Below are 57,671 nucleotides of genomic sequence, written 5' to 3' on the forward strand. Positions count from 1 at the left end.
GCCTATCAGCGATTCCAGCGCATTGACTAGTTGCGATACAGATAATTCGCCATCGCAGGCGGAAACAAATCCTGCCTGCGCAGTATCAAGCAATTCAGTTCGGCGCAGGCCAGCACCCTGGCGCAGCAAGATCACGCCCGGGTGCTCTGCTCCCGGACGCTGGTGGCGTTCCTCGGTGACGTCCTCAGGCACCAGCAGGTGCCAATCCTTGTATCCTTCGCCGGCCGCTGCCAGCTGGTCAGCCATCGCAATATCGCGTTGCAATGTCGGGGCCAGCGGCTGTTCCACCTGATGCGAGATCTGCTCGTAGCGTTGCAGGACTGGGCGGCTTGCAACCGGGCGGCGGAAGTACACCAAGCCGAAGCCTATGGCCCCCACGCCGCGGGACTCGAAGTCATCGAGGTACGCGTTGTAGGCGGAGACATACGAGCTACTGTCTTCGGTCTGCGAAGAGTCGCGCAACCAGGTTTCGGCGTAGCCGCTTGGGGTCGTCTGCTCGCGCTCAATCACCCACACGTCCAGCTTGTCGCCGAACCACTCGCGCACCCGGGCATCCCATGCTTGGTTCGATTCATCGTCTAGAAGAGGAATCTCCCAGTTTGAAAGCATTTGCATGGAACCACCCGGCTCCAAGAATTCGGGTGCTTGCTCGATCAGGGTGCTCACCAAGCTGTCGCCAGCCATTCCCCCATCACGGTAGGTGAAACGGTCCTTGGCCCGCTCTGTGCTACTTCGCGGGGTGATGACGAACGGCGGGTTGCTGGCGATCAAATTGAACGTGGATCCCGCCACCGGCTCGAACAGGCTTCCCTGGAGCAAGGTGACCCGGGAATCGAGGTTCTCTGGATCCAGCGCCAAGGCCTGGTGGTTGAGCATCAGGTTGAACCGGGTGAATCCTAGGGCTCGGGCCGACAGGTCCGTGGCGGTGACGTGTTCCGCATGCGAGAGCAGGTGGAAGAGCTGGATGCCGCAGCCGGTGCCCAAGTCCAGCGCGCGCTCGACCTTTGCGCGGATCGTGATCTGCGCCAGGGTCAGCGAAGCCTGGCCAATGCCGAGCACATGGTCAGTGCGCAGCACGCCGGGGCGCTGGTGTGCGCCCAAGTCGTGGGCCACCCACAATTCGCCATCGGCATCCGATGAATGCAGTGCCAAGGCGATCTTGGCACGGTAACCGCTGGCCCAGGACTCGACGAGCCCCAGCTTGAGCAGGCCGTCGGTCTTGAGCGTCGGGAAGGCGGCATTGATGGCAGCTTCTTCCTGGGTCTGGCCCAATTGGAAGAGGCGAACTACGCAAGCCAGAGGAACATCCTCCCCGCGCCGGTCCAGATTGCGCAATGCAGGGTGCAGCTGGTCGCGCGCAAATGCTGCGGCGGCTTCCTCGCCCAGCAGCCCCTCGACATTTTCATAGTTGTACCCGACAGCAGTCAGGTCTTTGGCCAGCGAGTCGATGAGCAGTTGATTATGGCTCTGCGGAGCGTCATCAATGGAAGAAAATTCAGCAGCATTCACAACGCCAAGTCTACCGAGTAACGCAACCGGCGGGAGCTAGGCTAGTCAACTTGGCCCGGCCTATGATGTGGGCATGACCCAAGTAACCGTGACCTATCTGCAACAGCTCAATCCTGCGGAGGTCATCCCTTCGTCCAAATCCCTGCCCGAGGACGCCCGGATTGAACTGGCCGACGAGATCACCCCGGAATTTTCGCGGTTCCTCTACCAGAGCGTCGGCAGCGAGCTGAACTGGGCTGATCGCCTGGATTCCACCCGCGAGCAGTGGGACGAAGTGCTCCGACGTCCCGGCTCTGAAACGTGGGTGCTCTACCAGCAGGGTGCTCCCAAGGGATATGTGGAGCTCGTCACGGAAGTCGTGGAAGCCGGCAGCGAAGTCGAGATCTTCTACTTCGGGCTCTTTCCTGAAGCTACCGGTCGCGGCCTCGGCGGAGTGCTGCTCAGCGAAGCACTGCGGCAGGCTTGGACCCTGGGCTCGCGCTGGACGCAGCTGCCTGCGGTCAGCCGGGTGTGGTTGCATACGTGCTCATTGGACGGGCCGGCGGCGCTGCCGAATTACCAAGCCCGCGGGCTGAAGATTTACCGGACCGAGGTGGAACAGACCGAGGTCAAGGACGCCTCGACCGGCTTGTGGCCGGCGACGGAAAGATAGGACTGCGGCCCGGACTTCGACACTCCGGGCCGCCGTTGGTCCATGCGGTGATCAGGCGTCCACGGTGCTGCACTCTGGGCAGCGTCGCAGCTCTTCATCCTTCGCGCAGTCCTCGCAGAACAGGCGCAGATTGCGGCAGGCGGGGTTCGAGCAGTTCTCGAACTTGTTCGTCGGGCCCTGGCAGCCAACGCATTCACCGATAGTCACCGCGTCTTCGGTGAATGCTGTGTGCATGCGCTTGTCGAAGACGTACAGCGAACCTTCCCAGAGTCCTGCATCGCCGTACTTCTCGCCATAGCGGACAATGCCGCCCTGCATCTGGTACACCTCTTGGAAGCCGCGCTTGACCATCAAAGCAGAGAGCACCTCGCAGCGGATGCCGCCGGTGCAGTAGGTGACGACCGGCTGGTCCTTCAGGTGGTCGTACTTGCCCGAATCCAGTTCTGCAACGAAATCACGGGTGGTCTCCACGTCAGGAACGATCGCGTCCTTGAACTTGCCGATCTGCGCTTCGAAGGCGTTGCGGCCATCGAAGAAGTGCACCTTCTCGCCGGCCTTCTTCCTGCTGTCAACCAGTTCGTGCAGTTCTTCGGGGCGCAGGTGGGTGCCGCCACCTACCACGCCGTTCTCGTCGACTTCGAGTTCCCCAGGGGCGCCGAAGGTGACGATCTCGTCGCGAACCTTGACGGAGATACGCGGGAAGTCCTCAGCCGAGCCTTCAGACCACTTGATATCCATCTTCTTGAATGCGGGAAGTTCCCGGGTGGCCTTGACGTAGGCCTTGACTGCGGAGATCTCGCCACCCACGGTGCCGTTGATGCCGTCTTTGGAGATGATGATGCGTCCGCGCAGGCCCCAGCGCTCCAGCAGAGAGCGCTGCCAAAGGCGGATTGCTTCCGGATCTGGGAGCGGAGTAAAAGCGTAATACAGAACTATGCGATGAATGGCCACCCTACAATGTTAGTAGCTTCGGGCCGCGAAACGCCGAGGAAAAGAGCAATGTCACATTGATCTTTCCCGGGAATATCGGCTCTCGGACAGTGCGATAGTTTCAAGTAGGCAACGATTAGTTCAATGTCAGCTAATTCCTAGGAAAGACAAGGTAGGGTCAAATTATGGCATCAAACGCAAGCGATGAACTGATTGGCACCTGGGTAGCAGGCTGGGCTGGGGCTCGTGGTTATGAAACTCGTAACGAAGGACGAGTCCACGCTGCGCTGCGCCACGACACCACTGAAGACTGGGAATACGTCATTTATGGCCCTTCCAAAGAGGAACTCGCCGCAGTCGCCGAGACCTTGGCGAAGCACCCAAATCGCCGCCTGACGGCATTCGACGACTCCGCCGAAAATCTGGTCGCCATGGCGACCGAGGTTGGGCTGCAGGTTACCGCCGACGACGAAGCGCTGATGGTCACAGAACTAGCCGTGCACGACGTCGAGGTCCCGCTGCCTGCAGACGGCTTCGTTTTCCAGATTGAACGCGATGGCACGCATGCCTATGTGTCGCTGCATCCTGAAGACAACCAGGAAGTAGTTGCCGCCTCCGGCCACGTCTCGGCAGTCGACGGATATGCGATCTTCGACCGCATCATCACCGGCGCCGATTTCCGCCGCAAGGGACTAGGCACATTGATCATGCGTGCGCTGGCTTCGCTGGCCCAGGAACACGACGTGGATGAAGGCCTGCTGATCGCTTCGGTCGATGGCCAGCAGCTTTATGCTTCACTTGGCTGGACTTCGCTGGGCAAGGTTGTCATGTTCAAGGCCTAGAGCCTCCACAATTGCTCTCATCGCCGTGCTTGACGTATCCGCGTCAAGCGCGGCGATAGTCTTTAACTCCAGCAGTTCCCGGTCCGGAAGGCGTCCTCGTGAAATCAGTGCGTTCTCTCTTAGATCCCTTCGACCGGACCAATGATCCTGACGGTGTGGTGCACCGCCGTACCAGGACTGCCAAGGACGAGATCACCAGCCCATGGCCCCAGTGGCTCAGCGCCGAGCTCATCGAGATCTTCCAGGGCCTGGGCATCCAGCAGCCATGGCTGCATCAAGCCCAGGCGGCTAATCTCATCCACGCCGGCCATCACACCATCGTTTCCACCGGTACCGCTTCGGGCAAGTCCATGGCCTACCTGATGCCGAGCTTGGAACAATTGCTTAGAGCCAAGGACAGCGGGTTCAACGATGCCGATGCCGGAGCATCGGTGCTCTATATCTGCCCCACCAAAGCGCTGGCGGCCGACCAGCTATCCGCGGTGGAATCCTTGAAGGTTCCCGGTGTCCGAGCCGCTCCCTACGATGGGGATACCGATCAGGCAACGCGTGCCTGGGTACGCCAGCATGCCAACTTCGTTTTCACCAATCCCGATATGCTTCATCGCGGCATCCTGCCCAACCATCCGGCTTGGTCCCGGTTCTTCAAGCGCCTTCGCTACATCATCATTGATGAGGCGCATTCCTACCGCGGAGTCTTCGGCGCGCACGTCGCCAACCTGATGCGCCGATTGCGACGCGTTTGCGCCCATTACGGCAATTACCCGGTGTTCATCGGTGCGTCCGCTACGAGCTCAGACCCGGAAGAATCCTTCGGGCGCCTCATCGGAGCACCAGCGCAAGCGGTAACCAATGATTTCTCTGCCAGCGGCGAACTGGTGATGGCTTTGTGGGAACCCCCGATGAGCGAGCACAGAGGTGAAAACGGTGCGCCAGTACGTCGCACCGCCGTTGCCGAAAGCGCCTCGATCCTCACCGACCTGATGGCCGACCATGTTCGAACCATTGTCTTCATCAAGTCTCGCCGGGGCGCTGAAACCATCGCAACGCTCACTCGCAAGCATCTGGAAAAATTTGCTCCAGAACTATCCGTCCGGCTTGCGGCCTACCGCTCGGGCTACCTGCCCAATGAGCGCCGAGCGGTGGAGAAGCAATTGCGCAGCGGCGAGCTGCTGGGCGTCACCTCGACCTCGGCACTGGAATTGGGCATCGACATTGCTGGTCTGGACGCCGTTGTGGTGGCTGGCTGGCCGGGTACCCGCGCGTCGTTCTTCCAGCAAATCGGCCGTGCCGGACGTTCCGGCCAGGATGCGCTCGCGATCTTTGTCGCGGCCGAAGATCCGTTGGACACCTACCTGGCGCATCACCCCGAAGCCATCTTCGATTTGGGAGTAGAAGCAACGGTCTTTGATCCGCAAAACAAGTATGTGCTCAGCGGCCACCTCTGCGCGGCCGCGCAAGAATCTCCCCTGCGCCCTGAAGAGCTCGAACTTTTCGGTCCGCAAACCGAGCAGCTTCTGGATTCGCTGGTGCAACGCGGATACTTGCGCCGACGCCCTGCCGGATGGTTTTGGACACATCCGCAGCATGCGGCGGCGATGTTCTCCATCCGCGCCGATGGCGGTGGACCAGTTGACATCATCGATGCGGAAACCGGCGCATTGCTCGGCACCATGGATTCCCTGCAAACGCATTATCAGGCGCATCCGGGAGCCATCTATGTCCACCAGGGTGCGAGCTACCATGTGGAAGAACTTGACGAGCAGAACCACGTTGTGATCGTGACCCGGGTCAATCCCGACTACTACACCACAGCTCGCGATCTCACCACGGTCGCCATCGATTCCGAGGAACGCGAGCGCAACCATCGGGACCTGACGATTCATTTCGGCGAAGTGACGGTGACCACCCAGGTCGTTTCCTTCCAGCGCAAGTCGGTGGTTTCCAACGAGGTGCTCTCAGAAGAGCCCCTGGAACTTGAAGCCAGGGATCTGAACACCAAGTCCGTTTGGTTCACGCTGACCGAGCAGCGGCTATTGCGAGCTGGCTTGGCGGTTGACCAATTCCCCGGAGCCTTGCATGCAGCCGAGCATGCCATGATCGGCTTGCTGCCCCTTGTTGCCACGAGCGACCGTTGGGATATTGGCGGAGTATCCACCGCACTGCATATGGATACCGGACATCCGACAATTTTCGTCTACGACGCCCAGCCCGGTGGTGCAGGGTTTGCCGAGCGCGGTTTCGAGCGCTTCACCGATTGGGTTAGGGCCACCCGAGATGCCATCCAGGCTTGCGAATGCCAGCACGGGTGCCCCAGCTGCGTGCAATCCCCCAAGTGCGGCAACCGCAATAATCCGTTGGACAAGGCTGGCGCCATCTTGCTGTTGTCCGCCGTGCTCGATGACGTGGAACCAGCCCACCACCGCTGAACCCATGTGCCTGCTCAGGGCATCGGAGCATCCAGCGGTGGCGCTCCGGCCCGCGCCCGGGCTTCGGCCTGATACAGTTCCACGCCCATGGCACGGAATCCGACAGGAACAAAGGTTGCTACACGCACCGACTCGCCACCGGGTTCCACCGTGCATGATGCCAACTGCGCACCGCTGGATTGCGCAAGCTGCGCAGCTACGGTGCAGGGTTCGCCAGGACGCAGCCCACGGGCCGTATCTGCGGCAGCCAGCGCCGACATGTCTGCAGCGCTGGCTGCCTGCATCGCAGCTCGTGTTGCTGCAACCCATGCCAAGACCGCACCAGCGATAAGCAGCGCAACAACGACAAGCGCCGTCGCCATGACAGTCCCGCTGCCCTGTTCGTTTCGGAGGCGTTGCAGCTTGCTCATTCGACTGCCACGCTGGCTTGTCCGTGAACCTGCAGGCTGCCGACAATTGGAAGCCGCACGGTTTTGCTAACGTGCACTTGCGAGTAGCCGTTGAATGTTGACAGCGAGAATCGGGCTTGGGTTCCTGCTAGCCGAACCCCGCTGGCGCGAGCGGTGGCATCATCCTCGCCGCGGGCCAATTCCCTGGCCATGGCCCCGGCTGCCTGCTGAACTTGAATCTGTTGGATCCCAACGACACCAAAGCACAGAGCCAAGGACAGCATGATCGCAACTGCTGGCAGCAGCACCGCAAATTCTGCGGTGCTGCTGCCAGATTCATCACTGAATCTCATGGCCTACAGCGACAGTGCTTTAGTGATCAGGCCCATCAGCATGCCGCGTACATCGCCGCTGGACAGGATGCTGATCAGCAGGCCGGCAAAAGCTACGGCAGCCAGGGTGACCATAGCGAATTCGGCTGTGGTGGATCCCTGCTCTTCCTGGAGCAGATCCCTGATTTCACGGAACCGTCGGTTCATTGTGTTTTCCTTTCTGGATACCTGTCCCCGGCGCCGATGCCGGGGACCTTGTGCTACTACCTTCGGCGAGCGCAGACGGCGCAGAGATCGGTTTCTTGCGAGCTGGGCATAACCTTGGACCGGGATTTACTGGAAGCTTGGGAACAGCGCGATGATCAGTGGAACGACGCCTAGGGCGATGAAGGCCGGCAATGCGCAGGCTCCCAGGGGAAGCACAAGACGGGTACCGAATTGCGCGCCGAGGCGTGCAACTTTCTGCGTATGCTCACGGCGTTGCAGAATCGCAGTATTGCGCAGCAGGTTGGCTGCCGGAGCGCCCGTCCTGTGCGCAAAGTGCAGGGCCTTCCTCAGCGGCGCGAGCCAGGCAGGCACGGCTTCCCACGCTTTGTCCCACTCCATGTTCATTTCCAGGCAGCGCGCGACGCTGCGTAGCACCGCGCACTGTTCAATGCTGTTTCCAAGCAGATCCAGGATCTCGGTGATGGGCATTCCCGAATCCAGCAGGCTGGCGCTGAGATCCAGGACCAGCTCGATTGGCTTGTCGTTGTCCTGCCGTCTGTTCCAAAGCCATTGGGCTGCCTTGCCTTCTCCGCTTGTTCGCGCAGTGGACGGCCCCAGTGCCAAAGCGATGGCAAGAGCGCTAAAGAGCAGAATCAAGAGAATCATGACATTGCCTGGCTAGAGGTTGCATGCATGAGCCGCTCGCACCAGATCCGATTGGCGATCCACAGCAATGCCCCGATGAACACGCTGAGTTGCGCCGCCCATGATCGCGCTATCGTGCCCAGCACGTCAATGCCCAGAAGCAGGCCAAATCCAAACCCCACCAGCGGCAGCCAGGTCAGCAATTTGGTCGTTGCTTTCGGTCCAGCCATGGCCGCGTCAAACGCCTGCTGGGCTACCAGTGCGCTTTCGAGGTCTTCGGCAAGCCGTTCCAAGACGTCGGCAAGACTGGCACCACTGCGTTCGGAGAGTTCCAGGCACCAGTGCAGCCGTTGCACCGCCGGTCCCTGTCCTTTTCCCTGTGCTGCATCCGGTCCGGGTGCGCTGTTGCCGAGCCGATGTGTCGCTTGGAGATCCTTGAGCGCACCGATAATGTCCCCGGTGTCGTCTTCGGCTTCGAGCAACACATCAACAGCTGGATGAAACCCCAGACCGCTTCGGAGCAGCGCCGATAATTCGCGGATGATCCGTGCGTCGGTGCTCAGCAGCTGCTCTCCTGCCGGGCGGCGTTCTCCCCCGCGGTTCCAGCGACTGAGTAATGAGCCCGGAGCCCTTTTGCTGGCCGGGTGCGCGGGAATCCAGAACCACAAGGCCAACGCGCCCAAGATGAGGATCAGCATGGTTCAATGCTCCTTGATGCTTTCGTTATCCAGCGCCGTGGCGACGCTGCGTGCGAGTGCATGGCCGAACCTGTCCGCCAAGAAGCGTCGACCGTATTCGGCAAACGGTTCGGCAGCCTCCAGATCGATCAGGTGCCTCATCTGCATCTGGCCGTCGCTACCGGTCTCCAAGCTGCTCAGTGCCACCGGTCCGCGCTGCCCATGGCTGCCCCTGTTCATGTGAATGACGAGATCCAATGCGCTGGAGGCCTGCAACGCGGTTGCCTGCACACTCCATCCGGCGAGCGCACCCAGCGCCGCCAGGCGTGCCGGAACCGATTGCGGGTTGTTGGCGTGCATGGTGCCAGCCGCTCCTTGATGCCCGGTGTTCATCGCTGCCAGGAAATCGCGTATCTCCGACCCGCGGCACTCGCCAACGACCAATCGGTCGGGGCGCATGCGCAGGGCCTGGACAACCAGATCCTTCAGTTCCACTTGGCCGGCGGATTCGACGTTGGCCGAACGGGTTTGCAAGGATACGACGTGCGGGTGCGGCACTTGCAGTTCCTGCGAGTCCTCGACGATGACCAATCGGTGCTGCGGGTTGGCCTCGGCCAGCATGGCTTGCAGCAGGGTTGTTTTTCCGCTGCCCGTACCGCCGGTAATCAGGAAGTTCATCTGGCGCTGGACAAGGGCTTGGAGCAGCGGCAGCCAGAACCCGTGGGATCCTTCCAGGACCATGCCCAGTTCAAGCTGGGCACTGCGCTTGACTCGTATCGAGATCAAAGGACCGGCCGTGGCAATCGGCGGCAGCACGGCGTGGACGCGGTAGTTCTTCAAGCTCATGTCCATGAATGGGCTCGCTGAATCCAGCCGTCGTCCAGCGAGGGTCGCCAGATGCACGGCCAGCGTCCGCACCTGCTCCGGAGAGGAAAACCGGAATTCAGTGGGTTCCAGTCCGGCCGGAGAATCAGTCCAGACCCTCCCCTGACCGTCCACCAGGACATCGGTGACTTCCGGCCGCTGGGCGAATGGCTCAAGGACAGACAGTCCTGCCACTTCGTGCTGCAGCGATTCCAATGACTGGGCGGCGCCCTGCGATCCGAGGGCCACGCCCGAGTCATGGACGGCTCCGGCCAAGGCAATCGCGTCCAGCTGCCCGCCGGTGAGCAGCGCGCGTTCACGCACTGATTCGAGAATCTTGGCATCCAGCACGGGTCCGACCGTTGCTGGGGTGGCGTTGTGGCTGTGCCGTCCCGGGCTCATGGGCGCTGCTCCTTCACCTGCGGTATCAGGCACAGGTTGGACAGGTGCTGGCGCAGTGCCCGGGATTTGAAAGTGTCGAAGAGCTGTCCGCGCTCCAGGGCCTTGCTGATCCGCGGAATGACAGGGAAGGCGCCAAGCATCTCCGGAAAACCTTGAGGGGTGCATCGCAGTTTCTGCTCCCCGCACAGCACCACTTCCCCTAAAGCTGGCACGGTCATGGAGCTGGCAGTGGCGATATTCCGGTCAATGAACTGGTTCATCGCCAACCGTTGCGGATGCGGTGCACGTCCGGCATCCACCACGACGAGATCGAATCCTTGCCGGGCCGCAGCCAGCAGCCGAATCACCAGCTGGTCTTCCAGCTCCTGCGTTCGGTTGGCTCGGGACCAGGTCAGGATGGTTGTATCGCGCAGTTTCGGCAAAGTTTCGGCCAGTTGATGGGCCGCCAGCGCGCCGCCGGATTGCTGCAATTCCTCCCAGCCGATTCCGGCGGGCGGCTGCGCGCACACCAGTGGCCATGCACCTTGTGAATGCGGATCCAAATCAATCATGGCGCTACGCAGGCCGCTGAGCGTTCCCGCGTGCGCCAGCAGCACGGCGAGGGTTGTCGTCCCCAACCCGCCGGCCGTGGAACTCAGCGCCAGCGTGTGCCCGTGTCCTGCCCGCATGGCCCAAAGGCCGAGGTATTCGCCGAGCCATTGGCTCGCCGATGGCAGAACAGCCACTCGTGCCTTGGGAATCCTGCTGGCCAGAGTCCAGATGAGGGACTCGCCATCTTCCATGCCGACCAGCACATCTACCGGCCGGCTCGTGTTTTCGGCCAGTGCTGCCATGTCGCTGCCCCACAGCACCGGTCCCGAGCCATCGCCGGGCAAAAGCTGCGGATCAGCGCATTGGTTGATTCGCACCGCCGCGCCGACCGCGATCACCGCGCATCGCTCAATAATCCGCGCGTCGTTGCTCACGATGGTGCAGACCGGCTCATCCTCCGCAGTGCGTTCACCAGCCGCCGGCGCGCCGGTTCTCTTCGGAGGCAGCTGTTCGAAATCCGATTCTGTCATCACAAATCGTTGCGCAACCTTCAGCGGCTGGGCCGATGGGGATTCTGATAGCCATTTCATGCATCGAGCGTGGCATCCATCCAATCATTTGCGTGCGGCCAGCCAACCGGCTGGGGATATCGTCCACTGGCACGGCACAATAGATCCATGAGTGTCATCGCCTTCCTTGCCGCCGACCCGGATGGCTATGCCCTCATCGACCTCCGCGACCAGCTCACTGGCAACTCGCTGCAGCCGGTCTCCTCTGTTTCCCGCGAAGAGCTGGCTGGATTCGTCGCTGAAACCGAGGCACGGCATTCGCCCCGCTGGGCCATGTTCCGCACCACCCCATGGATGCAGCCGCTCGCGGCAGCCGGGGTTTTTCTGGCCAAGGCCTACATTCTCTCCTTGGCGCAGCGCATCCTGCACCGTTCCCCGCTGAGCGCGAAGACGCTCGATGACTTCAACTTTGAACAGCCACCCCAGGGCAGGGAATGGGCCAACCAGGATGCGCTCTTCTCCGCACCTGTCACCGGCGAGTCGCTGGCCGAGCTGATCGCCATGTACCTTGCCCAACGCGACGCACTGCCGCAAGAACCCGATGCCCGCCGTCGGCTGGAATTATTGATCCATGCCGAATCGGTAGGCGCCGTGATTGCCTGCGAAATGGAAGAGGCCGGCTTGCCGTGGGATGAAGCCGGGCACCGCGCCCTGCTGCGCGAGCAATTGGGCGAACGCGTCTCCGACTACGGACGACCTCCCAAGCTGGCTGCCAAGGCCCAGCAGCTGGCTGAGGCGTTGGGCAGTCCCGGACTCAATCCCGATTCGCCGCAGGAACTGCTGCGCGCCCTGCACAAGGCCGGCTTCGCGGTGAGCTCGGTGCGGGCATGGGAACTTGAGCAGATCAAGCATCCGCTGATTACCGAGGTCCTCGAATACAAGAAGCTCTCCCGCCTTGCGAGTACCCACGGCGATGCCTGGCTGGATCAATGGGTGGAAAATGGCAGGTTCCATCCGCACTATGTGCTGGGAACCGTCATTTCAGGACGTTGGGCGGCCTCAGGTGGCGGTGCGCTCCAATTGCCGCATTCCATCCGGCAGGTCGTTCGCGCCCCAGCAGGTTCGACCTTTGTGGTGGCCGACGGCAGGCAGCTGGAACCGCGCATCCTGGCGGCCATTTCCCATGACCAGCAGCTGCAAAAGGCTGGCCAGCAAGACGATCTGTACCAGTGGCTGCTGGACGCCAAGCTTGTCGCTTCGCGCGATGAAGCCAAGCTGGGCATGCTCTCGGTCATCTATGGCGGAGGTGGCGGTGCTTCGGGCACCGTCGGCGCGGCGCTGACCCGCAGCTTTCCCACCGCCATGCGTTTTGTCGGACAGGCGGCACAGGCTGGCGAACAGGGTGGAGGTGTGCGCAGTTTCCTTGGCCGCGGCTGCCCTCCCGCAGATGAGCAGTGGCTGGCGGCGCAGCGGGCAACCAGCGATGAGGCATCGCAGCGGGCCGCTGACTCGGCGGCGCGGGCCCGTGGCCGGTTCACCAGGAATTTTGTCGTGCAGGCTACCGCGGCCGAGTGGGCCTTGGTGTGGATGGGCCACGCGCGCCACCTGATCCATCAGGCCGGGTGGAGCCGAAGTTGCCGCCAGGTGTTCTTCGTCCATGACGAAATTGTCTTCGAATGCCCCACCGAATTAGCCGGGCAGCTGCAGGAGCTAATCCGCCACGCCGCCATGCTCGCCGGACGCTCGCTGTTCGGCCAGGCCTCGCCGCGTTTCCCGGTCAGCGTAGCGATTTCAGGGAATTACGCGGACGCGAAATAGCCGGCCTCAGGCCATGCGCAGTTCGCGCCGATTATCCCACGGACGGGTCCACCCCAGCTCGTTGAACAGACGGTCCAGCACGATCGCGGTGAAGCCCCAGATGATCCGGTCTTCGAAATCGAAGGCCGGGGACTTGAATTTCCGCGTGCCGCGATGCACCACGCCGGTCAAGCGGTTCTTCGGATCCAGCAGGTGCGCCACCGGGGCGCGGAATACCCCAGCGCTTTCTTCCGGGTCCGCCGGATACACCTCGGATTCGGTATGCCACCACCCGAGCACCGGGGTGACCAGGAAGTTCGACACCGGCAGCTCGGTTTCCCCCAAGGTACCCAGCACTTCGATGCCGGCGGTATCCACGCCGGTTTCTTCCCATGCCTCGCGCAGAGCGGCGCTGGCAACGCTCGGATCCACCTGGTCGATGCCGCCGCCGGGGAAGGCGATCTGCCCGGCATGCTTGCGCAGGGTCGCTGCCCGCTCCACGAACAACAGGTCCAGGTCGTCCATCTGGGACTGCGGTTCCAGCACTGCCTCGCCGGCCGCGCCGAACAGGATCAGCACCGCGGCCCGGCGCGCGGCACCGAGCTCCATCTCGTTCATCACCCACTCGTTTGGCAGCCGCTGCGTTGCCCCGACCTGCGCCGTGTGGCGGGCGATGACTTGTTCCAATTCCAAGCGTGCGCTCATGCGTCCAATCCGTATCCTTCAGCCCTCAGCTCGCGGCGAGTTGCTCCGGCGATCATTTTCGCCAGCAGTTCTTCCCGTCCTGGTGCAAGCTCATACTTGAGCAACGCTTTGGCCTTGGCCGGTATTTCCTCGCCGATGCCGTACGACGGGCACAGCTTGGCGATAACGCACGCCCCGCAGGCGGGCTTGCGCGCATGGCAGACGCGCCGGCCATGGAAGACCACCCGGTGGCTGAGCATCGTCCAGTCGCGTTTCTCGAATAGTTCACCCACCGCGTGCTCGACCTTCACCGGGTCGGTTTCAGCGGTCCAGCCCAGGCGGTTGGCCAGCCGCCCGAAATGGGTGTCCACGGTAATTCCGGGGACGCCAAAGGCATTGCCCAACACGACGTTGGCGGTTTTGCGTCCCACTCCGGGAAGCTTCACCAGCTCGTCGAGCTTGGCTGGCACTTCGCCGTCGAAGCGTTCCACCAGCGCAGCGGATAGCCCGAGCAGCGAATCCGTCTTGGCGCGGAAGAAGCCGGTGGGGCGGATCAGCTGCTCAAGCTCGGCACGCTCGGCTTGGCTCATTGCGAGGGCGTCGGGGAAACGGGCAAAGAGCGCTGGAGTGATGGCATTGACCCGCACGTCGGTGGTCTGCGCCGACAGCACGGTGGCTACCAGCAGTTCGAAGGGAGTCTCGAAGTCCAGCTCGGGCACCGCGTAGGGGTAGGCCTGCGCCAGTTCCCGGTTGATCTTACGTGCCCGGCGCGTCAGCCCCAGCTCGGTTTCATTCTCACGTTTCTTCGCCACGCTTTAGATCGTGTCATGAGCTCGCTGGGTTTTCACCCCGGGACACTGCCCCGGCATGCTGTTCATCGCGTTCAATCCACCGCTTGGCGCACAAATTACCCGATTTCCGTTATCGCAGTGACGCAAAGCACACCTTCATCCTCCGAGGCTGTAACTTTGATCACAGAGAAACATTTGTGACTACGTGGAAGGACGCGAACACAGTGAGTGATTCGAAAACCCTGGACAACCTGTCGACCGAAACCCGCTCCTTTGCCCCAAGCAAGGACTTCAGCGATCAAGCCATCGCCACCCAGGCCCGCTACGGCGCAGCCAAGGAAGACCGCTTGGGCTACTGGGCAGACCAGGCCCGCCAGGTACTGGACTGGGACACCGATTTCACCGAAACCCTCGACTGGTCTGAAGCGCCGGTTGCCAAGTGGTTTGTCGGCGGCAAGCTCAACGCAGCCTATAACGCACTGGACCGCCATGTGGAGAACGGCCGGGGCGACCGCGTGGCCATCTACTTCGAAGGCGAGCCGGGCGATACCCGCAGCTACACGTACGCACAGCTGGCCGAGGAAGTGAAGAAGGCCGCCAACGCCTTCGAGTCCCTGGGCGTGGCCAAGGGCGACCGCGTCGCCGTCTACCTGCCGATGATCCCCGAAGCGGTGATCACCATGCTGGCCTGCGCCCGCATCGGCGCCATCCACTCGGTGGTCTTCGGCGGCTTCTCCGCCGACGCGCTGCGCAGCCGCATCGATGATGCCGACGCCAAGCTCGTGGTCACCGCCGATGGCACCTGGCGCCGCGGCAAGCCGAGCCCGCTGAAGCCTGCAGTGGATGCCGCCCTGGAAGCACCGGGGCACACCGTGGAAAACGTGCTGGTGGTCAAGCGCAACGGCGAACCTACCGAATTCGGCGCGCTGGACAAGTGGTGGGATGACGTGGTCGGCAACGCCGCCACTGAGCACACCGCGGTGCCCCACGACTCCGAGCACCCGCTGTTCGTGCTCTACACCTCCGGCACCACCGGCAAGCCCAAGGGCATCGTGCATACCACCGGCGGCTTCCTCACTCAGACCGCGGTCACCCACCGCGACACCTTCGATTTGCACCCGGAAACCGATGTCTTCTGGTGCACCGCAGACATCGGCTGGGTCACCGGCCACTCCTACGTCACCTACGCGCCGCTGGTCAACGGCGCCACCCAGGTGATCTACGAAGGCACCCCGGATACCCCGCACCAGGGCCGCTGGTGGGAAATCGTGGAGAAGTACGGCGTCACCATCCTGTACACCGCGCCGACCGCCATCCGCACCTTCATGAAGTGGGGCCGCGAGATCCCGGACGGCTACGACCTCTCCTCGCTGCGCGTGCTCGGTTCGGTGGGCGAACCGATCAACCCAGAAGCCTGGATGTGGTACCGCGATGTCATCGGCTCCAACAACGGCAAGAACGGCGAGAAGAAGGAGCACCCGGCTCCGATCGTGGACACCTGGTGGCAGACCGAAACCGGTGCGCACATGATCGCGCCGCTGCCGGGCGTCACCGCCACCAAACCGGGCTCGGCCCAGGTCGCTGTACCGGGCATCGCCATTGACGTGGTGGACGAAGCCGGCGAATCCGTGGCCGACGGCGAAGGCGGCTTCCTGGTCATCCGCGAACCATGGCCCGCCATGCTGCGCGGCATCTGGGGCGACACGGAACGCTACAAGGACACCTACTGGTCCCGCTTCGAGAACATGTACTTCGCCGGCGACGGCGCGAAGAAGGATGACGACGGCGACATCTGGCTGCTGGGCCGCGTGGACGATGTGATGAACGTGTCCGGCCACCGCCTGTCCACCACCGAGATCGAGTCTTCGCTGGTAGCCCACCCGTACGTGGCCGAAGCCGCGGTGGTCGGGGCGAAGGACGAGACCACCGGCGAGGCAGTCGTCGCGTTCGTGATCCTGCAGACCGAGCCTGCCGAGGGCGAGGATGTCGTGGCGACCCTGCGCAACCACGTGGGCAAGGACATCGGTCCGATCGCCAAGCCGAAGCACGTGCTGGTGGTGCCCGAGCTGCCCAAGACCCGCTCGGGCAAGATCATGCGCCGCCTACTCAAGGACGTGGCCGAAGGCCGCGAGGTCGGCGACGCCACCACGCTCTCGGATTCGACGGTCATGAGCCAGATCGCGCAGTCCATGGGCAAGTAGCCGCTGCACGCGCTGCCCCAAGAGCCGCCGTTCATCTGCACCGCTGGTGCGGAAGAACGGTGGCTTCTTGTATTACGGACCCGGCGCAACGACGCTGGATTATGCCTTCCGTGTAATAGATTTGGGTTCATGACTGAGAACGCATCGAACGCCATCTTGCTGCTCAACGGCCCCAATCTGAATCTGCTGGGCACCCGGGAACCGGAAATCTATGGCCACGACACGCTGGCCGATGTCGAGCAGCTGGCCAGCGACACCGCTGCCGCCTACGGCCTGGAAGTGCGCGCGGTGCAGTCCAACCACGAGGGCGTGCTCATCGACGCGATCCACGATGCCCGCACGACCGCGGTCGGCATCATCATGAACCCCGGTGCGTTCACCCATACCTCGGTAGCGCTGGCCGATGCGATCAGCGGCGTGCAGCTGCCGGCCATCGAGGTGCACATCTCCAATGTGCACAAGCGCGAGGCCTTCCGCCACCATTCCTATATCTCGCCGGTAGCCAGCTCGATCATCATCGGTGCGGGCGTGCATGGCTACAAGCTTGCGGTGCAGCAGCTCGCGCATTTGCTCGGCAAGTAGCCGCAGGCATCAGCCGGAAACGCAGTCGCCGGTCTTGATGCTGGTGCGCCGCTGGCTGCCGAGTTCCAAGGCTCGCTCGATCTCTTCGAGGCTCAGGGCGAAGCCCACCTCGTCATCGCTGCGGGATTTGGCGAAGATCAGACCCACCACGTCGCCGGATTCATCCAGCAGCGGTCCGCCGGAATTGCCCTGCGCCACTTCCGCACTGAGCTGGTAGACCGAAATCCGCGACGGGTCTTCGCCATAGATGTTGGCGATGGAGACGAAGGCGCGCGAGGCGATCAGCGCTCCGCGGATCTGCTGCGGTCCTCCCGACGGGTGGCCGACGAATGTTGCCGAGTCGCCACGCATCAGGTCATCGGTGGCCAGGTCGATGGGCTCAGCCTGCAGTCCCTCGACGTAAAGCAGCGCGATGTCCGCCTGGGGATCGAAATAGACAACCTTTCCGCGGTGAACTTCGTCACCGCCGACTTCCACGGTTGCCGCGCTCAATCCGGCCACCACGTGCGCATTCGTCATGACCAATTGGTGGTCGACAACGAAGCCCGAGCCGGTCAGGTTCACGCCGCACTGCACGGCGGTGCCGGAGATCTTGGCCGCCGATTGCGCGGCCGCCAGCTGCAGGTCATTGGCGGCCCATTCGGTGTCCACTGGCGCCTGTACCGGAGGCGCGAATGGCTCCAGGAACGCTGGCAGGGTTTCAGCGATCACCTTGGATCGTGCGGTGGATATGGCCGCATCGACAAACTCGGGTGTCAGGCCGCGAATCGAGTCGATCATCTTGGACTTGCTGATCTCCAGCGAAAGCCTCGGAATGCCCATGCTTGCTGTGGAAAAGGCCAAGCCACCGATGATTGTGGCGGTGATGAACACCGACAGCACGCCACCGGCAATGCGGTCTGCCGCACGCAGGAAATCGACATTCATCCAGTGCCGGATCCGGGTGGCAATCACCCGTCCCAGCGCTTGGCCGAGGATGATCAGCACCGCTGCGGTGGCGATCATCAGCCCGACACGCCACCAGGGGTTCGTGGCAAAAGTGGAGACCAACGGGATCGCGAAGAATGCGGCGACGCCACCGACGAGCAGGCCGAGCATGTCGCCAACTGTCAGGAGGAAGCCTCGGCGAACTCCAACGATGAAGAACATCAGCAACACACCGCAGATGACTACATCGAGCCAGCTGAAAATTCCCAGCACCCAGACCCCAGTTCATTCATTAAGTTCGTATAGACCCAAGGTACCCTTAGAAGCTGATGGATTTCTGCGAGCAGATTCGCGAGTTTTAGTCGAATGTGCGTGATTTTCAACATTTTCTTGGTTAAACCACGTGTGGAAACTGTCACATTGTTACCGAATACGGCACAATGAAGTAAGCGCCTACTACTGTTGACAGGAGATTTAATGGATATCGAGGTACTGCGTCGCGCGCCACTGTTTGCGTCGCTTGGTGACGAAGTTTTCACCGCGCTAACCGAAGAATTGACCGAGGTTGATCTGTCCCGCGGTGCATCGGTGTTCCGTGAAGGCGATCAGGGTGACCGTCTGTACTTCATCGTTTCTGGCAAGATCAAGCTCGGCCGCACCTCTTCGGATGGTCGCGAGAACCTGATTGCTGTTCTTGGCCCGGGCGAACTGTTTGGCGAAATGGCTTTGTTCGATCCACACCCACGCAACGCTACCGCCACCGCCGTGTCTGAAACCCGCCTGGCTGGCCTGAGCCACGAGAACATGCGCAAGGCTATCCTGAACTCCCCTGAGGTCTCGATCCAGCTGCTGCAGGCTCTGGCTGCACGTCTGCGTCGCACCAATGAGTCCCTGGCCGATCTGGTCTTCTCTGACGTTCCTGGCCGCGTTGCCAAGGCGCTGCTGGATCTGGCTGACCGCTTCGGCCGCCCGGCTACCGACGGCATCCTGGTTGCCCACGAACTGACTCAGGAAGAGCTGGCTCAGCTGGTTGGTGCTTCCCGCGAAACCGTGAACAAGGCCCTGGCCGAGTTCGTCCAGCGCGGCTGGCTGCGCCTGGAAGCACGCGCCGTCGTGATCCTGGACATCCAGCGCCTGCGCCAGCGTTCGCGCTAAAGTACGACAAAGCATTTCAGGCCGAAAATCCTCAAAGGATTTTCGGCCTGTTGTGTTTTAAGCAGTGTGCTCAGTGCCCGGCAGTGGTCTGCCACGGCCGGGAGGACTCGGCGCTGATGGATCCCAGGACTTCCAGGTAGTAGATTCCATCGCGCACCAGCAGATCCGGATGCTTGAGGTTCAGCGATCGCGCCCGCGAGAGGTAGGCGATCACTCCGTTGGCTTCCGCCATGGCCTCCAGGATCATTTCCACCGCCGGGTAGCTGATCTCCGAGAGCGTGAGGTTCACCGTGTTCGGTTGGCCAATGCTGTCCCCCAGCTCGCTGGTGCCGCGCTTTGCCAAGATGTCTCCGGCAGCAGACCAACGTCCCCATTTTCCTTTGCCACGCAGCAATGAGGCTTCCTGGCGGTTCGGCACGGTGGCGGTGAAGTACCAGGTGTCGAAGCGGCGCAGGGCAAAGTTCGGATTGAGCCAGTGCGATACAGGACGCAGAAGGTCGGTACGCAAACCGAGTCCGCGGCGGCGCAGGAATTCGTCAAAGGCAAGATCTTGTCCGGCGATGGCTTCGCGGGCGGTCATCCAGTCTTCGGCATCGGTCATTTCAACGACGGATTGCTCGTCGGTTCCGGCCAGCAGGATCCCGGTCTCTTCGAAGAGCTCGCGAATGGCGCAAACAAGATAGGCCTGAACCAGCTGCTGATCCAGCAAGTCCATGCGCTTGGACCATTGGGACAGGCTCGGGCCGAACCATTGGTAGGTGGCACGGTCGCTCGTCTCATGGCTGCCGCCCGGGAAGGCTACGTTGCCCAGAGGAGAGCCCCCGGGGCGATAAGTCAGGTAGGTTTCCACACCGTGGGAGGAATCCCTCACAAGGCACACAGAGGACGCTCGCCGCGGGGTGCGCGGGGTGCGCGAACCGAAAGAGAACCAGTTTTCGGCGGTGGCAATCTGATGCGGCGGCAGGTCGAAGAGCCGTCGAACCATGCCGCTGCGCGGTCCCGACGGGAAAGCCCGTCGGGACCGCGCAACGGGAAACTGGCCTGAATTACTCAAATTCGGCGATGACCTCAACCTCGACAGGTGCATCCAGCGGCAGTACGGCTACGCCGACGGCCGAACGTGCATGCAGGCCTGCATCGCCGAGAACTTCGCCGAAGAATTCGGAGGCTCCGTTGATGACTCCTGGCTGTCCGGTGAAGTCCGGTGCCGACGACACGAAACCGACAACCTTCACGATGCGCTTAATGCGATCTAGATCACCAATTTCCGCCTTGATGGCTGCCAGCGCGTTGAGCGCGGCGGTCTGTGCCTGGGCCTTTGCTTCCTCGGCTGAAACTTCGGCGCCAACCTTTCCAACCGCTGTGAGTTCACCCTTAATCAGCGGAAGCTGACCGGAGGTGTAAACGTAGTTGCCGGAAGTAACGGCAGGCAGGTACGCCGCAACCGGCTTTGCCACAGCTGGCAAGGCATGGCCAAGCTCGGCCAGGCGAGCCTCGACACGCGAGGAAGTAGCTTCTTGCATGGGATTTCTCCTTCAGTAAATGTTGATGCCCGTTAGGCTTTCGGACGCTTCATGTAGGCCACTGGAGATGAGCCATTGGGTCCAGGAACGACGGTTACCAGCTCCCAGCCGTCATCACCCCACTGGTCCAAAATCTGCTTCGTAGCGTGAATCAAAAGCGGCAAAGTGGCGTATTCCCATTTAGTCATACTCGATACGTTAGCGCGTCCTTGTAAACTAGTGGGTATGGCAGCCAAGAAGTCCCCCTTTTTTGATACAGCTACCACTCTGGGAAAAGTCGTTGCATTCTTCGGAATCAGCGCCCTGTGTGGTGTGCTCGCAGCAGGCATGCTCGTGCCCATTGCAGCTATCGCTAAAACCGGTTTGACCACTGGTAACAACATCGTCAGCGCCCTCCCGAGCTCATTCGAGAAGCTCCCTATCCCGGAGCCTTCCACGATCCTTGACGCGGACGGCAAGACGATTGCGACCTTCTACCAGCAAAATCGCCAGCCTGTGAAGCTAGATGACATCTCGCCGAACATGCGCAAGGCGATCATCTCGGTGGAAGACGAGCGCTTCTACGAGCACAAGGGCATCGACCCCAAGGGCATCGCCCGTGCAGTTGTCGGCAACCTCACCTCCTCGAGCCGCTCTGGCGCTTCCACCTTGACCCAGCAGTACGTCAACAACCTGCTGGTGAACAACCAGGTGCTCACTGGTGCGGAAGAATCCACCGTCTCCGGCCAGAAGGATTATGCAGACAAGATCCGCGAACTGAAGTATGCGGTGGCTATCGAAAAGGAAATGTCCAAGGACGAGATCCTGGAGGGCTACCTGAACCTGGTCCTCTTCTCGGGTCGCGAGTATGGCGTGCAGGCTGCCGCTCAGCGCTTCTATTCGGTCGACGCCAAGGACTTGAACTTGCAGCAGTCTGCCATGCTTGCCGGCATGGTCCAGCTGCCTAACGTCTACAACCCGATCAACAACCCTGAGCGTTCCATCGATCGCCGCAACAAGGTGCTGGGCAACATGTACCGCACCGGCGCGATCACCAAAAAGGAATACGACCAGGCAGTCAAGTCGGATCTTGAACTGGATCCGAGCATCTCGCCTTCCGGCTGCACCGCGGCCAAGGAAAATGCCTACTTCTGCGACTACGTCACCAACTTGATCCTTGCCGATGACACCTATGGCAAGACCAAGGAAGATCGCGAAAACCTGCTGTACCGCGGGGGCCTGACCGTCAAGACCACCCTGAACAGCAAGCTGAACAAGAAGGCTGCCAAGGACTCCGCGAAGGCCATTGATCCGAAGGCCAAGTCCAACACGGATGTCTACTCCTCCATCGTTTCGGTCGAGCCGGGCACCGGCAAGATCCTGACCATGGCGCAGAACACCACTTACGGTCCGGAAATTAAGAACTCGGGCGAGAACACCTACTACAATTTCGCTGTAGAGCGTTCGCTTGGCGGTGCCGGCGGCTTCCAGGGCGGCTCGACCATGAAGCCGTACACCACGCTGGGCTGGCTGTCCGAAGGCAACAACATGTACGACAAGATCAATGCCAAGAAGCAGGCCTTCATGCCCGGAACCAAGTGGCGTGCGTCATGCCTTCCCGGCGGCACGACATCTGTCAGTTCAAAGTGGGAACCAAGGAATGCATCGCCTGGCTTCTACCGCACGATGACCGTGGATACCGGCCTGTACTGGTCGATTAACTCCGCAACTGTCCAGGAGGCCTTCAAGACCGACCTGTGCACCATCGCCGACTACACCGAGAAATTGGGGGTGCTCGATCAAGGTGCCAAGGGCGGGCCAGCTCCAATCAGCCCGGCGAACCCTTCGTTCGTCATTGGCTCGGCAGAAATCACTCCGCTGTCCCAGGCCGCGGCCTTTGCGGCGTTCGCCAACAAGGGCGAATACTGCGAACCACGCGCCATCACCGGCGTAACCGATAAGGACGGCAACGAGTACAAGGTCAAGAAGGAATCCTGCTCCCAGCAGATCGACCCGACCTATATTGCCGATCTGAACGGCACCCTGCAGAAGATCGCCACCAAGCGCGTCTCCAAGGGCCGGGTAGCCGGCCCGATCGCTGGCAAGACCGGGACCAACAACTACGCCTCATCGACCTGGTTCGTCGGCTACACCACCGGCATTTCCACCGCGGCGTGGGTAGGCCGTCTGGATGGCAAGGCCGGTGAAGAGAAGAACCAGATGCACGGCGCGATGATCAACGACGAGAAGGCACCGTGGATGGTCGACTCCTCGACCTACGCCGCCCCGCTCTGGGTGGACTTCATGGAAGAGGCAGTGTACGAATACGACCGCGGCTCCTTCGGCTCGGCCCGCCGCCAGCCGCCTCCGCCAAAGCCGAAGGAAGAAGAGGAATCCAAGTCCAACTCGGATGAGAAGGACAACGACAAGGAAGAGTCGAATGACGATTCCAAGCCGAAGGAAGAATCCTCCTCGAAGCCTGACGCCCGCGACATTGGCCGGGGAAACGACAACGGCAATGGGAATGGCAACGGAAACGGCAATAAGTCCGATGACTAGCTCGTGAGCTGTGAAGGCCGCGTTCAACTTTGGTTGAACGCGGCCTTCCGGTTTAGATTGGCATAGGAGAACTTCAGCAGAAGTGGCCGCAGGGCTTGAAAGGACGATGGCACAGAAGTCATGGTTGAACAGAATAATTTCGTTTCGGCATTGCGCCACGCCAGTGGCACGGCGGCCCTCGCCGCCAGCGGCGCCCTGGCCATCGGCGGCGCACTAGTGGGCTACGGCATGCTGGAGGCCCAGAAGTTCGGGCTGCGCCATGAGACGCTCAAGGTCCTGCCGCGCGGATACGGCGACATCAAGGTCCTGCACCTGTCGGACATCCACATGGTTCCGGGGCAGGAAGCCAAAACCCGGTGGCTGCGCAGCCTGGCAGATCTGGAGCCCGACTTCGTCATCAACACCGGCGACAACCTCAGCCACCGCAAGGGCGTACCGGCCCTGATCAAGGCGCTGGAACCGCTGATGGCTTTCCCCGGCGCGTTCGTTCCCGGCTCGAACTGCTATTACGCTCCGAAGCTGAAGAACCCGTTCAAGTACTTGGCTCCCTCAACCGGAACCCCCAGTCCAGCCTCCCGCGACAAGCTACCGTTCGAAGAGATGCACCGTGCCTTCGGCAGCGCCGGCTGGATCAATATGTCCAACCGCGCGCATTCCACCGTGCTCAACGGCCTGCGCCTGGACCTTTCAGGTGTCGATGATCCGCACCTCGATCTCGACCACTTCGCGGGCTGGCCGCGCGGGTCCTCCTCCAGCAACCAGGCGCCCCACGTGCGGATCGCGCTCACCCACGCTCCCTACCAGCGGGTCCTGGACCAATTCACCGAGGCGCAGGCCGATGTCATTTTCGCCGGCCACACCCATGGCGGCCAGGTTTGCATCCCCGGGTACGGCGCATTGGTCTCCAACTGCGACCTGCCGACTTGGCGTGCCCGCGGCTTGACCGATTGGGACTACAACGGCAACACCGTTCCGTTGAACGTTTCCGCCGGCATCGGCACTTCGAGATTCGCTCCGATCCGCTTTGCCTGCCCGCCGGAGGCCGTGCTGGTCACCCTGGCGGCCCGCGGCTAAAGCAGGAAATTCTTCCAGATAATCCCCGGTCTAGCACCTTGCTGGTGCTCGGCCGGGGATTATTAGCATCCATTGTGAAGCACTTCTTTCCCAAAGTGGCGTATTGATTGAATTATCCCAACTACTGCCGGTAGTCTGTAGATCTGTCAAACTTCTGGATGAATGCGGGGTACCGTGGCTCAGGCTCAACCGAATGGATCCGATGATCCGGTCCCGCTCACTGCAACACTGAAGCGTCTCGCTCCCTTCGTCAAGCCGATTTTCCCTCGGCTCGTTTGCGGTTTCCTCTGCGCGCTCGGAGCAGGCATTGTCGCCCTGGCCATCCCACAGGTCCTCGCCTGGCTGGTGAACGTCGTGCTGCAGCGTGATGGAGCGGCCTCGGAAGTGTGGATTTCCGTCGGCATCATCGCCGCGCTGGGCTTCGTCGAAGCGCTGCTGATCTTCCTGCGCCGCCAATTCGTGCTGAATCCCGCAGCAGGCCTTGAAGCGCAGATGCGCATCCGCTTCTACAAGCACCTGCAACGCCTGCCTGTGGCGTTTCACGAACGCTGGGGCTCGGGACAGCTGCTCTCCCGGTCCATGTCGGACCTGTCCCTCTTGCGCCGCTGGCTCGCCTTCGGCGCGATGATGCTGGTAGTTGAAACCGTCACCGTCATCACCGGCCTGGTGCTGATGTTCACCCATTCGTGGATCCTGGGATTGCTCTACCTGCTGGGTTCCATCCCGATTGCCATCAAGGCCTACCGCTTCCGCAACGACTACCGGGCCGCCAGCCGGCGAAGCCAGGACCAAGCCGGCGATCTGGCCACCGCCGTGGAAGAATCCGTGCACGGCATCCGGGTCATCAAGGCCTTTGGCCGCGGGCCGCACGTCTACGAGGGCTTCAACGCCCAGGCCAAGTCCCTGCAGGAAACCGAAATCACCAAGGCCAAGACGCTGGCCAGCTTCCTGCTCACCGTCGTTGCCGTCCCCGAAACCATTCTGGGCATCGGCTTGGTCATCGGCCTTGCCCAGGTCGCCAACGGCACGTTGAGCGTCGGCTCGCTGGTGGCCTATTTCGCGATCGCCGCGGTCATCGCCGGCCCCGTCGAAGGCATGGGCATGCTGCTGGGCATGACGCTGAGCACCAAAACTGCCCTGGACCGGCATTTCGAAGTGATGGATTCAATCAACGACATCGCCTCCCCCGCACAGCCGCAGATCCCGGCAGAACGCGATGGCAGCGTGAAGCTGGAGCATGTGCGCTTCGCCTACCCTGATACCGCCGGCACCCGCCGGCCGATCCTGGCCGACATCAATCTGGAAATCCGCCCCGGGGAAACCATGGCGCTGGTGGGCATCACCGGTTCGGGCAAGTCCACCTTGCTGAACCTGGTGCCTCGCCTGCATGAAGCCACCGCTGGCAAGGTGCTGGTCCATGGCCAGGACGTCAAGGACTGGGACCTTGAGCAGCTGCGAGCGGAAATCGCCGTGGCTTTCGAGGACACCACCTTGTTTTCCACCAGCATTCGCGGCAATGTGCTGCTCGGCGCACCGGAACACCTCGATGAGCGGCAGCGCGAAGCGCTGCTTTCAGAAGCATTGGACGTCGCCCAGGCGCAGTTCGCCTATACCCTGCCCGACGGGGTGGACACCCTGATCGGCGAGGAGGGCCTTTCGCTCTCCGGCGGGCAACGCCAGCGCATCGCCCTGGCCCGTGCCATCGCGGCACGCCCGAGCGTCCTGGTTCTCGACGACCCGCTGTCGGCCCTGGATGTGCGCACCGAGGAACTGGTCACCGAGCGGCTGCGCGAAGTGCTGGCCGGGACCACCACGCTGATCGTGGCGCACCGGCCCTCAACCGTGATGCTCGCCGACCGGGTGGCATTGCTGCGTGACGGCCGCATCGATGCGGTGGGCAGCCACACCCATCTGCTGAGCACCAATGAGCATTACCGTTTCGTCATCGCCAGCCTGGACGACGAAGAGCAGCCAGCCACCTCGGAGGTTTCCCGATGAGCAAGCCCCTGGGCGTTGCCAATGAAGACGCCATCAAGCTCTCTGCGGCCGAACGCAAGGTCGTGCGCCAGCGCTCCTTCCGGCTGCTGGCCGCCCTGGCCATGCCGCAGAAGAAGCTTTTCATCCTCACCGTGGTTCTGGTGCTGGTATCCAATGCGGCGCGCGTGCTGCTTCCGGTGCTGATCGCCTTCTCCATCGACTGGACCTTGCCGCAGGTGCGCGAAGGCAACTGGGGCGCGTTGGGGCTGACCGGTGCAGGCTACATCCTCGGTGCGGTCCTCAGCGGCGTACTGCTCTCCTGGTACATCACCAGCGCGGCACGGATCTCCCAGGCGATGCTCTTGGATCTTCGCCAGCAGGTCTTCCGCCATACCCAGCGCTTGAGCCTCGAATTCCACGAGAACTACACTTCCGGGCGGATCATTTCCCGGCAGACCTCTGATCTGGAAACACTGCGCGAACTGCTGGACCAGGGCGTTTCGGAACTGGCCTCCTCCTGCGTGTTCGTGGTTTTCACCCTGGCCTCGATTTTCTTCCTCGACTGGCGCAGCGGCCTGGTGGTCTGCGTTGCAGCCATCCCGGTCACGCTCCTGTTCTTCTGGTACCAGCGCCAATCCGAGGTCCTCTACCGCGAATCCCGCGTGGTGTCGGCCCGGGTCATCTCCACCTTTGTGGAGACGATGACCGGCATCCGCGCGGTCAAGGCGTTCCGCCGCGAGGCAGCCAACGACGAGAACTACTCGGATCTCGCCGAGCAGTACCGGGTGAACTCGGTACGTTCCTTCAACCTCTTCGGCGTGCTGCAGCCCGGCCTGGTGCTGATCGGCAACCTGACGGTGGCCTCGCTGCTGGCCTACGGCGGGTTCCGCATCATTGACGGCACCATGCAGGTCGGCGCGATGGTGGCGATCCTGCTCGCATCCAAGCGCCTGTTCCAGCCAGTCGAGCAGATCGCCATGTTCTACTCCTCGCTGCAGTCTGCCACCGCCGCACTGGAGAAGGTTTCGGGACTGCTGGAGGAGGAACCGAGCGTGCGCGAGCCTGCCGTCCCGCGCAGCATCGGCAAGGTGGCCGGCGAGCTGGTCTTCAAGGACGCGGTCTTCGGCTACGGCGACGGCCCGGTGATCATGGAGGAATTCGACCTGCGGATCCCGGCCGGACAAACCGTGGCGGTGGTGGGTCAGACCGGTGCCGGCAAGTCCACGCTGGCCAAGCTCATTGCCCGCTTCTACGACCTGCGTTCGGGCACCCTGGAACTGGATTCGGTGCCGGTCAACGAACTGTCCAACAAGGAATTGCGCCAGCACGTCGTTATGGTCACCCAGGAAGCCTTCCTCTTCTCCGGCTCGGTGGCCGAGAATATCGCGCTGGGCCGTCCCGGCGCATCGCTGGAACAGATCCAGGATGCGGCCCGCGCAGTCGGTGCCCATGAGTTCATCATGGAACTGCCCGAAGGCTATGACACCGACGTGAACAAGCGTGGCGGACGGGTCTCGGCCGGCCAGCGCCAGCTGATCTCCTTCGCCCGCGCCTTCCTGGCCGATCCTGCGGTGCTGATCCTGGATGAGGCCACCAGCTCCTTGGATATCCCTTCGGAACGGGCAGTGCAGCGCGGATTGCAGACCCTGCTGGGCAACCGCACCGCACTGATCATTGCGCACCGCCTGTCGACCGTGCAGATCGCTGACCGGGTGCTGGTGGTCCACGACGGCAAGATCGCCGAGGACGGCACCCCGGCCCAGCTGATTGCCGATGACGGGCGCTTCGCGGCCCTGCACAAGGCGTGGAAGGACTCGCTGGTGTAGCTTGGCGGGCGCCTACTGCCTTCCCGCGTCAATCTCCCGGACATGGACGAGCACGAGGTCCCTGACCAGGTCGTCGGGCAACGGCGCGGCCTAAGTGAATCGGATGGCATGGACGGTCTTGCTGACGCCCTCCAACCGGTCTTCCAGTTCCTCAATGGCCCGGCAGGATGGGTAGAAGCTCAGGTGCTTCTTCGACGCGGTGAAGTAAACCAAGGCACGCTGCTTGTACTTCAGGGTGGGCATCGAATAGCTCATGGTTTCTTCCGCTTCCGGAACCAGTCCCTTCACCAGGGCGCGAATCCTTTCCAGCTCCGCCCGGAAATCCGGTTCCAGCGCATCGAGATACGCTTCCACCGTTGCCGCTTTGCCAGCCATGCCTCGAGTCTAACCACCCGTTTCCAACCGCCGCCAGATGGCTCGGCTTAAGCCCAAGGACCCCGCACTGCCTTAATCGGCGGTGCGGGGTCCTGTCGCTGTTCATCTGGGCTAGGCGTTGAAGGCCTGTCCGGTCAGCCGTTCATAGGCCTCGATGTAGCGGGCACGGGTCTTCTCGATGATCTCCGCTGGCAGAAGCGGCGGCTCTTCGCCCGAGTTCTTGTCCCAGCCCGATTCGGCCGAGGTCAGCCAATCGCGGACGAACTGCTTGTCGAAGCTGGCCTGCGCCTGGCCCGGCTTGTATGTTTCGGCATCCCAGAATCGCGAGGAATCAGGGGTCAGCACCTCATCGCCCAGGGTGATCTCGCCGGTCGCCGGATCGGCGCCGAATTCAACCTTGGTATCGGCCAGGATGATGCCGCGTGCGCGGGCGATCTTCTCGGCCTGCTCGTACAAGGCCACGGTCTTTTCGCGCAGCGCTTCGGCTACCTCGGTACCCACGCGGTCCACGGTCTGGGCGAAGGAGATATTCTCGTCATGCTCCCCCACCTCGGCCTTGGCCGACGGGGTGAACAGCGCCGGTTCCAGGCGCGAACCATCCACCAGGCCCTCGGGCAGGGGCAGCTCGCACACCGTCTGCGATACCTTGTATTCGGCCAGGCCGGAACCTGTCAGGTAGCCGCGGGCGATGCACTCGATCGGGTACATCTCAAGCTTCTTGCACACCATCGCGCGGCCGTCCACGGCGGCCGGCACATCGGTGGAGATCACGTGGTTGGCGAAGCCGCCCAACTGCTCGAACCACCAGAGGCTGAGCTGGGTGAGCACCTTGCCCTTGTCCGGGATTTCGCTGGCGAGCACGAAGTCGTAGGCGCTGATGCGGTCGGAGGCCACCACGAGGACCCGGTCGGTCTCCTCGAAGCTGGCTCCTGCAGGCACGTACAGGTCGCGTACCTTGCCCGAGTAGAAATGATCCCAACCTTTAAGGTCGAGCACTTCGGTCTGGAATCCTGCCATGAGTTCTGTTGTCCTCTACTTGCTGTCGTTGGCGATGACGATGTCGCCGCGTTCGGCCTTCAGCGCAATGTCGGTGCGCGACTGGGCGCCATCCCAGCTGATCTCGGCTACCCCGGCATAGGCCGCGGCGCGGGCCGCGGCCAGGCCATCGCCCAGGCCCACCACTGCCAGCACGCGGCCGCCGGAAACGATGATGTTCCCGTCCGCGTCGGCAGAAGTTCCTGCATGCATCACGTGCACGCCATCGATTGCGTTAGCTGCTTCCAGACCGGAGATCGCTGCCCCCTTGACCGGGGTGTCCGGGTAGTTCTCGGCGGCGATGACCACATCGACAGCGGTCTGCGCGGACCAGGTCAGCTGCTCTGCATCATCGAGCCGGCCCGTGGCGGCAGCCAGCAGCACCCCGCCCAGCGGGGTCTTCAGGCGTGCCAGCACAGCCTGGGTTTCCGGGTCGCCGAAGCGGGCGTTGAACTCGATCACGCGGATGCCGCGCTTGGTGATGGCCAAGCCGCAGTACAGCACGCCGGTGAACGGGGTGCCGCGCTTTTCCATCTCGCGCAGGGTCGGGTAGGCGACACGGTCCATGACCTCGTCGACGAAGTTCTCCGGCAGCCATTCCAGCGGCGAGTAGGCACCCATGCCGCCGGTGTTCGGGCCTTCGTCATTGTCGAAGATGCGCTTGAAGTCCTGCGCCGGGGACAGCGGAACCGCATGCTTGCCATCGCAGATGACAAACAGGGACACTTCCGGGCCGTCGAGGAATTCCTCGATGACGACGGTGCCGTCGGCAGCGAAGCACGCATCTGCGTGCTCCAGGGCTTCCTCGCGATCGCTGGTGACCACCACGCCCTTGCCGGCGGCCAGGCCGTCGTCCTTGACCACGTACGGTGCACCGAAGTCATCCAGCGCATTGGCGGCTTCCTCGCGGGTCGCGGCCACATGGGCCATCGCGGTGGGAACCTCGGCGGCAGCCATGACGTTCTTGGCGAAAGCCTTGGAGGCTTCGAGCTGTGCGGCGGCTTGGGTCGGGCCGAAGACCGGGATCTGCGCGGCGATCAGGGCATCGGCGACGCCCGCGGCCAGGGGCGCTTCAGGTCCGACAACCACCAGGTCGCTGCCGAGTTCCTGGGCCAGCGCGACGACTGCTGCAGGGTCCTGCGCGTCGATTGCATGGGTGGTGACGTCCTGTGCGATACCGGCGTTGCCGGGGGCGCAATGAACTTCGTTGACGTAGGGGTCTGCACTCAGTGCACGGACAATTGCATGTTCACGGCCGCCTGGGCCAATAACCAGTACCTTCACGCGGTCGAGTTTACCGGAGAATCCATGGGCCAACCGCGTCTATGACGCACGCGAGGCCAGCGTCCAGCCCTGCACTCGAACGGCTGCCGGGTCCCCGCACGCCGGGCGAGTTCGCTTCCGGTATTGCACCTGAGCACCTTCGAAGCTGTCAGCTGGCGTTCGGCCAGCTGGACTAGAGTTGGCATGGCTGGATTTACGGTTGTCCCGGATCCGCGGCAGAGATCTTGAACAGAGGAATATGACGTTTCTCTGTCATTGAGAGAAAGTGGAATCGACCCATGGCAATCAAAAGGCGCGTTGATGAAACCGCTGGCCGAGCGGCCTTGCGAGAATGGTCCTCAACCGCGCAGGGACAAGGAAAAACAGCCCGGCCGGTGCTGGCCACAGCAGTGCGGTTTTCGCTGGAGGAGCTGGCTTCCCGCGCCGAAGGCAATTCGGTCGAGGTGCGCGTTCCGCCCTTCGGTGTGACTCAGTGCATAGCCGGGCCTCGGCATACCCGCGGAACTCCCCCGAATGTGGTCGAAATGCCTGCTGAACTCTGGCTTTCCTTGGCTACTGGCCGCATAAGTTGGGCCGAAGCCCTGCAAACTGGGCAATTGCACGCTTCGGGACTTAGGGCAGACTTGTCAGCACACCTACCACTTATTGAGTACCCTTAAGGGCATGGAGCAACACCCCGCTACACCGTCGCCTGCCGATCAGGGCGTTGAAGTGCAAATTCACTCATCGCCCAAGTTTTGGCCGTTCATTTTGACCTTCGCGGTCTTCGGTGCGCTAGTCGGCCTCATCATTGGCCTGCTTGGCGAACCGTCGCAGGAATACACCCGTGCCTCGGCCTCTGGATTCTTTGCAATCTTCGGCGCAGGCTTGGGCGTAGGCATCGGCGCACTGGCATACGTGATTGTTGACCGCGTGACCTCACGCAAAACCACCAAGCATCTGGCAGTTCCTCTGGCCGAGGACACTGACTCCAGCGGACAGCAAGGCTAGGCAGCTTTTCTCCTGAGTTAGAAGAGCAGGCGGCCGCGCACCTGGCCGCCACCCACCACATTCTTGGTCGGTGTCGACCAACCGGAACATGAGAGAATAACCAACATGGCGCGTGGCGATGGATTCTTAAATCACGACCTGCTTCCAAGCGACAAGGGCCCGCAGGATGAATGCGGCGTTTTCGGCGTTTGGGCTCCTGGCGAAGAGGTCGCAAAACTCACCTATTACGGCCTGTATGCCCTGCAGCACCGCGGACAGGAATCCGCCGGCATCGCCACGAGCGATGGCGCGCGCATCAATGTCTACAAGGACATGGGCCTGGTCTCCCAGGTATTCGACGAGAATACGCTGAACTCCATGACCGGCCAGCTGGCCATTGGCCACTGCCGCTATTCGACCACCGGTGCCAGCCACTGGGCCAATGCGCAGCCGACCCTGGGCCCGACCCAGACCGGCACCGTCGCGCTGGCCCACAACGGCAATTTGACCAACTCCGCCGACCTGGCCGACATGGTCTCCGCCAAACAGCAGGCCGAAGGCGGCAAGGTCCGCGGCGAACTCGCCCAGGGCAACACCACCGACACCGCACTAGTCACCGCCTTGCTGGCCGGCTCCGAAGGCCAGTCGCTGGAAGAAACCGCGCTGGAGCTGCTGCCGAAGATCGAAGGCGCTTTCTGCTTCGTCTTCATGAACGAGGACACCCTGTACGCCGCCCGCGACCCGCATGGCGTGCGCCCGCTGGTCCTGGGCCGCTTGGACCGCGGCTGGGTGGTTGCCTCCGAGCAGCCGGCCCTGGCTACCGTCGGTGCCTCGTTCATCCGCGAAATCGAGCCAGGCGAAATGATCGCCATCGATGAGAACGGCGTGCGTTCCACCCGCTTTGCCGAACCCACCCCCAAGGGCTGCGTCTTCGAGTACGTCTACCTGGCGCGTCCAGATGCCGCCATTGCCGGCCGCTCGGTGTACGAGTCCCGCGTGGAGATGGGCCGCCAGCTGGCCCGCGAGAACAGCGCCGAGGCGGACATCGTGATCCCGGTCCCGGAGTCCGGCACCCCGGCCGCCATCGGCTACGCCGAGGAATCCGGCATCCCGTTCACCCACGGCTTCGTGAAGAACGCCTATGTGGGCCGCACCTTCATCCAGCCGAGCCAGACCCTGCGCCAGCTGGGCATCAAGCTCAAGCTCAACGCCCTGGAGACCGTGCTGCGCGGCAAGCGCGTGGTCGTGGTGGACGATTCGATTGTCCGCGGCAACACCCAGCGCGCGGTGGTGCGCATGCTGCGCGAGGCCGGTGCCGCCGAGGTGCATGTGAAGATCTCCTCGCCTCCAGTGAAGTGGCCCTGCTTCTACGGCATCGACTTCGCGTCGCGTGCCGAGCTGATCGCCAACGGCGCGGCCGTGGACGAGATCGCTACCTCCATCGGCGCCGACTCGCTGGCGTACATTTCCGAAGACGGCATGATCGAGGCCACCCGCCAGCCGCGCGAACGGTTGTGCACCGCATGCTTCACCGGCGACTATCCGATCGCCTTGGCCAATGAGGAGCGCCGCGGCAAGAACCTGCTGGAGCGCAGCAACCAGGCCGGCTGCGAGCCGGGCCCTGATGCCGAGTTCGAAATCAACAGCTAGTCCCTTCACGATCCCCAACCATCCCGTTGCAAAGGGCGCCGCATCCGCGGCGCCCCGAACAGAAAAGGAACCGACTGCCATGAGCGGCAATGATCAGCAGCCAACTTCCATCACCTATGCCGGTGCCGGCGTTGACGTTGAGGCCGGTGACCGTGCCGTTGAGTTGATGAAGGGCGCGATCAAGGCAACCCACACCTCCGGCGTCGTGGGCGGGGTCGGCGGCTTCGCCGGGCTCTTCGACGTATCGTTCCTCACCGGCTACAAGAAGCCGTACCTGGCCACCTCCACCGACGGCGTGGGCACCAAGGTCGCCATCGCCCAGAAGCTGGACATCCACGACACCATCGGCCAGGACCTGGTCGGCATGGTGGTCGATGACATCGTCGTAGTGGGCGCCAAGCCGCTGTTCATGACCGACTACATCGCCACCGGCAAGGTCGTCCCGGAGCGCATTGCCGACATCGTGCGCGGCATCGCCGAGGGCTGCAAGCTGGCGGGCACCGCGCTGGTTGGTGGCGAGACCGCCGAGCACCCGGGCCTGCTGGCTGAGGACGAGTACGACGTAGCGGGTGCCGCCACCGGAGTCATCGAGGCCGACCAGCTGCTCGGCCCGGAGCGCGTAAAAGCCGGCGACGTGGTCATCGGCATGGCCTCCTCCGGCATCCACTCCAACGGCTACTCGCTGGTGCGCCGCGTCATCGCCCACGCCAAGTGGGAACTGGACCGCCAGGTCGACGAATTCGGCAAGACCCTTGGCGAGGAGCTGCTGGTTCCGACCCGCATCTACACCACCGCCTGCCTGGACCTGGTCGGCGCACTGAACAACGGGGAGAACTTCGGCGTGCACGGCTTCAGCCACGTCACCGGCGGCGGCCTGGCTGCCAACCTCGCGCGTGTGCTGCCCCGCGGCCTGATGGCCCGCGTGGACCGCTCCACATGGGCGCTGCCAGCAGTCTTCTCCACCGTCGCGCAGCTGGGCAACGTGCCGCAGCCTGATCTGGAGCGCACCCTGAACCTGGGCGTGGGCATGGTTGCTGTCGTTGACCCAGCCGTCGCTGATCGTGCAGTCGAGCTGCTGAACGCTGCGGGCATGGGCGCGTGGGTCATGGGCGGAGTCGAGAACATCGATCCGTCGGCTGCCGATGCCGGACTGGACTTTGTCCAGGGTGCCAAGGGCGTGGACGGCGGCGCAGTGCTGCTGACCGGCAACTACGCCAAGTAGGCCACCGAAAGCTCCTATAAACCCGATGCGCCGCATTGATTTCAGTGCGGCGCATCGGGTTTTAACCACCATGGCCTTGCGGAGCGAAATATTCTCCGCTAGTCCAATTGCTCCAGCGCGTCTTCCAACGGCACCCGCCAGCGCCAAGTGGCCTTCTGCTCGCCGCGGACGTGGCCATTGGTTATCAGCGCCACCGGCAAATCCCGCTTGACGAAGTTCAACAGGATCTTGTAGCCGCTCATGACCGCAAGCGAGGAGCCCATCACCAGCAGCGCCGTGGATTCTGCTTCCAGTGCCGCGATACGCTCCTTGCGTTCGGCTGGAACGCTCTCGCCGAAGTACACCACGTCAGGTTTCAGCACGAGCGATCCGCAGCGCAAGCAGGCCGCCATGTTGAACCGGTCGACCAGGTACTGGGGCAGCTCCACATCGCCGTCGGGGTTCACCGCGCTGGGATCGATCTCCACGGCTTCCGGATATCCCTCATTGGCTGCTTGGAGACGCAGATCGAAGTCAATGCGGTTCTCACTGTTCCCGCAGTCCAGGCAGCGGACAATCGACAGGTCGCCATGCACCGGAATCACGCGCTTGGATCCTGCCTGCTGATGCAACCCGTCCACGTTCTGGGTGATGATGCCGCTGATTTTCCCCTGTTCTTCCCACTGCACCAGGCGCCGGTGGATGCGGTTGGGCTCTGCTTTGTCCATATGCCGCCAGCCGACGTAGCCGCGGGCCCAGTAGCGCTGACGGGCTTCGGGGCGGAAACGGAATTCCTGATAGGTCATTGGCCGGTGGCGTTGCAATGAACCATTGGGGCCGCGGTAATCCGGGATTCCCGAATCCGTGGATACGCCGGCGCCAGTCACCACGAGCACATTCCCGGCATTCAGCATCCGCTGGACTCCGTCCCGGGCCTCGTTTTCCGGCGAGGGCGCCGCTTGCTGCTCCACAATGCGCTGCATGGAGCGGATCGCCGAATGATGCGCCATCTGGATCGACAGTTCTTCTGGAGTGCTCACGTTCCACCTTAGAATTGCTGGGCACGACAAAGGCCGCAGCGACTAAAAGCTAATTTAGCTTAGTCTCTGCGGCTTGTCGCAAAATGTACTGAAGAGCTGTACCACTCAATGCTTAAGGTGTGGCACTCTGAGCCAAGGACTCCCGGCATCAGAAGACGAGGCTACTCGTCTTCGTCATCTCCCGAGTACTTCTTAGTCAGCTCGTCGTATTCCGAGTATTCGTCGTCATACGATGAATCATTACGCTCAGAATTCTGAGCATGATGATCGGACCGAACGCCCAACTCGCGTTCAAGTGCCGAAAGGTCAGTGGATGGCGAGTAGTACTTGATATCTCGCGCCTGACGCTGTGCTTTAGCCTTTTGACGGCCGCGCCCCATGGCGTGACCCCCTCTTTTCAGTAGAGTCGGGAGGTGGTCCACCGGTAAGAAGTGAAGGCCCCCGAATATGTGATCAGTTCTTTCGTAATTAAAGGTTAACACGATTCACCGGCGAGCGCTGAATGCAACACCCAACGAAACAGCTAGACTGTGGATTAGTCCAACGACTATGTATTGAGCCGGCGAGCGATCGCCTGCCCCAACCACGAAGGAGCTCAACTGGTGGTGGAAAACAATCTGCCCGAGCCGCAGGCGGCTTTGCCGCCATTGCAGCCAGAACCGGAGAAGCCGAAGCGGCAGAGTGCCCAATGGGCCCTGATGATTGTCGCCGTTCTGGCGCTGGCCGCTGCAGTGGTTTTCGTGGTGTTAAGGCTCGTGGATCCACCTGCTTCGCCAACTGCGAACAATGTGGAACGCAATGAGAATCCAGGCCTCGACGGCATCATTGTCACCGGGATGCCGCCTACGCAGCTGGAGCAAGGCGATTGCCTGCGGGGATTCACGTCGCCACTGGATCCGCAGACCGTCGTGACCTGTGATTCCTCCCACAATGCGTAGGTGATCGGCATCTTCCAGGTCAATGGCGAGGAGTACCCCGGTGCCAACGTGCTGCTCACCCAGTCCGAAGACCTGTGCAAGTCGGTCTCGCTGGACCCGCGTGCAGGGTTGGACTCCACCTGGACCTACCACTTCTCCCGCCCATCGGAGAGCACCTGGGCCCAGGGCGACCGCACCGTTTCCTGCTTCCTGAGCCTGTCGGAGGGCAACGTCCGCAACTCCTTGCTGCCCGAGGGCGCCACCGATGAAGAATCGGGGAGCTCCGAAGAGAAGAAGTCCGAGGACGAAAAGCCGGCAGACGACAAGTCCGATGGCGAAGAGACCACCGACAGCTAAGCAGCTTTAGCGCAGTAACGGCGAGGGCGTGAACGGATTTCCATCTGTTCACGCCCTCGCCGTTGCCAGTTGCCTAGGACTTCTTGGCCACCTTGAGCTGGTCGCCGGCTTCGTCCAGGGTGACGGCAACGGTGTCGCCATCCTGCACCGCTCCAGCCAAGATCTCCTTGGCCAGCCGGTCGCCGATCTCGCGCTGCACCAATCGGCGCAGTGGACGAGCACCGTAGGCCGGATCATAACCGGTCAGGGCCAGCCACTCGCTGGCGGCCTGGTCCACTTCCAGGTTCAGGCGGCGATCGGCCAGGCGTTGCGCGAGCAGGTCGATCTGCAGCTTGACGATGCTGCCCAGCTCCTCGATGCTCAGCGGGTCGAAGAGGATGACCTCATCCAGGCGGTTCAAGAATTCCGGCTTGAACGATGCGTTGACCACGTTCATCACCGCTGACTTCTTGGCGTCGTCTTCCAGGCTTGGATCCACCAGGAACTGGGAACCCAGGTTGGAGGTGAGGATCAGGATGGTGTTCCTGAAGTCCACCGTTCGCCCTTGGCCATCGGTCAGCCGGCCGTCATCGAGTACCTGCAGCAGGATGTCGAAGACTTCGGGGTGCGCCTTCTCCACCTCGTCCAGCAGGATCACCGAGTACGGGCGGCGGCGTACAGCTTCGGTGAGCTGTCCTCCCTCTTCGTATCCCACGTAGCCCGGAGGGGCACCGACCAGGCGGGACACCGCATGCTTCTCCGAGTATTCGGACATGTCGATGCGCACCATCGCGCGCGGATCATCGAAGAGGAAGTCCGCCAGCGACTTGGCCAGCTCGGTTTTGCCGACACCGGTTGGACCGAGGAACAGGAAGGAACCGGTGGGCCGGTTCGGGTCGGCAATTCCGGCACGGGTACGGCGCACAGCATCGGAGACCGCGGCGACGGCCTGCTTCTGGCCCATCAGGCGCTGCCCGATGATCTCTTCCATCTCCAGCAGCTTCTGGCTTTCGCCCTGCAGCATGCGACCAGCCGGGATGCCAGTCCAGGCCGAGATGACTTCCGCAATGTCATCCGCGGTGACTTCCTCGGCGACCATGGTGTGCGTCTCGGCCTTGTCGGCTTCGGCGGCGGCCGCCGCATCCAGTTCCTGTTGCAGCGTCGGAATCTCCCCGTAGAGCAGACGCGATGCCTTCTCCAGATCCCCCTCGCGCTGGGCCTTGTCGGCCTGGCTGCGCAGTTCATCGAGCTTGACCTTCAGATCGCCGACGCGATTCAGGCCAGCCTTCTCCGCTTCCCACTGGGAATTCAGCGCATCCAGCTTTTCCTTCTTGTCAGCCATGTCCTTGCGCAGGGCATCCAGGCGTTCCACCGAAGCTGGATCCGTCTCATCGGACAGAGCCAGTTCTTCCATGGTCAATCGGTCCACCTCGCGGCGCAGCTCGTCGATCTCCTCCGGCGCCGAATCGATCTCCATGCGCAGCCGGCTGGCGGCCTCATCGACCAGGTCGATGGCCTTGTCCGGCAACTGGCGTCCGGAGATGTAGCGGTTGGACAGCGTGGAAGCAGCCACCAGTGCGGAGTCGGCGATGGAGACCTTGTGGTGCGCCTCGTAGCGCTCCTTCAACCCACGCAGGATGGCGATGGTGTCGTCCACGCTCGGCTCGCCCACGTATACCTGGGCGAAGCGGCGTTCCAGGGCCGGGTCCTTCTCGATGTTCTCGCGGTACTCGTCCAGTGTGGTGGCACCGATCAGGCGCAGCTCGCCACGGGCGAGCATCGGCTTGAGCATATTGCCGGCGTCCATCGCACCCTCGGAGGCGCCAGCACCGACCACGGTGTGGATCTCGTCAATGAAGGTGACAATCTGGCCATCCGAGGCCTTGATCTCTTCCAGCACCGACTTCAGCCGCTCTTCGAATTCGCCGCGGTACTTGGCACCGGCGACCATGGCACCCAGATCCAAGGAGATCAAGGTCTTGCCGCGCAGCGACTCCGGGACGTCGCCAGCGATCATGCGCTGGGCCAGCCCTTCCACGACAGCGGTCTTGCCCACGCCGGGTTCACCGATCAGCACTGGATTGTTCTTGGTGCGGCGGGAGAGCACCTGCACCACGCGCCGGATCTCGCGGTCGCGGCCGATGACAGGATCCAGTTTGCCCGAGCGCGCCAGGGCGGTCATATCGGTGCCGAACTTCTCCAGGGACTGGAAGGTGGCCTCGGGATCCGGATTATCGACCTTGCGGTCGCCGCGGATGGTCGGCAAGGTACCCACCAGCAGTTCACGGGTGGCGCCGAACTCGCGCAGGGCTTCACCTGCGTTGGTCTGGTCCGATGCCAGGGCGATGAGCAGATGCTCCGTGGAGACGTAGGTGTCCCCCATTTCCGCGGCGGCGGCCTGCGCGTTGCTTACGACCTGCAGCAGTTGCCGGGAGTACTGCGCCTGGGCGACCGAGGTGCCAGAGCTGGAGGGCAACGCGTTGATGACAGCGCTTGCCTTGACGGATAGCGCGTCGACATCCAACCCGGCAGTCTTCAGCAGGGCGACTGCGACGGACTCGCGCTGGTCCAGCAATGCCTTCAGCAGGTGCGCAGGTTCAATCTGCGGATTGCCTGCGGTTGAAGCGTTCATCCCGGAGGCTGAGAGAGCTTCTTGGCTCTTAGTGGTGAGTTTCGTGTCCACGCGCATCCTTTCTCTAATGGAGTGAACCCATAAACTTGAGTGTACTTAACTCAACTCTACTCCTAGTCCTACTATTCCAGCTAGAGCAAGATTCTCGAGATATTTTTTCTTCTCTTTGCCTCTGCGGCAAAACCCCTTGTGGAGCGCGATTTGCAGTCTTAGGATGAGGCATGGCCAACCCGGATTCCCAAGATATTTTTTCCCTGCCCCACGATGAGATGGTCCAGGTATTCATCGATCAGCACCGGCAGATGCTGCTTTCCAGCCTCGACGGGCTGGACGAACACGAAGCGCGGTTGAAGCTGGTTGAATCCAAGACCACGTTGCTCGGGCTGGTGAAACATGCGATCTTCGTCGAACGTGTCTGGTTTGGCGAAGCAGCCACCGGCAAGAGCCGGGCCAAACTGGGCATTGCGTCGTCGCCCAGCAAGTCCTTCGACTTGTCCGCGTCCGACACCATCGAATCCATTCGGCGTGACTATGCCCAGGCCATCGAACTGTCACGTGAAGTGGTCAAGGGCAAGACCGGGGATCACGTTTTCTCCGGCAATCGGCGCGGGTCGTTGCCGCTGCGCTGGATCCAGCTGCACATGCTGCGCGAATTGGCGCAGCATTGCGGGCACGCCGATATCCTGCGTGAGCAAATCCTGTCCGCACGGAAATAGCCGGCCACGCATCATCGGCAGGTACCGCGCATGCTGTTGCCAGCGCTCCGAGTCCTGCGAGGATTTCCAAGGCGACCCGAGACCTGGGCCGAAGAATGCAGTCGATCACTTTGCCCACCACATCCTTCGAATTACATATGACGCCTACCCAACTGGGCAAAGACGAAGTACATTACAGATCAACATGACATCCTTAGACCAGAATTTTTCCAGAAGCACCGCTTCGGGTTAGGGTTAACGATCGTAAGGGAGTATTCACAATCGTTGAATCCGTCAATACGCAGGACTTCATGGACCTGCCGGGTTTTACGGCCAACCACAGTGTCGGTGAAGAGACTTACTCGGACGCGTCAGCGCGCAACTTACGAAAGCAGGAATCCCTATGGGAGCTTCCCCTATGATTTGGGGCATCACGATTGTCGTGGTTCTCGCCTTACTGGCCTTCGATTATTTCTTCCACATCCGCAAGGCCCACGTTCCATCCCTGCGTGAAGCAGCGATCTGGTCCAGCATCTATGTCGGCTTGGCCCTCATATTCGGTGTGCTGGTGCTCATCTTCGGCGGCATCGACATGGGCGCCGAATACTTCGCCGGCTACATCACCGAAAAGGCCCTGTCCGTCGACAACCTGTTCGTCTTCCTGATCATCATCGCCAGTTTCAGGGTCCCCCGCGAAGACCAGCAGAAAGTGCTGCTCTTCGGCATCGTCTTCTCGCTGATCGCCCGCACCGCGTTCATCTTTGTCGGCGCGGCGCTGATCAACCAGTTCGCCTGGGTCTTCTACCTGTTCGGCCTGATCCTGCTGCTCACCGCAGGCAACCTGCTGAAGAAGGACGACGAATCCGACGAGGCCAACAACTTCATCATCCGCTTGGCCAAGAAGCTGTTCCACACCACCGACAAGTACGACGGCGACAAGCTGTTCACCATGATCGACGGCAAGAAGGTCCTGACCCCGATGCTGCTGGTCATGGTGGCCATCGGCGGAACCGACATCCTCTTCGCCCTGGATTCCATCCCAGCGATCTTCGGACTCACCCAGAACGTCTACATCGTGTTCACCGCTACCGCGTTCTCGCTCATGGGCCTGCGCCAGCTCTACTTCCTGCTTGATGGATTGTTGGACCGCTTGATCTACCTGTCCTATGGCTTAGCAGCGATCCTGGCGTTCATCGGCGTGAAGCTGATCCTGCACGCGCTGCACGAGAACAACCTGCCATTCATCAATGACGGCGAGCACGTGATGGTCATCGAAATCAGCACCGGGCTGTCGCTGAGCGTGATCATCGGCGTCCTCGTGCTGACCATTCTCGCTTCGCTGTTCAGCAAGGCTGGCAAGGCCCAAACCGCCATCAGCAACCTTCGCCGCCATGCCAGCAGCTACAACGACCTGAGCTACACCTCGGATCCAAACGAACGCGAACGCATCTACCGCGCCCTGGTGGAAGAAGAAGCGTATGTGAAGACCATGGAGAAGAAATACCGCGACAAGGCCAAGGACGTGGAAAAGATCCGCGTCGAGGTCGCCGAGGCGCACCGCCAGCACGATGAGTACCTGAAGAGCTGATCCGATTCAGGCTTAAAGGGCATGGCTGCCAACTCATTGGAGTTGGCAGCCATGGCTGTTTTGGTGCTGCTTAGCGGCGCACGTCGCCAATGAAATTATCCGAAGGTACGATGACCTTGCCCAGGGGCATCAGGGACACCGGAATCATCTTCAGGTTGGCGATGCCCAGCGGGATGCCGATAATCGATACGAACATCGGGATCGCGGTCAGCAGATGCCCGATGGCAATCCAGATGCCGGCAAAAATGATCCAGATGATGTTGCCCAGGGTGGAGAACGCGCCGACCGGTCCGTTGTCGACTACGGTGCGGCCGAAGGGCCACAGCGCATAACCGGCAATGCGGAACGAGGCGATGCCGAAGGGAATGGTCACGATCAGCACGCAGCAAATGATGCCTGCCAGCACGTAACCCAGGGCCAGCCACAGGCCGCCGAACAGCAGCCAAATAATGTTGAGAATACCGCGCACTAAATCAGTCATGGCTACATTCTCCTTCTTTTGCCTCTCATGCTCCATCGGGGATCACCCCGAATTCCCGCTAGGGGTGTCCAATCCCCCACCGTTCGGCAAGCATCGATGCAGGTTGCTCGGCTAGGATTAATCATCATGAGCGAATCGAGCGAGCAGCAGCGTCCACCCCATGGCTCCGCCCCCAGGAACCCAGACCTTTTCCGTGCCGAGCCGGTGTCCTTCGTGCGTCGCGGCAACCGCCTGCAAGGCCGCCGCGCCAGCGCGTGGGAGCGCAATGCCGAGCAGTACGTCATCGAGCCTCCTCGCAAGATTGCCGACACCTCGGTAGCTGATGACTTCCAGCTCGATCCGGCCCAGGCCTTTGGCCGCACCGCGCCGCTGATCGTGGAGATCGGCACCGGTTTGGGCGAGTGCATCGCCAACGCCGCCAAGGATGATCCGGAGCGCAACTACCTGGCAGTTGAGGTCTACCGTCCGGGGCTGGCCCAGCTGATGCTGAAGGTCGAATCCTTCGGCATCAGCAACGTCCGCGCCGTTCAGGCCAACGCTCCAGAAGTTCTGGACGTCATGCTTGATGAAAACAGCGCCGACGAGATCTGGATCTTCTTCTCCGACCCATGGCACAAGCCGCGCCACCACAAGCGCCGTCTGATCAAGGCTTCGTTCTTGGACAAGGTCTCGCGCGTGCTCAAGCCAGGTGGAACCCTGCGTTTGGCCACGGACTGGTCCAACTACGCAGAGCAGATGCGTGAAGTGCTCAATGCCCACCCAGACTTCGAAAACCAGCATCCAGGGAATCTGGCCGGCGAAGAAAGCAACCTGACCAAGGTCCGCCGCGATGGAATGGAAGGCTTCGACCCGGAGCCGGAATTCGTCGATGGGCAAGGTGGCTGGGCGCCGCGTTTCGAACGCCGCATTCTCACCAGCTTCGAGGGCAAGGCCTTGAAGGCCGGCCGCTTGGTCTTCGACTTGGCCTACACCCGCATCGGCTAACCGCCGTAATGAAACCTTAGTCAGGGCCATGGAATTCTAGAATGGATTCCATGGCCCTTTCTGCTGCGCAAAATCTTCCCCATGCCCAAGCCCCGACGATGGAATATGCCGGGGTCCGCTTGGAACAGCTCTCTTTGGAGCATGCGCCAGATCTGGTGGCCCTTGCCGAGCAGGGCCAGTTGGATGACGCGTGGTTTGCCAGCACGCCTACGGCCCAGGCAATGGCAGAAAATATTGAGCACCGTTTGGCTTTGCAGCAGGCCAGTAAAATGGCGCCTTTTGCCATTATTGATCTGGCTACCGGCAGGGCCGTAGGTGCCACGACGTTTTTGAATATCGACGCGGCCAATCACCGCGTGGAAATCGGATCAACGTTCCTGGCCATATCCGCCCAGGGCACCGGGATCAATCCCGCAGCGAAATATCTGCTGCTGCAGCGGGCCTTCGAGCAGCTGGAGTGCTATTCGGTGGCGTTCTGCACGCATTGGCATAATGCCGCATCACGGGCGGCAATTACCCGGTTGGGTGCCAAGCAGGATGGCGTCTTGCGCAATCACAAATATGATCCGGTCACCGGCACCTTGCGCGATACCGTGCTCTTCTCGATACTCCCCCACGAATGGCCTGCCGTGCGCACCCAGTTGAACGCGCGCCTAGCGCGCCACGGCCGCATCTAGCGTCCGATGGCCCGGCGGGCGGCGAAGAACGTGTAAGGCTGCTCGCGGCGTTCGGGCCTCATGCCCCGAGCCAGCGAAACCACGTCTCCGCCAGAGGTTCCGGCGGCGAAAATGCGCGATTGGCCCTGGCGTACTGCGCTGAGTTCCTGGCGCAGTCCATTGACTTCGGATTGCAGGAACGCAACTTGGTCCTGCAGATCCAGGATCCGCTTGATGCCTTCCAGCGAGACGCCTTCCTTGCTCAGCGACTGCACCTGGCGCAACAGCGATACGTCGTGCTGCGAGTAGCGGCGTTGCTTCCCGCTTTGGCGGCTCGGCGAGACCAAGCCGATGCGGTCATACTGGCGCAGCGTCTGCGGATGCATGTCTGCAAGTTGGGCGGCGACGGAAATGACGAAGACAGGTCGCAGGTACTCCCCGTTCACGTTGCTTCTACCACCTTTCTGCAAGGAGCCCGGGTTCGGGCCCTTTTGTTTGTGAGTCTATCTTCCCCGCCCAGCCAATTCGATGGCCGGTCAGGGAAAACAGCCTATTGAGCCTAGAGCTTGGCCTTGGCGGCCAAGTCCACTCGTGGATCCTCGCCCTCGGTGGCTGCGGCGAATTCCTCTACGGCCTTCTTTGCAGCATCCGACAGGTTCTGCGGGATCGCGATGTCCAAGACGATCAGCAAATCGCCGGCGGCCTTGGAAGTTTTCACTCCGCGGCCTTTCAAGCGCAAGGTTCGTCCGGAGTTGGATCCGGCTGGCACCTTCACCGCGACGGATTCCCCGTCCAAGGTCGGCACATGGATCTTTGCTCCGAGTACCGCTTCGTCGAAGGTCACCGGCACGTGGATGCGGATGTTGTTCTCTTCGCGCTTGAAGAACGGGTGCTCAGTGACTTTGACCTTGACCAGCAGGTCACCGTTGCCGGCGGCCCCTGGCTGGCCCTTGCCGCGCACGCGCACCGACTGGCCGTCCTTGATACCCGCAGGAATGCGCACGTCAATGACTTCGCCGTTCTGCTCGCGCAGGCCGATAGTGGTGCCCTTGATGGATCCGGCAAAGGAAATCGTGGTGCTGGCCGTGCGGTCAGCACCCTTGCGCGGTGGGGCGCTCTGTCCGAAGCCGCCACCGCCAAAGCCGCCGCCCCCGCCGAACAGGTCGGAGAAGTCCGGCTGTCCGCCGCGGCCCCGCGGGCCACTCCCCCCGCCTCCGAAGAGGTTGGAGAAGATGTCCTCGAAACCGGCCTGTCCTCCCGGGGCACCGCCTGGTCCCCCGGCCGAGAAGCGAGCTCCGCCGCCCATGGCGCGGATTGCGTCGTACTGCTCGCGTTCTTCCTTATCCGAAAGCACCGAGTTGGCTTCCGAGATGTCCTTGAATTTCTTTTCAGCGGCCGCATCACCCTGATTGGTGTCGGGGTGGTACTGGCGCGCAAGCTTGCGGTACGCCTTCTTGATGTCCGCCTCACTGGCGTCCTTGGAGACGCCCAGAATGGCGTAAAAGTCTTTTTCGATCCAGTCCTGACTTGCCATCAGGGCCCCATCCTTTCAATGCCAATTCGAAACTGCCCACTGACGAAGTATCGGCAGTGGGCAGTTTCAATTGATTATTCGTGGCTATTCGCCGGTTGCTACCAGCACCTGGGCCGCACGCAGGATGGTGGTTCCCTTGCGGTAACCGGTGCGAAGCACCTGTCCCACGTGGTCAGCTGGAATCTCCGGAACAGCCTGGCGAAGCAGCGCTTCGTGGACGTTCGGGTCGAATTCGACGCCGGCCTCGTTGATACGCTCCAAGCCATGCTGAGCCAGCACGGAGTCAAGCTTGTTGGCGATCGATGCGAACGGGCCATCGGTGAGGTCACCGTGGGCTCGGGCTGCATCGATGTCATCAAGAATCGGAAGCAGTGTGTTGAGCACGGACTGCACGGCGTTTTCACGCGCTACAGCTCGGTCGCGCTCCACACGCTTGCGGTAGTTGACGTATTCAGCCTGCAGACGCAGCAAGTCGTTGCGCAGTTCGGCTTCCACCGCACCGGCCTCTACTGGCTGCTCTGCTTCGGCGTCAGCGCCAGTAGCAGCTTCGTTCAGGATCGCCTCGGCCTGACCCAGGGCGTCAGCGGTTGGCTGCTCGTTAGCTGCCTCTGGCTGGTTCTCCGACTGCTCGTCGAAGTTCTCGTTCTGGTCCTGTGCCTCGGACATATTCCCTAACTCCCTACTTCTTGTCAGCTTCGTCTTCGTCGATTACCTCGGCGTCGACGATATCTTCATCAGCATTTGGAGCCTGCTCGCCCTCAGGTGCAGCAGCGCCCTCAGCCTGGGTGTTGGCGTAGATTGCCTCGCCCAGCTTGGTCTGCGAAGCCTGCAGCTTCTCGAACGCGTCCTTGACCTCGTCGTCGTTGTCCTGCTTCTCAAGAGCAGCCTTCAGTGCGTCAACGTCGGCCTGAACCTCGGTCTTGACCTCTTCTGGCAGCTTGTCTTCGTTGTCCTTGATCAGCTTGTCCACCGAGTAGGCTGCCTGCTCGGCAGCGTTGCGGGTCTCAGCAGCTTCGCGGCGTGCCTTGTCCTCTTCGGCGTGTGCTTCAGCTTCCTGAACCATGCGCTCGATGTCTTCCTTGGACAGCGAGGAGCCACCAGTGATGGTCATCGACTGCTCGGTGCCGGTGCCCTTGTCCTTAGCGGATACGTGCACGATACCGTTGGCGTCGATGTCGAAGGTGACCTCGACCTGTGGGATGCCGCGAGGAGCCGGTGCGATACCGGTCAGCTCGAAGGTACCCAGAGCCTTGTTGTCACGGGTGAACTCGCGCTCGCCCTGGAAGACCTGGATGGAAACCGAAGGCTGGTTGTCTTCAGCGGTGGTGAAGGTTTCCGAACGCTTGGTCGGGATCGCGGTGTTGCGCTCGATCAGCTTGGTCATCACGCCGCCCTTGGTTTCAATACCCAGGGACAGTGGGGTGACGTCGATGAGCAGAACGTCCTTGCGCTCGCCCTTCAGTACACCTGCCTGCAGTGCTGCGCCAACAGCTACAACCTCATCAGGGTTCACGCCCTTGTTAGCTTCCTTGCCGGCCAGGTCCTTGACCAGTTCAGCAACGGCTGGCATACGGGTCGAACCGCCAACCAGGATCACGTGAGCGATGTCGGCAACCTTGACGCCTGCTTCAGCGATAACGTCGTTGAATGGCTTGCGGGTGCGCTCCAGCAGGTCCTTGGTCAGGTCCTGGAACTTGGCACGCGAGAGGTGCTCGTCCAGGTGCACTGGGCCTTCCGGGGTCACCGAAAGGTACTGCAGGGAGATGTTGGTGCTGGTAGCCGAGGACAGTTCCTTCTTGGCCTGCTCAGCGGATTCCTTCAGGCGCTGCAGGGCAATCTTGTCCTTGGACAGGTCTGCGCCCTTGGCCTTGGCCTGAGCCAGCAGCCAATCTACGATGCGCTGATCCCAGTCGTCGCCGCCCAGGCGGTTGTCGCCTGCGGTGGAACGGACCTGGATGGTCGAGAAGCCGTCATCGTCCTTGCCAACTTCCAGCAGGGAAACGTCGAAGGTACCGCCGCCGAGGTCGAAGACCAAGATGAGTTCGTCTTCGTTGCCCTTTTCCAGGCCGTAAGCCAGTGCAGCTGCGGTTGGCTCGTTGACGATGCGCAGCACGTTCAGGCCAGCGATCTCGCCGGCTTCCTTGGTAGCCTGGCGCTCAGCGTCGTTGAAGTAAGCAGGAACGGTGATCACAGCGTCGGTGACCTTTTCGCCCAAGTACGACTCAGCGTCGTTCTTCAGCTTCATCAGAGTACGAGCCGAGATTTCCTGTGCGGTGTACTTCTTGCCATCGATGTCGATGGACCAGTCGGTACCCATGTGGCGCTTGACCGAAGCGATGGTGCGGTCAATGTTGTTTACTGCCTGGCGCTTGGCGATATCGCCAACCAGGACTTCGCCGCTCTTCGAGAAAGCAACGATGGACGGGGTAGTGCGGTTGCCTTCCGCGTTTGCGATAACGGTTGGCTCACCACCTTCGAGCACGGATACGACCGAGTTGGTGGTTCCCAGGTCAATGCCTACGGCACGCGACATAATGTCTCTCCTTTGCCTTGGTTGAAAGTACTAACGCTGAGGATTTACCCCATTGAGCGTTCTGCACTCAAGTTTACTCAGCCCGTTTCGACTGTCAAATTAACTTGAGCCAATCACACTCAACTTTGCGTTCTGCCTTGTTCAACGAACAAAGTGCAAGATTGATTCCCATGCCGAAAAATAATTTTCAGACACAGGACACGCAAGGCACTCAAGGACAATCCACCCTGCGCTCCCGGCGCCACAACCTACCGAAAAACGGTCCTTCCGGGAGCTGGATCGCCGAACTCAAATTGCTGCAGTCGCCGCTGGAATTATCGAACTGACTTTGATGTTTGCAGCGTTGCACGATCTTCGTCGGCGCCCCGCTCAGCTGATAAGAGGGCCAAAACCCCTGTGGGCCGTGCTCAGTTGCCTCAACGTACTGGGAAGCCTTTCCTACGTCATTCTTGGTCGTCGCAAAGACCCTCAAAACTGATCTACAGGCACAATGAAACAACCCGCTCTCGCGAAAACGAGAACGGGTTGTTCGCTGTCAGCGTGGACGCTTTGGCAATGAAAACCTCGGTTGCCACACTGGCTAGATCAGATCGTCAACCAACAATGTTCCTGCGGATAATCCCGACAGATGATCCAGTAGGAATGCTCCGATCTACTACTTAGCCGACCCCTGAGGTTCCACTAGGACTGCCGCCGTGCGCGCCGGAATAGTCAGCTCACCGGTGGCACTGTCGAACGAAGCCGACTTCACCCGGTCATCACTTCCACCCGCGAGCGCCTTAGCGAGCGAATAATCGTGACCTACTAATTCCTCAAGGGTCTGCGTGCTATCTTTCGGCGAGGCGTTGAAGAGCACCAAGGCCCCATCATGCTTACGATCAGCATCCTTGCCCACGGTATCGTCGATACGCATCACGATAATTCCTGGTTCGGCTTCGGACCCACCCAGCGGGAAGCTCACCTTTTGCTCGATGAGATCAGCTGAGCCCAAACGCAAGAGACCTACCTCTTTACGAGTCCGCAGCAAGTCCAGAGCAGCGCCTTCAGCAGCAGCCATGGCCTTTGCATCCGGCTTGAGCGCAGGGTCTTCTAATAGTGGAGCCATCAGATCCCACTTCTCACCGTTGTCCGCCTTGGGTGGAAGCCCGGAGCCAAAAGTGTTCTCCACGCCGGAGAAGTCGATGCGGTTAAACCAGTCCCCCGAGTTATAGGAATTTCGGTCCAAAGACTTTGAACGCAATAACTCGGTTCCGGCATGCCAGAACGGAACAGCTTGTGAATACATAACGGTTGCCTGCGAGAGGGTATTCATTCGCACTCGATCTTCCATGGAAGTATCTCGTGGCAACTTGAGCACAGTGAGGTCGTAGAGCGTTTCGTTATCGTGCGCGTCAACATAGTTGATCACTTCCCCCGGCTGCGAGGCATAGCCCGCTTTCGCTCCGCGGTAATTCAACTCATCACCACGGTGCACGCTGCCATCCGAAGTGAGGAACTCGAACCCTTCCAGATTGCCAGCCAAGCCGAGCTTCACCAGGTCTGTTTCGTGGCCGAGGTCTTTCAATGCTTCCTCGGTGCTCCCATTGACCTTATTGCCGTTGGGATCCGTGCCCAAGCCAGTACCAAAGCCCTGACGGAATGTTGAGGATGAATCAACAGGACTGCCACCATGAACGGCATCGCGCAGTCGGTCATTAAAGGTCCCTATGCCGGTACCGTTCAATTGCCCTTGAGTCGCTTGATAGAAGCGAGCATTGTCCGCCACTTCCCCAAAGTTCCATCCTTCACCGTAGAGGTAAATGGACTTGCCATCCACTCCGTCACGTCCCGGTTTCAGTTCATCTAATGCGCTGCGTACCGCTTCCATAGTCTCTCGCGAGTGGTGGCCCATGAGGTCAAAACGGAATCCATCAACCTTATAGTCCTTGGCCCACACCACCACGGCATCAACCATCAGTTTCTGCGCCGCAGCGTGTTCCGTAGCCAGGTTCTGGCAGCAGGTCGAAGTTTCGACTTTCCCGGTGGCATCAAGTCGGTGGTAGTAACCAGGCACGATCTTATCGAGCACACTGCGATCGGCTTGACCTGAGGCTGCCGTGTGGTTGAACACCTGATCAAGCACTACTTCTAGCCCCATGCTGTGCAAGGAACCGACCATTGAGCGGAATTCTTCCACCCGATTAGCGCCTTCAGGGTTCGTTGCGTATGAACCTTCCGGAGCCATGAAATGGAAGGGATCATAGCCCCAGTTGAATCCGTCTTCATCACCATGAGCGGTAACGCACTCTTGTTGTTTGCTCGAGGCTGCCGGCAGCGACTTCAAATCACAGTCCGTCTCAACACGTTGAGACTGTTCCTCCTCAATGGTGGCGATATCAAAACTTGGCAGCAGGTGAACGGTAGTCAGGCCAGCCTCGGAGAGCTGTTTGAGCTGCTTGCTTCCGGCTCCGTTGGCTCCAAACGCTCCGTAGCGGCCGCGCTGGTTCTCGGGCACCGAAGCATCTGAAATTGAGAAGTCACGGATCTGCAGTTCATAGATGCTGCGGTCCACGTCCTTTTCGACGTTTTTGGCTTTGGCCTTACGCCACTGTTTTGGCTGGTGGCGAGGATCTTCCAAGCTCACAGCCACCGAGTGGGTGGAATTAGTCGTGAGTGCTACCGAGTAAGGATCCGTCACGATGTTCGTTTCAATCTTGCCGGTTTCCGGGACATAAACTAGGACTTCCCACCGGTACTTCGCCTCAGCCATCTGAGGCTTGCCCTTCACCGTCCACACACCGCTGTCCTCCGAATAGCTAGCAGCGTATCGTGTGGTCTTCTCCTTCTTATCAGTAATCAGCAGTGTTGCGTTTTGGGCCGTGGGTGCCCAGAGCCTGAAAGTAGGGCGTTTCCCGGTGAAACTCACGCCGAGTTCTACATCTTCAAGCGCCTTGGCATAGAGATCATCGATGACACCAGCACTCTGGACTCCGGTGAAGGCGGTGAGTTTCTTGGAATCTCCTTCACCGTCGAATCGTGCCAAGGCCATTTGTGAGCGCAATGCAGAGGCTACGTCCTCGCGTTTAAGGTCAATACGCAAAGCACGGTAGTCAGCAAGATGCGGGAACTTCTTACGTTGCTCTGCACTCAACCCGCCAATAACTTCTTTGAGCTCAAGTGGCTTCGCACCGGAGATCTCTTTTCCCTCCAATTTCAAGCCGGCGTCCTTGGCAACGTAGAGGGCATAGCTTTCGCCACTACCCAGATCACGGGGAATAGCAATCGTATCTGCAGAAATCCACTGCGCTTTCATTTGACCAACGCCGTCGACCGTTTGGGTGTCAGAACCAATCTGCAGCAAGTGAGTCTTCGAGTCATAGCTGAAGCTCACCGGCTTCCCCTCGGTCACCGAGAGACTGTAGTTAGCACCTCCGGCAGCACCGTCAACGCCATAATTTTCCTCCCACCCGAAGTTATGCGACACCTTAAACTCGTAGGTGCCGGCCGGAATTTTCTCCGTAGTGAATTCGTAGGTACCGTCAGCATCTGGGTCAGCCATCAAAGTTGCCAAACAGGTTGGATCCCAGTCGGAAGCACAGCCCAACTCATCTTGAAAACTTCCTGGCAAGGTGATCATGGGACCTTGTTGATCACTTTGTACGATGTTATTGCGTGGATCGAAGAAGAACTTGACGGACCCGCCTTCGTGAGAATATTTGAGGTTGTCACCACCGGCAACGCCACCAACGCCGTAGTTCAGATCCCATGATCCGTTGATGGCTACCTTGTATTCATAGTCCCCTGCCGGGACTTCGAATTCACCAGAGTAGACCCCGCCAGGCTGTTCAGTGAGTTTGGCGGCCTCGCAGGCCGGATCCCAGTCCGTGACACAACCCATTTCGGTGTTATGGCTTCCTGGCACGGTGACCATGGAGATGTCCGATTCAACCGGTTTTTCCTTCGCGAACCCGGATACATCGTTGCCCACGGAAGCATAAGTGGAAGCGGCGCTGTGTTCACCTGCGGCATTGGTACTCACCGCACGATATTCCACCAAGGTGCCTTGTGGTAGCGATGAAACGTCGTGGAAGACTCGTGGGGTGTGGCCTTCTGCCACGCCCAGTAGGTGCCACTTCTCGGTGCCTACTTCACGCCACGACATGCTTGTCTCAGCCCACGCCTGTTCGCCTAGATCCACGGATACGGGTGATACGCCGCTGAGCCCTGCCCCAGATTTTGGAGCGGAAATCTCAGGTGTGAAGGCAGCACTGTCTACGTCTTTGTCAGCTTTATAAACCACCGCAGATAGCGCTGGCACCGTCACGTTGAGTTTAGCGTCCGCAGCACTGCTGAGTTTGTCTTCCGCACCATAGAGCGCTGAGTAACTTGCGTCGGAGGTCAGAGTCGTCAACTCGACATCAGCGGATTCTTCCGAATTGTTCAGGGCCACCAAATATTCGGTTTTCTCGTCACGGTCCACACGCGAGAAAGCATAAACTCCCTTGGAATCTTGGGCGTATAGCTCTACTTGTGCCCCTCCCTTCAGCGCTTTGTTTGATTCGCGAAGTTTAGAGAGGGCCGCGATGTGCTGATACAGCGGAGAATCACTGTCATAACGATCTTGGGTTCCGAGCTTTTCTCCTGTAATCAATTCTTGGTTCTGATAGTCCGAGACTTGAGAAGCGAACAGTGATTGGCGAGAATCCTTGTCTCCACCGGTGCCGGCAAATCCTTGTTCGTCACCGTAGTAAACCACCGGCTGGCCACGGGTCAGGAACATCAGTTCATGGGCCAGTTCAACACGTTTGAGTTTCTGATTGCTGTTGTTCAGGAAGTACCCAATGCGGCCCATATCGTGATTGCCGAGGAAGGTTGGTAAGGCATCAGCTGAGGTGTTTGCCGTGGTGTAGTAGTCATCCGCCGAGAACAGCGTGCTTAGCGTTTTGGCTGAATTTCCTCCCGCGAAACCGGCAGCCGCAGATTGGAACGTGAAATCAAGGACGGAATTCATTTCCGTCTTACGCACGTAGGGCGATAGCTTTTTTGCATCGGCATCATAAACTTCGCCAAACATGAAGAAGTCGTCTTTACCCTGGGCTCGTGCGTAGTCCTGAACTTGTTTGGTCCATTGTTCCCAGAATTCGAAATTCACATGTTTTGCGGTGTCTATGCGGAAGCCATCAATTCCCAAGTCCACCCAGTTTTTGTAGACCTCTGCGAAACCGTTGACGACCTTAGGATTTTCGGTCATGAGGTCATCAAGACCTTGAAAATCGCCGTAGGTGACCGACTCGCCTTCCCATGTTGAGTCCCCGCGGTTGTGATAGAGCGTTGGATCATTGAGCCAGTCGGGAACCTTCTTGACTTGATCAGAAACAACCGGGGTATAGGGGAAGGAACTGGAAGCATCTAGCTCTGGGAAGGTATCACTGCCTGCGTAGTCCGCCGGGTCAAAGGCTTGGCCCTGAGCATCCTTATAAGGAACGGAAGATTGCTCAACGTAGGAATACTTCTTTTCCTTATAATCGATGAGATCTGCGGTGTGGTTCACAATGATGTCGAAATACACCTTGATGCCACGTTTGTGGGCGTCATCGATCAGTTCGGAGAGTTCTTCGTTGGTGCCTAGATGTGGGTCGATCTGAGTGAAATCGGTGACCCAATAGCCGTGGTATCCGGCGCTGGCATCATCACCACTACCCTGAACCGGCATGTTCTTAAAACTGGGTGTGAGCCAGATAGCGCTGGTGCCAAGGCCTTGAATGTAGTCAAGCTTGGAGCGTAAGCCTGCGATGTCACCGCCTTGAAAGAATCCTTTGTTCGTCGGATCAAACCCGGTGGTTAGCCGATCGCCTTCCAAACCGCCGGTGTCGTTAGCCGTTGACCCATTGGCAAAGCGGTCTGTCATGACGAAATAAAACTGCTCACCAGAGCCGGCTTGCCTGACCGGCGCAGAGACCAAATCGGCGTCAGTATCGGAATATTCTCCGCGAAGGTCCAGTGGTACAACCTGCGTCAGCCCCGTAGCCGTATCAAAGGTGAAGCGCAATCGGCTATCCGCGCTCAGTGCTAGGGGAATGTTCTCTTCGCCCCCGTCGAGTCCATAAGACGTGTCAAAGCTTTTGTTCAACGCTACTTTGTATTCATAGTTCCCCGCCGGAACTTCCACTTCCAGGCTGTATTGCCCTTCCTGGTCCGTGGATTGCAGACTGGTAGCTTCACAGTCAGCCATCCAGTCAGCGGAACATCCCAACAACGACTGAAAAGAACCGGCCAGAGTCACAGAAGTTTCATCTGCCGCGGCAGGAATACTAGCCAGTGGCGCCATGGGTGCGAGCGCCAGCATCGGGGTCGCGGCCAAGGCGGTGACCCAACGACGCCAACTACGTTTATGAAGGCCTGGTGGCAGTGACTGACTGCGCACGGAGGAAGCAGCGTTTCTGCTGTTCATGAAATGCTCCATTGAATTCGAAGGTGCGAGCGGCAGGCCACACTAGGTGGCTTGCCAGTGATTCATCCCACACTACTGAGCGAATTCCATCAAGTGCAAGCGTTTCCAACTTTTACACTCGGATGCAGGTAAAACATCAAAATTTTCAGTAATTTTCCAACTTATTACATAGGAAACGCTTGCACAATCTGGTGTAAAAGTCCCGATTCTCATTTTCCGATCCGCTCGCAACCCCACCACCAAAAAGAAGCCCCAGACAGCTTTTGGCTGTCTGGAGCTTCTTTTGGGTACTAGTTCTTAGCGCCCGCCGGTAGCAGGGCTTGATGCACGGCGTGGTCCACGTGAGCGGCCACCTGCGGCACCTGCAGCATTGCGACCACCGGATCGTGCTGAGCGCGAGGAGTTTGTTGGACGGTCCGCGTTAGCACCGCGGGCACCACGTGAAGGACGCTCGGTGTTGGCACCACGTGAAGGACGCTCAGCGTTAGCACCGCGTGATTCGCGTGCTGGACGCTCCGACTGGTTCGATGCACCGGAACGATCTGAACGGCGAAGGTCTCCACCGCGGCCATGTGCCTCACCGGCAGGCTTCCCACCACGAGCATTTCGTCCGCCGCCACGCCCACCGCGTGCGTTCGAAGTTTCGCCAGCAGGCTTCTTCTTCGCCGGGTTACGCTTCTGCTGCACTGGAGCAACGTATGGAACATGCTCAGCAACTTCGCCGACGACCTTAGCCACAACTGGCGAGTTCAGGTTGACCTTTTCGAAAGGTACCTTCAGCCCGGCCTGCTTCAGCAAAGTCGAAACGTCGCCCTGCTGATCAGGGGTGCAGATGGTCACTACAGTTCCATCCGAACCGGCACGTGCGGTACGGCCCGAACGGTGGGTGTAAGCCTTGTGCTCCGCAGGTGGATCAATGTGAACCACGAGTTCCACACCATCAACGTGCACGCCACGAGCGGCAACGTCGGTAGCGACAAGCACCTTCGCCTCGCCTGAAGCGAAAGCAGCAAGGTTGCGGTCACGGGCATTCTGCGACAGGTTGCCGTGCAGGTCCACTGCTGGAACGCCAGCCTTGGACAGGGTCAGCGCCATCTTCTTGGCGTGGTGCTTGGTGCGCATGAACATGATGCGGCGGGCAGTGCCCTGAGCCAGGACGCGGATCAGGTCCTTCTTATCATCGTTGCCGATGACGAAGACGTGGTGCTCCATGGTGTTCACAGCGGCCTCGGGCGCATCCACCGAGTGAATGGTCGGGTGGCTCAGGTAGCGCTTGACTACCTTGTCCACGCCGTTATCCAAGGTGGCGGAGAACAACATGTGCTGGATGCCGGTTGGCATGCGGTCCATGATGCGGCGTACTACAGGCAAGAAGCCCATGTCTGCCATGTGGTCGGCCTCGTCCAGCACGGAGATTTCCAGCTGGGACAGGTCGACGATCTTCTGCTTGATCAAGTCATCGAGGCGGCCTGGGCAGGCGATGACGATGTCAACGCCCTCGTTCATGGCCTTTTCCTGGCGGCTCTGGGCCACGCCACCGTAGATCACGGTGGTGCGCAGGCCGGCAGCCTTCGCCAAAGGCTCAACGGTCTTGGCGATCTGGGTTGCCAGTTCGCGGGTTGGAGCCATGATCAGCGCACGGGGGAAACGAGCCTTGCGGCGCTGCGGGCGATCTGCCAAACGCGCTACCAGTGGAAGCGAGAAAGCCAGGGTCTTGCCGGAACCGGTCTGGCCGCGGCCCAGGACGTCGCCGCCGGCGAGAGTCGAAGGCAGGGTCGCTTCCTGGATCGGGAAGGCGGATTCGATTCCGCTGTCGGCAAGGACCTTGGCAAGATATTCGGGCACACCGAGGGCGCTAAAAGTTACGGACATATTCAAACTTTCTCTCTGATTCGCACGCCTGATGCAGGCGTTGGGTTTCGCCGAGCCAGGAGGAAGTCCGCAACGTGCAAGGCCAAGGCCTGCTACCAAAAGTGAACCGGCGGAGGTTGTCCGGGCGATCTACTGGAGGGGAAATCAAAACTGTCGACGCATACGCCACAGAATTTTCCGGTGACGCACAAAGATCCATACTACAGTGCTCAAGCGGGGCACGTCTGTGAGCGGCCCCGCTTTGCACTGCTATGCCGGGAGATGTTCACCACCTGCACTCCCGGATTCTGCGAACTTCTTGCTAGTTCAATTCGAACTTCTTCTTCGCCAATTTCGAGGGCCACCAGACCTTTGGTCCAATTTCCTCAACCAGCGCGGGAACCAGCAGGCTGCGGACCACAAAGGTATCCAAGAGCACTCCGAATGCCACGATGAAGCCCAGCTGGCCCAGGAACATGATTGGCACTACGCCCAAGGCGGCGAAGGTTGCAGCGAGCACCACGCCGGCGGAGGTAATCACCCCACCAGTGACCTTCAGGCCAACGCGCATGCCCTCACGGGTTCCACGCTTCAAGGATTCCTCGCGCACACGAGTCATCAAGAAGATGTTGTAGTCCACGCCCAAGGCCACCAGGAACACGAAGCCGAACAGCGGCACTGAAGGGTCCGCGCCAACATAGTTGAAGACGTTGTTGAAGACCAGTGCGCTGACTCCCATCGCCGTGCCGTAGGACAGCACCGTGCTCAGGATCAGCAGCACCGGGGCCAGGATGGAGCGCAGCAGCAGCATGAGGATCAGCAAGATCGCCAGCAACGTGATCGGGATGATCTTGAACAGGTCCGCAATCGCGGTCTCGTTGGTATCGATCTGCGTTGCGGTGGTGCCGCCGACCAATGCATCCGAATCCACCGCATGCATCTGCTCACGCAGCTCAAGCACGGTTTGCTTGGCGGCATCCGAGTCCGCCGCATCAGCCAGGGTCACCGAGATCAGGTTCCGGCCTTCGACGTTCATCGGATCAGCACCACGGGCGGGCATTGCCGGGCCACCATCCTCGGCCTGCAGGTAGGCCGAATCCACGCCGGTAACATCCAGCGCCTTCTCCAAGGCCACCTTCGCCTGGGCTTCATCGACGATCACTGTGGCCGGGGATCCCGAACCACCAGGGAAATGCTCGCCCAAGGCGATCTGTCCGTCGCGCGCCTCGGAACCGCCAACCACCAGCTCGCTTTGCGGCACGCCATGGGCCCTGAGCTGGGTCATGCCCAGCGCTCCCACGGCGAGCAGCACGGCGGTAATGATCCAGATTGGACGCGGATGTCTGGCAACGAAACGCGCAATGCGGCCCCACATACCTTCCTTCTCCTGGCCCTGGGCATCTACGACCGCAGGCTTGGGGGCGAATGGCCAGTAGGCTGCCCGGCCCAGCAGCCCGAGCACTGCCGGCAGGAAAGTCAGCGCGGCG

General features: G+C 60.9%; 50 protein-coding genes (2 of these 50 only partly in view). 21 read left to right on the top strand and 29 right to left on the bottom strand.

From position 1 onward, the window contains the following. On the bottom strand, positions 1 to 1,509 hold the 5' portion of the coding sequence (locus JOE62_RS13365) for a DUF7059 domain-containing protein (protein ID WP_204722715.1). The gene continues 81 nt to the left of window position 1, outside the view; only the first 1,509 of its 1,590 coding nucleotides appear in the window; the start codon lies at positions 1,507 to 1,509; its stop codon lies beyond the left edge, outside the window. A gap of 73 nt (positions 1,510 to 1,582) precedes the next feature. On the opposite strand from JOE62_RS13365, the gene JOE62_RS13370 reads away from it, so the two are divergent. Beyond that, the gene (locus tag JOE62_RS13370; protein WP_204722716.1) at positions 1,583 to 2,161 is read left to right on the top strand and encodes a GNAT family N-acetyltransferase; all 579 of its coding nucleotides are present in this window, start codon (positions 1,583 to 1,585) and stop codon (positions 2,159 to 2,161) included. 51 nt (positions 2,162 to 2,212) lie between these two features. Here JOE62_RS13370 and trhO read toward each other — a convergent pair whose 3' ends face one another. Next, a complete protein-coding gene (gene trhO, locus JOE62_RS13375) occupies positions 2,213 to 3,112 on the bottom strand; it encodes an oxygen-dependent tRNA uridine(34) hydroxylase TrhO (RefSeq protein ID WP_204722717.1) in 900 nt (299 codons plus the stop codon). Positions 3,113 to 3,276: 164 nt separating this feature from the next. On the opposite strand from trhO, the gene JOE62_RS13380 reads away from it, so the two are divergent. Both JOE62_RS13380 and JOE62_RS13385 read left to right on the top strand, forming a co-directional pair. Continuing rightward, complete coding sequence (locus JOE62_RS13380; RefSeq protein ID WP_128471034.1) at positions 3,277 to 3,933, top strand: GNAT family N-acetyltransferase; 657 nt, start codon at positions 3,277 to 3,279, stop codon at positions 3,931 to 3,933. A 98-nt stretch (positions 3,934 to 4,031) separates the two neighbouring features. Beyond that, positions 4,032 to 6,362: a DNA 3'-5' helicase SftH gene (locus JOE62_RS13385; RefSeq protein WP_204722718.1), complete on the top strand. Its 2,331-nt coding sequence runs from the start codon at positions 4,032 to 4,034 to the stop codon at positions 6,360 to 6,362. Positions 6,363 to 6,376: 14 nt separating this feature from the next. Here JOE62_RS13385 and JOE62_RS13390 read toward each other — a convergent pair whose 3' ends face one another. The 7 genes from JOE62_RS13390 to JOE62_RS13420 form a co-directional block, all read right to left on the bottom strand. Continuing rightward, positions 6,377 to 6,772, bottom strand: a complete 396-nt coding sequence (locus JOE62_RS13390) for an Rv3654c family TadE-like protein (protein ID WP_204722719.1) — start codon at positions 6,770 to 6,772, stop codon at positions 6,377 to 6,379. Further along, complete coding sequence (locus tag JOE62_RS13395; RefSeq protein WP_204722720.1) at positions 6,769 to 7,104, bottom strand: TadE family type IV pilus minor pilin; 336 nt, start codon at positions 7,102 to 7,104, stop codon at positions 6,769 to 6,771. Before JOE62_RS13395 ends, JOE62_RS13390 begins: the two co-directional genes overlap by 4 nt. A gap of 3 nt (positions 7,105 to 7,107) precedes the next feature. Then, positions 7,108 to 7,290: a DUF4244 domain-containing protein gene (locus JOE62_RS13400; protein WP_038991688.1), complete on the bottom strand. Its 183-nt coding sequence runs from the start codon at positions 7,288 to 7,290 to the stop codon at positions 7,108 to 7,110. Between the two features lie 126 nt (positions 7,291 to 7,416). After that, complete coding sequence (locus JOE62_RS13405) at positions 7,417 to 7,956, bottom strand: type II secretion system F family protein (protein WP_204722721.1); 540 nt, start codon at positions 7,954 to 7,956, stop codon at positions 7,417 to 7,419. Next, a complete protein-coding gene (locus tag JOE62_RS13410; protein ID WP_204722722.1) occupies positions 7,953 to 8,633 on the bottom strand; it encodes a type II secretion system F family protein in 681 nt (226 codons plus the stop codon). Before JOE62_RS13410 ends, JOE62_RS13405 begins: the two co-directional genes overlap by 4 nt. A 3-nt stretch (positions 8,634 to 8,636) precedes the next feature. After that, positions 8,637 to 9,878 (bottom strand): TadA family conjugal transfer-associated ATPase, encoded by a 1,242-nt coding sequence (locus tag JOE62_RS13415; protein WP_204722723.1) that lies wholly within the window; start codon positions 9,876 to 9,878, stop codon positions 8,637 to 8,639. Next, the gene (locus JOE62_RS13420) at positions 9,875 to 10,999 is read right to left on the bottom strand and encodes a CpaE-like family protein (protein ID WP_204722724.1); all 1,125 of its coding nucleotides are present in this window, start codon (positions 10,997 to 10,999) and stop codon (positions 9,875 to 9,877) included. Before JOE62_RS13420 ends, JOE62_RS13415 begins: the two co-directional genes overlap by 4 nt. Positions 11,000 to 11,086: 87 nt before the next feature. On the opposite strand from JOE62_RS13420, the gene JOE62_RS13425 reads away from it, so the two are divergent. Continuing rightward, the gene (locus JOE62_RS13425; protein ID WP_204722725.1) at positions 11,087 to 12,736 is read left to right on the top strand and encodes a bifunctional 3'-5' exonuclease/DNA polymerase; all 1,650 of its coding nucleotides are present in this window, start codon (positions 11,087 to 11,089) and stop codon (positions 12,734 to 12,736) included. Positions 12,737 to 12,742: 6 nt separating this feature from the next. Here JOE62_RS13425 and JOE62_RS13430 read toward each other — a convergent pair whose 3' ends face one another. Then, complete coding sequence (locus tag JOE62_RS13430; protein WP_204722726.1) at positions 12,743 to 13,420, bottom strand: NUDIX hydrolase; 678 nt, start codon at positions 13,418 to 13,420, stop codon at positions 12,743 to 12,745. Then, complete coding sequence (nth, locus tag JOE62_RS13435; protein ID WP_204722727.1) at positions 13,417 to 14,211, bottom strand: endonuclease III; 795 nt, start codon at positions 14,209 to 14,211, stop codon at positions 13,417 to 13,419. Before nth ends, JOE62_RS13430 begins: the two co-directional genes overlap by 4 nt. Positions 14,212 to 14,414: 203 nt before the next feature. On the opposite strand from nth, the gene acs reads away from it, so the two are divergent. Continuing rightward, positions 14,415 to 16,391 (top strand): acetate--CoA ligase, encoded by a 1,977-nt coding sequence (gene acs, locus JOE62_RS13440; RefSeq protein ID WP_204722728.1) that lies wholly within the window; start codon positions 14,415 to 14,417, stop codon positions 16,389 to 16,391. 129 nt (positions 16,392 to 16,520) lie between these two features. Further along, complete coding sequence (gene aroQ / locus JOE62_RS13445) at positions 16,521 to 16,973, top strand: type II 3-dehydroquinate dehydratase (RefSeq protein ID WP_204722729.1); 453 nt, start codon at positions 16,521 to 16,523, stop codon at positions 16,971 to 16,973. 9 nt (positions 16,974 to 16,982) lie between these two features. Here aroQ and JOE62_RS13450 read toward each other — a convergent pair whose 3' ends face one another. Beyond that, a complete protein-coding gene (locus tag JOE62_RS13450) occupies positions 16,983 to 18,173 on the bottom strand; it encodes a MarP family serine protease (protein ID WP_204722730.1) in 1,191 nt (396 codons plus the stop codon). Positions 18,174 to 18,377: 204 nt separating this feature from the next. Between JOE62_RS13450 and JOE62_RS13455 the strand changes: the two genes are divergently transcribed. Continuing rightward, positions 18,378 to 19,055 (top strand): Crp/Fnr family transcriptional regulator, encoded by a 678-nt coding sequence (locus JOE62_RS13455; RefSeq protein WP_131088916.1) that lies wholly within the window; start codon positions 18,378 to 18,380, stop codon positions 19,053 to 19,055. A gap of 70 nt (positions 19,056 to 19,125) precedes the next feature. Here JOE62_RS13455 and JOE62_RS13460 read toward each other — a convergent pair whose 3' ends face one another. From JOE62_RS13460 to JOE62_RS16840, 3 genes are all read right to left on the bottom strand, one after another. Then, positions 19,126 to 20,040 carry an NUDIX hydrolase gene (locus JOE62_RS13460; protein WP_038991698.1) on the bottom strand — a complete coding sequence of 305 codons (915 nt, stop codon included), beginning with the start codon at positions 20,038 to 20,040 and terminating at the stop codon, positions 19,126 to 19,128. Between the two features lie 61 nt (positions 20,041 to 20,101). Then, complete coding sequence (locus JOE62_RS13465; RefSeq protein WP_073705829.1) at positions 20,102 to 20,578, bottom strand: RidA family protein; 477 nt, start codon at positions 20,576 to 20,578, stop codon at positions 20,102 to 20,104. 32 nt (positions 20,579 to 20,610) lie between these two features. Next, entirely contained in the window at positions 20,611 to 20,766 is a 156-nt protein-coding gene (locus JOE62_RS16840) for a Sp36 family protein (protein ID WP_013349841.1), read from the bottom strand. 37 nt (positions 20,767 to 20,803) lie between these two features. Here JOE62_RS16840 and JOE62_RS13470 point away from each other — a divergent pair, with 37 nt between their 5' ends. From JOE62_RS13470 to JOE62_RS13485, 4 genes are all read left to right on the top strand, one after another. Then, on the top strand, positions 20,804 to 23,116 hold the full coding sequence (locus tag JOE62_RS13470; RefSeq protein WP_204722731.1) for a transglycosylase domain-containing protein: 2,313 nt from the start codon (positions 20,804 to 20,806) through the stop codon (positions 23,114 to 23,116). A 120-nt stretch (positions 23,117 to 23,236) separates the two neighbouring features. Beyond that, positions 23,237 to 24,190 carry a metallophosphoesterase gene (locus tag JOE62_RS13475; protein ID WP_073705827.1) on the top strand — a complete coding sequence of 318 codons (954 nt, stop codon included), beginning with the start codon at positions 23,237 to 23,239 and terminating at the stop codon, positions 24,188 to 24,190. A 162-nt stretch (positions 24,191 to 24,352) separates the two neighbouring features. Beyond that, positions 24,353 to 26,188, top strand: a complete 1,836-nt coding sequence (locus tag JOE62_RS13480; protein ID WP_239543378.1) for an ABC transporter ATP-binding protein — start codon at positions 24,353 to 24,355, stop codon at positions 26,186 to 26,188. Beyond that, a complete protein-coding gene (locus tag JOE62_RS13485; protein WP_204722733.1) occupies positions 26,185 to 27,993 on the top strand; it encodes an ABC transporter ATP-binding protein in 1,809 nt (602 codons plus the stop codon). Before JOE62_RS13480 ends, JOE62_RS13485 begins: the two co-directional genes overlap by 4 nt. Before the next feature lie 90 nt (positions 27,994 to 28,083). On the opposite strand, the gene JOE62_RS13490 is transcribed toward JOE62_RS13485, so the two are convergent. From JOE62_RS13490 to purD, 3 genes are all read right to left on the bottom strand, one after another. After that, the gene (locus JOE62_RS13490) at positions 28,084 to 28,368 is read right to left on the bottom strand and encodes an iron chaperone (RefSeq protein WP_204722734.1); all 285 of its coding nucleotides are present in this window, start codon (positions 28,366 to 28,368) and stop codon (positions 28,084 to 28,086) included. 111 nt (positions 28,369 to 28,479) lie between these two features. Then, positions 28,480 to 29,385, bottom strand: coding sequence for a phosphoribosylaminoimidazolesuccinocarboxamide synthase (locus tag JOE62_RS13495; RefSeq protein WP_204722735.1), 906 nt, complete (start codon positions 29,383 to 29,385; stop codon positions 28,480 to 28,482). Positions 29,386 to 29,400: 15 nt separating this feature from the next. After that, positions 29,401 to 30,687 (bottom strand): phosphoribosylamine--glycine ligase, encoded by a 1,287-nt coding sequence (purD, locus tag JOE62_RS13500; protein ID WP_204722736.1) that lies wholly within the window; start codon positions 30,685 to 30,687, stop codon positions 29,401 to 29,403. A 278-nt stretch (positions 30,688 to 30,965) separates the two neighbouring features. Between purD and JOE62_RS13505 the strand changes: the two genes are divergently transcribed. The 4 genes from JOE62_RS13505 to purM all read left to right on the top strand — a co-directional run bounded on the left by JOE62_RS13505 (position 30,966) and on the right by purM (position 34,528). Continuing rightward, on the top strand, positions 30,966 to 31,346 hold the full coding sequence (locus tag JOE62_RS13505) for a sterol carrier family protein (RefSeq protein ID WP_204722737.1): 381 nt from the start codon (positions 30,966 to 30,968) through the stop codon (positions 31,344 to 31,346). 4 nt (positions 31,347 to 31,350) lie between these two features. Next, on the top strand, positions 31,351 to 31,677 hold the full coding sequence (locus tag JOE62_RS13510; RefSeq protein WP_141358895.1) for a hypothetical protein: 327 nt from the start codon (positions 31,351 to 31,353) through the stop codon (positions 31,675 to 31,677). 105 nt (positions 31,678 to 31,782) lie between these two features. Next, positions 31,783 to 33,306 carry an amidophosphoribosyltransferase gene (purF, locus tag JOE62_RS13515; protein ID WP_204722738.1) on the top strand — a complete coding sequence of 508 codons (1,524 nt, stop codon included), beginning with the start codon at positions 31,783 to 31,785 and terminating at the stop codon, positions 33,304 to 33,306. Between the two features lie 79 nt (positions 33,307 to 33,385). Then, entirely contained in the window at positions 33,386 to 34,528 is a 1,143-nt protein-coding gene (gene purM, locus JOE62_RS13520) for a phosphoribosylformylglycinamidine cyclo-ligase (RefSeq protein ID WP_204722739.1), read from the top strand. Positions 34,529 to 34,626: 98 nt separating this feature from the next. Here purM and JOE62_RS13525 read toward each other — a convergent pair whose 3' ends face one another. Both JOE62_RS13525 and JOE62_RS13530 read right to left on the bottom strand, forming a co-directional pair. Next, positions 34,627 to 35,517 carry a Sir2 family NAD-dependent protein deacetylase gene (locus tag JOE62_RS13525; protein WP_204723307.1) on the bottom strand — a complete coding sequence of 297 codons (891 nt, stop codon included), beginning with the start codon at positions 35,515 to 35,517 and terminating at the stop codon, positions 34,627 to 34,629. A gap of 191 nt (positions 35,518 to 35,708) precedes the next feature. Next, positions 35,709 to 35,927, bottom strand: a complete 219-nt coding sequence (locus tag JOE62_RS13530) for a DUF3073 domain-containing protein (RefSeq protein WP_038991764.1) — start codon at positions 35,925 to 35,927, stop codon at positions 35,709 to 35,711. Positions 35,928 to 36,149: 222 nt separating this feature from the next. Between JOE62_RS13530 and JOE62_RS13535 the strand changes: the two genes are divergently transcribed. Together JOE62_RS13535 and JOE62_RS13540 are read left to right on the top strand one after the other, a co-directional pair. Beyond that, positions 36,150 to 36,485: a hypothetical protein gene (locus tag JOE62_RS13535; protein WP_204722740.1), complete on the top strand. Its 336-nt coding sequence runs from the start codon at positions 36,150 to 36,152 to the stop codon at positions 36,483 to 36,485. Then, positions 36,486 to 36,821, top strand: coding sequence for a hypothetical protein (locus JOE62_RS13540; protein WP_204722741.1), 336 nt, complete (start codon positions 36,486 to 36,488; stop codon positions 36,819 to 36,821). It begins immediately after the preceding gene. A 73-nt stretch (positions 36,822 to 36,894) separates the two neighbouring features. Here the strand turns inward: JOE62_RS13540 and clpB are convergent, their stop codons facing one another. Beyond that, entirely contained in the window at positions 36,895 to 39,483 is a 2,589-nt protein-coding gene (gene clpB / locus JOE62_RS13545; protein WP_204722742.1) for an ATP-dependent chaperone ClpB, read from the bottom strand. A gap of 170 nt (positions 39,484 to 39,653) precedes the next feature. Between clpB and JOE62_RS13550 the strand changes: the two genes are divergently transcribed. Together JOE62_RS13550 and JOE62_RS13555 are read left to right on the top strand one after the other, a co-directional pair. Next, a complete protein-coding gene (locus JOE62_RS13550) occupies positions 39,654 to 40,148 on the top strand; it encodes a DinB family protein (RefSeq protein WP_204722743.1) in 495 nt (164 codons plus the stop codon). 382 nt (positions 40,149 to 40,530) lie between these two features. Beyond that, positions 40,531 to 41,715 (top strand): TerC family protein, encoded by a 1,185-nt coding sequence (locus JOE62_RS13555; protein WP_204722744.1) that lies wholly within the window; start codon positions 40,531 to 40,533, stop codon positions 41,713 to 41,715. 70 nt (positions 41,716 to 41,785) lie between these two features. Here the strand turns inward: JOE62_RS13555 and JOE62_RS13560 are convergent, their stop codons facing one another. Continuing rightward, positions 41,786 to 42,196, bottom strand: a complete 411-nt coding sequence (locus JOE62_RS13560) for a YccF domain-containing protein (RefSeq protein WP_239543382.1) — start codon at positions 42,194 to 42,196, stop codon at positions 41,786 to 41,788. Between the two features lie 126 nt (positions 42,197 to 42,322). On the opposite strand from JOE62_RS13560, the gene trmB reads away from it, so the two are divergent. Both trmB and JOE62_RS13570 read left to right on the top strand, forming a co-directional pair. After that, positions 42,323 to 43,180, top strand: a complete 858-nt coding sequence (gene trmB, locus JOE62_RS13565) for a tRNA (guanosine(46)-N7)-methyltransferase TrmB (RefSeq protein WP_204722745.1) — start codon at positions 42,323 to 42,325, stop codon at positions 43,178 to 43,180. A gap of 50 nt (positions 43,181 to 43,230) precedes the next feature. Next, positions 43,231 to 43,857 (top strand): GNAT family N-acetyltransferase, encoded by a 627-nt coding sequence (locus JOE62_RS13570; RefSeq protein ID WP_204723309.1) that lies wholly within the window; start codon positions 43,231 to 43,233, stop codon positions 43,855 to 43,857. Here JOE62_RS13570 and JOE62_RS13575 read toward each other — a convergent pair. The 7 genes from JOE62_RS13575 to JOE62_RS13605 form a co-directional block, all read right to left on the bottom strand. Beyond that, on the bottom strand, positions 43,854 to 44,282 hold the full coding sequence (locus JOE62_RS13575; protein WP_204722746.1) for a heat shock protein transcriptional repressor HspR: 429 nt from the start codon (positions 44,280 to 44,282) through the stop codon (positions 43,854 to 43,856). The genes JOE62_RS13570 and JOE62_RS13575 overlap by 4 nt on opposite strands. A gap of 113 nt (positions 44,283 to 44,395) precedes the next feature. Next, a complete protein-coding gene (locus JOE62_RS13580) occupies positions 44,396 to 45,370 on the bottom strand; it encodes a DnaJ C-terminal domain-containing protein (protein ID WP_204722747.1) in 975 nt (324 codons plus the stop codon). Between the two features lie 84 nt (positions 45,371 to 45,454). Continuing rightward, positions 45,455 to 46,036: a nucleotide exchange factor GrpE gene (locus tag JOE62_RS13585; protein WP_204722748.1), complete on the bottom strand. Its 582-nt coding sequence runs from the start codon at positions 46,034 to 46,036 to the stop codon at positions 45,455 to 45,457. A gap of 13 nt (positions 46,037 to 46,049) precedes the next feature. Next, on the bottom strand, positions 46,050 to 47,903 hold the full coding sequence (dnaK, locus tag JOE62_RS13590; RefSeq protein ID WP_204722749.1) for a molecular chaperone DnaK: 1,854 nt from the start codon (positions 47,901 to 47,903) through the stop codon (positions 46,050 to 46,052). Between the two features lie 655 nt (positions 47,904 to 48,558). Beyond that, on the bottom strand, positions 48,559 to 54,333 hold the full coding sequence (pulA, locus tag JOE62_RS13595) for a pullulanase-type alpha-1,6-glucosidase (protein WP_204722750.1): 5,775 nt from the start codon (positions 54,331 to 54,333) through the stop codon (positions 48,559 to 48,561). Positions 54,334 to 54,630: 297 nt separating this feature from the next. After that, a complete protein-coding gene (locus tag JOE62_RS13600) occupies positions 54,631 to 56,205 on the bottom strand; it encodes a DEAD/DEAH box helicase (RefSeq protein ID WP_204722751.1) in 1,575 nt (524 codons plus the stop codon). Positions 56,206 to 56,506: 301 nt separating this feature from the next. Next, positions 56,507 to 57,671, bottom strand: the 3' portion of a protein-coding gene (locus tag JOE62_RS13605; protein WP_204722752.1) for an MMPL family transporter. 977 nt of this gene lie beyond the right edge of the window; the window shows 1,165 of its 2,142 coding nt (coding positions 978-2,142); its start codon lies beyond the right edge, outside the window; it ends in the stop codon at positions 56,507 to 56,509.

It is taken from the genome of Glutamicibacter nicotianae, from assembly GCF_016907615.1.
In the GTDB taxonomy this organism is placed as follows: Bacteria; Actinomycetota; Actinomycetes; order Actinomycetales; family Micrococcaceae; genus Glutamicibacter; species Glutamicibacter nicotianae.

Excerpts from the sequence above, each read along its gene's own strand:
- JOE62_RS13370 (WP_204722716.1), top strand. The coding sequence starts at position 1,583 with ATGACCCAAGTAACCGTGACCTATCTGCAACAGCTCAATCCTGCGGAG.
- JOE62_RS13380 (WP_128471034.1), top strand. The coding sequence starts at position 3,277 with ATGGCATCAAACGCAAGCGATGAACTGATTGGCACCTGGGTAGCAGGC.
- JOE62_RS13390 (WP_204722719.1), bottom strand. The coding sequence starts at position 6,772 with ATGAGCAAGCTGCAACGCCTCCGAAACGAACAGGGCAGCGGGACTGTC.
- JOE62_RS13395 (WP_204722720.1), bottom strand. The coding sequence starts at position 7,104 with ATGAGATTCAGTGATGAATCTGGCAGCAGCACCGCAGAATTTGCGGTG.
- JOE62_RS13400 (WP_038991688.1), bottom strand. The coding sequence starts at position 7,290 with ATGAACCGACGGTTCCGTGAAATCAGGGATCTGCTCCAGGAAGAGCAG.
- JOE62_RS13405 (WP_204722721.1), bottom strand. The coding sequence starts at position 7,956 with ATGATTCTCTTGATTCTGCTCTTTAGCGCTCTTGCCATCGCTTTGGCA.
- JOE62_RS13410 (WP_204722722.1), bottom strand. The coding sequence starts at position 8,633 with ATGCTGATCCTCATCTTGGGCGCGTTGGCCTTGTGGTTCTGGATTCCC.
- JOE62_RS13415 (WP_204722723.1), bottom strand. The coding sequence starts at position 9,878 with ATGAGCCCGGGACGGCACAGCCACAACGCCACCCCAGCAACGGTCGGA.
- JOE62_RS13420 (WP_204722724.1), bottom strand. The coding sequence starts at position 10,999 with ATGAAATGGCTATCAGAATCCCCATCGGCCCAGCCGCTGAAGGTTGCG.
- JOE62_RS13425 (WP_204722725.1), top strand. The coding sequence starts at position 11,087 with ATGAGTGTCATCGCCTTCCTTGCCGCCGACCCGGATGGCTATGCCCTC.
- JOE62_RS13430 (WP_204722726.1), bottom strand. The coding sequence starts at position 13,420 with ATGAGCGCACGCTTGGAATTGGAACAAGTCATCGCCCGCCACACGGCG.
- aroQ (WP_204722729.1), top strand. The coding sequence starts at position 16,521 with ATGACTGAGAACGCATCGAACGCCATCTTGCTGCTCAACGGCCCCAAT.
- JOE62_RS13455 (WP_131088916.1), top strand. The coding sequence starts at position 18,378 with ATGGATATCGAGGTACTGCGTCGCGCGCCACTGTTTGCGTCGCTTGGT.
- JOE62_RS13460 (WP_038991698.1), bottom strand. The coding sequence starts at position 20,040 with ATGGTTCGACGGCTCTTCGACCTGCCGCCGCATCAGATTGCCACCGCC.
- JOE62_RS13465 (WP_073705829.1), bottom strand. The coding sequence starts at position 20,578 with ATGCAAGAAGCTACTTCCTCGCGTGTCGAGGCTCGCCTGGCCGAGCTT.
- JOE62_RS16840 (WP_013349841.1), bottom strand. The coding sequence starts at position 20,766 with ATGACTAAATGGGAATACGCCACTTTGCCGCTTTTGATTCACGCTACG.
- JOE62_RS13470 (WP_204722731.1), top strand. The coding sequence starts at position 20,804 with ATGGCAGCCAAGAAGTCCCCCTTTTTTGATACAGCTACCACTCTGGGA.
- JOE62_RS13475 (WP_073705827.1), top strand. The coding sequence starts at position 23,237 with ATGGTTGAACAGAATAATTTCGTTTCGGCATTGCGCCACGCCAGTGGC.
- JOE62_RS13480 (WP_239543378.1), top strand. The coding sequence starts at position 24,353 with ATGCGGGGTACCGTGGCTCAGGCTCAACCGAATGGATCCGATGATCCG.
- JOE62_RS13485 (WP_204722733.1), top strand. The coding sequence starts at position 26,185 with ATGAGCAAGCCCCTGGGCGTTGCCAATGAAGACGCCATCAAGCTCTCT.
- JOE62_RS13490 (WP_204722734.1), bottom strand. The coding sequence starts at position 28,368 with ATGGCTGGCAAAGCGGCAACGGTGGAAGCGTATCTCGATGCGCTGGAA.
- JOE62_RS13495 (WP_204722735.1), bottom strand. The coding sequence starts at position 29,385 with ATGGCAGGATTCCAGACCGAAGTGCTCGACCTTAAAGGTTGGGATCAT.
- JOE62_RS13505 (WP_204722737.1), top strand. The coding sequence starts at position 30,966 with ATGGCAATCAAAAGGCGCGTTGATGAAACCGCTGGCCGAGCGGCCTTG.
- JOE62_RS13510 (WP_141358895.1), top strand. The coding sequence starts at position 31,351 with ATGGAGCAACACCCCGCTACACCGTCGCCTGCCGATCAGGGCGTTGAA.
- purF (WP_204722738.1), top strand. The coding sequence starts at position 31,783 with ATGGCGCGTGGCGATGGATTCTTAAATCACGACCTGCTTCCAAGCGAC.
- purM (WP_204722739.1), top strand. The coding sequence starts at position 33,386 with ATGAGCGGCAATGATCAGCAGCCAACTTCCATCACCTATGCCGGTGCC.
- JOE62_RS13525 (WP_204723307.1), bottom strand. The coding sequence starts at position 35,517 with ATGGCGCATCATTCGGCGATCCGCTCCATGCAGCGCATTGTGGAGCAG.
- JOE62_RS13530 (WP_038991764.1), bottom strand. The coding sequence starts at position 35,927 with ATGGGGCGCGGCCGTCAAAAGGCTAAAGCACAGCGTCAGGCGCGAGAT.
- JOE62_RS13550 (WP_204722743.1), top strand. The coding sequence starts at position 39,654 with ATGGCCAACCCGGATTCCCAAGATATTTTTTCCCTGCCCCACGATGAG.
- JOE62_RS13555 (WP_204722744.1), top strand. The coding sequence starts at position 40,531 with ATGGGAGCTTCCCCTATGATTTGGGGCATCACGATTGTCGTGGTTCTC.
- JOE62_RS13560 (WP_239543382.1), bottom strand. The coding sequence starts at position 42,196 with ATGACTGATTTAGTGCGCGGTATTCTCAACATTATTTGGCTGCTGTTC.
- trmB (WP_204722745.1), top strand. The coding sequence starts at position 42,323 with ATGAGCGAATCGAGCGAGCAGCAGCGTCCACCCCATGGCTCCGCCCCC.
- JOE62_RS13570 (WP_204723309.1), top strand. The coding sequence starts at position 43,231 with ATGGCCCTTTCTGCTGCGCAAAATCTTCCCCATGCCCAAGCCCCGACG.
- JOE62_RS13580 (WP_204722747.1), bottom strand. The coding sequence starts at position 45,370 with ATGGCAAGTCAGGACTGGATCGAAAAAGACTTTTACGCCATTCTGGGC.
- JOE62_RS13585 (WP_204722748.1), bottom strand. The coding sequence starts at position 46,036 with ATGTCCGAGGCACAGGACCAGAACGAGAACTTCGACGAGCAGTCGGAG.
- dnaK (WP_204722749.1), bottom strand. The coding sequence starts at position 47,903 with ATGTCGCGTGCCGTAGGCATTGACCTGGGAACCACCAACTCGGTCGTA.
- pulA (WP_204722750.1), bottom strand. The coding sequence starts at position 54,333 with ATGAACAGCAGAAACGCTGCTTCCTCCGTGCGCAGTCAGTCACTGCCA.
- JOE62_RS13600 (WP_204722751.1), bottom strand. The coding sequence starts at position 56,205 with ATGTCCGTAACTTTTAGCGCCCTCGGTGTGCCCGAATATCTTGCCAAG.